General features: G+C 67.1%; 33 protein-coding genes. 8 read left to right on the top strand and 25 right to left on the bottom strand.

Annotation, left to right across the window (positions count from 1 at the left end; all coding sequences use genetic code 11):
* Positions 1 to 163: 163 nt before the first annotated feature.
* Genes ACRDTL_RS21965 through recO form a run of 3 tightly spaced genes read right to left on the bottom strand, consistent with a single transcriptional unit; the run spans position 164 to position 2,224 of the window.
* Positions 164 to 553, bottom strand: a complete 390-nt coding sequence (locus tag ACRDTL_RS21965) for a hypothetical protein (RefSeq protein WP_431508809.1) — start codon at positions 551 to 553, stop codon at positions 164 to 166.
* Positions 553 to 1,434, bottom strand: coding sequence for a decaprenyl diphosphate synthase (locus ACRDTL_RS21960; protein ID WP_431508805.1), 882 nt, complete (start codon positions 1,432 to 1,434; stop codon positions 553 to 555). Before ACRDTL_RS21960 ends, ACRDTL_RS21965 begins: the two co-directional genes overlap by 1 nt.
* Entirely contained in the window at positions 1,409 to 2,224 is an 816-nt protein-coding gene (gene recO / locus ACRDTL_RS21955) for a DNA repair protein RecO (RefSeq protein WP_431508804.1), read from the bottom strand. Before recO ends, ACRDTL_RS21960 begins: the two co-directional genes overlap by 26 nt.
* A gap of 62 nt (positions 2,225 to 2,286) precedes the next feature.
* On the opposite strand from recO, the gene ACRDTL_RS21950 reads away from it, so the two are divergent.
* Entirely contained in the window at positions 2,287 to 3,744 is a 1,458-nt protein-coding gene (locus ACRDTL_RS21950; protein WP_431508803.1) for an amidase, read from the top strand.
* 16 nt (positions 3,745 to 3,760) lie between these two features.
* Here the strand turns inward: ACRDTL_RS21950 and era are convergent, their stop codons facing one another.
* From era to hrcA, 9 genes are all read right to left on the bottom strand, one after another.
* Entirely contained in the window at positions 3,761 to 4,660 is a 900-nt protein-coding gene (era, locus tag ACRDTL_RS21945) for a GTPase Era (RefSeq protein WP_431508802.1), read from the bottom strand.
* Positions 4,657 to 4,938 carry a cytidine deaminase gene (locus ACRDTL_RS21940; protein ID WP_431508808.1) on the bottom strand — a complete coding sequence of 94 codons (282 nt, stop codon included), beginning with the start codon at positions 4,936 to 4,938 and terminating at the stop codon, positions 4,657 to 4,659. Before ACRDTL_RS21940 ends, era begins: the two co-directional genes overlap by 4 nt.
* Positions 4,939 to 4,966: 28 nt before the next feature.
* Positions 4,967 to 6,262 (bottom strand): hemolysin family protein, encoded by a 1,296-nt coding sequence (locus ACRDTL_RS21935; protein WP_431508801.1) that lies wholly within the window; start codon positions 6,260 to 6,262, stop codon positions 4,967 to 4,969.
* Positions 6,259 to 6,795, bottom strand: a complete 537-nt coding sequence (gene ybeY, locus ACRDTL_RS21930) for an rRNA maturation RNase YbeY (protein WP_431508800.1) — start codon at positions 6,793 to 6,795, stop codon at positions 6,259 to 6,261. Before ybeY ends, ACRDTL_RS21935 begins: the two co-directional genes overlap by 4 nt.
* Positions 6,796 to 6,868: 73 nt before the next feature.
* On the bottom strand, positions 6,869 to 7,906 hold the full coding sequence (locus tag ACRDTL_RS21925; RefSeq protein ID WP_431508799.1) for a PhoH family protein: 1,038 nt from the start codon (positions 7,904 to 7,906) through the stop codon (positions 6,869 to 6,871).
* Between the two features lie 7 nt (positions 7,907 to 7,913).
* Positions 7,914 to 8,492 (bottom strand): nuclear transport factor 2 family protein, encoded by a 579-nt coding sequence (locus ACRDTL_RS21920; protein WP_431508798.1) that lies wholly within the window; start codon positions 8,490 to 8,492, stop codon positions 7,914 to 7,916.
* Positions 8,493 to 8,624: 132 nt separating this feature from the next.
* Complete coding sequence (locus tag ACRDTL_RS21915; protein WP_431508807.1) at positions 8,625 to 9,380, bottom strand: 16S rRNA (uracil(1498)-N(3))-methyltransferase; 756 nt, start codon at positions 9,378 to 9,380, stop codon at positions 8,625 to 8,627.
* Entirely contained in the window at positions 9,377 to 10,519 is a 1,143-nt protein-coding gene (gene dnaJ / locus ACRDTL_RS21910) for a molecular chaperone DnaJ (protein WP_431508797.1), read from the bottom strand. Before dnaJ ends, ACRDTL_RS21915 begins: the two co-directional genes overlap by 4 nt.
* A gap of 60 nt (positions 10,520 to 10,579) precedes the next feature.
* On the bottom strand, positions 10,580 to 11,623 hold the full coding sequence (gene hrcA / locus ACRDTL_RS21905) for a heat-inducible transcriptional repressor HrcA (protein WP_431508796.1): 1,044 nt from the start codon (positions 11,621 to 11,623) through the stop codon (positions 10,580 to 10,582).
* Positions 11,624 to 11,752: 129 nt separating this feature from the next.
* Between hrcA and ACRDTL_RS21900 the strand changes: the two genes are divergently transcribed.
* The gene (locus tag ACRDTL_RS21900) at positions 11,753 to 12,070 is read left to right on the top strand and encodes a type II toxin-antitoxin system VapB family antitoxin (RefSeq protein WP_431508795.1); all 318 of its coding nucleotides are present in this window, start codon (positions 11,753 to 11,755) and stop codon (positions 12,068 to 12,070) included.
* Positions 12,071 to 12,077: 7 nt separating this feature from the next.
* On the opposite strand, the gene ACRDTL_RS21895 is transcribed toward ACRDTL_RS21900, so the two are convergent.
* The 11 genes from ACRDTL_RS21895 to ACRDTL_RS21845 all read right to left on the bottom strand — a co-directional run bounded on the left by ACRDTL_RS21895 (position 12,078) and on the right by ACRDTL_RS21845 (position 34,798).
* Positions 12,078 to 12,596, bottom strand: coding sequence for a hypothetical protein (locus tag ACRDTL_RS21895; RefSeq protein ID WP_431508794.1), 519 nt, complete (start codon positions 12,594 to 12,596; stop codon positions 12,078 to 12,080).
* 73 nt (positions 12,597 to 12,669) lie between these two features.
* Entirely contained in the window at positions 12,670 to 13,167 is a 498-nt protein-coding gene (locus ACRDTL_RS21890) for a hypothetical protein (RefSeq protein ID WP_431508793.1), read from the bottom strand.
* Positions 13,168 to 13,213: 46 nt separating this feature from the next.
* The gene (locus tag ACRDTL_RS21885) at positions 13,214 to 13,798 is read right to left on the bottom strand and encodes a class I SAM-dependent methyltransferase (RefSeq protein ID WP_431508792.1); all 585 of its coding nucleotides are present in this window, start codon (positions 13,796 to 13,798) and stop codon (positions 13,214 to 13,216) included.
* Positions 13,799 to 13,824: 26 nt separating this feature from the next.
* On the bottom strand, positions 13,825 to 14,040 hold the full coding sequence (locus tag ACRDTL_RS21880) for an MbtH family protein (RefSeq protein WP_431508791.1): 216 nt from the start codon (positions 14,038 to 14,040) through the stop codon (positions 13,825 to 13,827).
* The gene (gene mbtG / locus ACRDTL_RS21875) at positions 14,021 to 15,325 is read right to left on the bottom strand and encodes an NADPH-dependent L-lysine N(6)-monooxygenase MbtG (RefSeq protein WP_431508790.1); all 1,305 of its coding nucleotides are present in this window, start codon (positions 15,323 to 15,325) and stop codon (positions 14,021 to 14,023) included. Before mbtG ends, ACRDTL_RS21880 begins: the two co-directional genes overlap by 20 nt.
* Entirely contained in the window at positions 15,322 to 19,719 is a 4,398-nt protein-coding gene (locus ACRDTL_RS21870; RefSeq protein WP_431508789.1) for an amino acid adenylation domain-containing protein, read from the bottom strand. Before ACRDTL_RS21870 ends, mbtG begins: the two co-directional genes overlap by 4 nt.
* Complete coding sequence (locus ACRDTL_RS21865; protein ID WP_431508788.1) at positions 19,716 to 26,225, bottom strand: amino acid adenylation domain-containing protein; 6,510 nt, start codon at positions 26,223 to 26,225, stop codon at positions 19,716 to 19,718. Before ACRDTL_RS21865 ends, ACRDTL_RS21870 begins: the two co-directional genes overlap by 4 nt.
* Positions 26,218 to 29,214 carry a mycobactin polyketide synthase MbtD gene (gene mbtD, locus ACRDTL_RS21860; protein WP_431508787.1) on the bottom strand — a complete coding sequence of 999 codons (2,997 nt, stop codon included), beginning with the start codon at positions 29,212 to 29,214 and terminating at the stop codon, positions 26,218 to 26,220. The genes ACRDTL_RS21865 and mbtD overlap by 8 nt, the downstream gene beginning before the upstream one ends.
* Positions 29,211 to 30,539: a polyketide synthase gene (locus tag ACRDTL_RS21855; protein ID WP_431508786.1), complete on the bottom strand. Its 1,329-nt coding sequence runs from the start codon at positions 30,537 to 30,539 to the stop codon at positions 29,211 to 29,213. The genes mbtD and ACRDTL_RS21855 overlap by 4 nt, the downstream gene beginning before the upstream one ends.
* Positions 30,529 to 31,296, bottom strand: a complete 768-nt coding sequence (locus ACRDTL_RS21850; protein ID WP_431508785.1) for a thioesterase II family protein — start codon at positions 31,294 to 31,296, stop codon at positions 30,529 to 30,531. Before ACRDTL_RS21850 ends, ACRDTL_RS21855 begins: the two co-directional genes overlap by 11 nt.
* Entirely contained in the window at positions 31,283 to 34,798 is a 3,516-nt protein-coding gene (locus ACRDTL_RS21845) for an amino acid adenylation domain-containing protein (RefSeq protein WP_431508784.1), read from the bottom strand. The genes ACRDTL_RS21850 and ACRDTL_RS21845 overlap by 14 nt, the downstream gene beginning before the upstream one ends.
* Positions 34,799 to 34,899: 101 nt before the next feature.
* On the opposite strand from ACRDTL_RS21845, the gene ACRDTL_RS21840 reads away from it, so the two are divergent.
* The 5 genes from ACRDTL_RS21840 (at position 34,900) to ACRDTL_RS21820 (ending at position 40,767) form a co-directional block, all read left to right on the top strand.
* Positions 34,900 to 36,537 (top strand): (2,3-dihydroxybenzoyl)adenylate synthase, encoded by a 1,638-nt coding sequence (locus ACRDTL_RS21840; RefSeq protein WP_431508783.1) that lies wholly within the window; start codon positions 34,900 to 34,902, stop codon positions 36,535 to 36,537.
* 65 nt (positions 36,538 to 36,602) lie between these two features.
* The gene (locus tag ACRDTL_RS21835) at positions 36,603 to 37,445 is read left to right on the top strand and encodes an SDR family NAD(P)-dependent oxidoreductase (RefSeq protein ID WP_431508782.1); all 843 of its coding nucleotides are present in this window, start codon (positions 36,603 to 36,605) and stop codon (positions 37,443 to 37,445) included.
* A 24-nt stretch (positions 37,446 to 37,469) separates the two neighbouring features.
* The gene (locus ACRDTL_RS21830) at positions 37,470 to 38,390 is read left to right on the top strand and encodes a ferritin-like domain-containing protein (RefSeq protein ID WP_431508781.1); all 921 of its coding nucleotides are present in this window, start codon (positions 37,470 to 37,472) and stop codon (positions 38,388 to 38,390) included.
* The gene (locus ACRDTL_RS21825) at positions 38,387 to 39,868 is read left to right on the top strand and encodes a flavin-containing monooxygenase (protein WP_431508806.1); all 1,482 of its coding nucleotides are present in this window, start codon (positions 38,387 to 38,389) and stop codon (positions 39,866 to 39,868) included. The genes ACRDTL_RS21830 and ACRDTL_RS21825 overlap by 4 nt, the downstream gene beginning before the upstream one ends.
* Positions 39,868 to 40,767, top strand: a complete 900-nt coding sequence (locus ACRDTL_RS21820) for a MerR family transcriptional regulator (protein WP_431508780.1) — start codon at positions 39,868 to 39,870, stop codon at positions 40,765 to 40,767. Before ACRDTL_RS21825 ends, ACRDTL_RS21820 begins: the two co-directional genes overlap by 1 nt.
* Here ACRDTL_RS21820 and ACRDTL_RS21815 read toward each other — a convergent pair whose 3' ends face one another.
* Positions 40,768 to 42,120 (bottom strand): salicylate synthase, encoded by a 1,353-nt coding sequence (locus tag ACRDTL_RS21815; RefSeq protein ID WP_431508779.1) that lies wholly within the window; start codon positions 42,118 to 42,120, stop codon positions 40,768 to 40,770.
* 327 nt (positions 42,121 to 42,447) lie between these two features.
* Here ACRDTL_RS21815 and ACRDTL_RS21810 point away from each other — a divergent pair, with 327 nt between their 5' ends.
* Positions 42,448 to 42,690 carry a hypothetical protein gene (locus ACRDTL_RS21810; RefSeq protein ID WP_431508778.1) on the top strand — a complete coding sequence of 81 codons (243 nt, stop codon included), beginning with the start codon at positions 42,448 to 42,450 and terminating at the stop codon, positions 42,688 to 42,690.
* A 35-nt stretch (positions 42,691 to 42,725) separates the two neighbouring features.
* On the opposite strand, the gene ACRDTL_RS21805 is transcribed toward ACRDTL_RS21810, so the two are convergent.
* Positions 42,726 to 43,946, bottom strand: coding sequence for a cytochrome P450 (locus tag ACRDTL_RS21805; protein WP_431508777.1), 1,221 nt, complete (start codon positions 43,944 to 43,946; stop codon positions 42,726 to 42,728).
* Positions 43,947 to 43,972 lie beyond the last annotated feature (26 nt).

The raw sequence follows: 43,972 nt of genomic DNA, 5'->3' as shown, positions 1-43,972 counted from the left end.
CGCAGCGGCACAGGCAGGCGCACAGCCCCTGCCCGCCCAGGCGCACGGCGCTCAATCCAAACCGGGGTTTGCCCAGCCCACACCACAACTGGCCATATGTTGCAATGACTACTTGACAATGCCCGGCGTTTCGACCGGGGACACGCACGCTCGCGGTGAAGGGCTAGCTGAGCAGCGTGCGGCGGATCTCGGCACCCTTGTCGAGCACCATCAGGATGAGCGTGCGCAGCGCCTCGTCGGTCAGGCCGCTGCCGGGGAAGTTGTAACGCAACATCACATCGGCGGTTTTGCCGGCCTTCTCCACCAACGCCACCGAGCCGAGCAGCGTGCTATCCGCCTGCTCGGCGACTCGGTCGCGAATCTTCTTGCTCAGCACCAGGCCCCACGCCAATACCTGGGTGAGCGACACCAGGTCGAGGTTCTCGATGATGGTCACCACCCGCAACGACGCGAGCGTGCCGTCGTGACGGACCGTCAGCGCCCCGTCGGCCTCCTCCTCGACCGGCAGCACCTCGCCGAGCACCAAGGCCAACCGCTCCCGCAGCGACGGCATCACGCGGTCCCGAATCGTCGGTGCCGTGACGCATATTCTGCACAGGCGGCCCACAGATCGCGGCGGTCATAGTCGGGCCAGAGTTTGTCGGAGAAGACGTACTCGGCGTAGGCCGCCTGCCAGAGCATGAAATTGCTGGACCGCTTTTCGCCGGAGGTCCGCAGCAGCAGGTCCACATCGGGGATGTCGGGCCGGTGCAGGTGACGGGTGATCGTCGCCTCGGTAACCCGGTCCGGATTCAATCTGCCCGCAGCTGCTTCACGCGCGATTTCCCTTGTAGCTTCCGCGATTTCGGTGCGGCCACCGTAGTTGACGCAGTAATTGATCGTGATGACGTCGTTGCCGCGCGTCATCTCCTCGGCGATCGCCAATTCCTTGATGACGCTGCGCCACAGACGTGGCCGGGATCCCACCCAACGTATCCGCACGCCGATCGCTTTGAGGTTTTCCCGACGGCGTCGCACCACGTCGCGGTTGAAGCCCATCAAAAATCGAACTTCCTCGGCGGAACGCTTCCAGTTTTCGGTGGAGAAAGCGTAGAGGCTGAGCCACTTGATGCCGACCTCTATTGCCCCGCAGGCGATGTCGATGACCACCGCCTCCCCCATCTTGTGGCCCTCGATGCGGGTCAGCCCCCGTTGGGTTGCCCAGCGGCCATTGCCGTCCATCACGACCGCCACATGATTGGGGAGCTGGTCGGCCGGAATCCGCGGTGCGGCCGCCTTCGACGGGTGCTGCGGCGGCCGGCGTGGACCGCCATCGGGCGATTGCGGCAGCTCCGGGAACACCACCGGCCAGGTGGATGTGTCGGGGAAGGTCGGGTAGTCGTCGGGGGCCGGGGCCAGCTGCGGGAAGTCAGCCAGCTTCTGATTCATCCCCATGGGCCACATCCTGCCCGACCAGCGCTATGCGCCGGTCGGCGAGGCTGGAATCAACCCGGTACATCCGCTCCACCAGCGGCAACGTTCGCAGCTGGCGCTCCAGGTGCCACTGCAGGTGGGCGGCCACCAATCCGCTGACGTGGCTGCGAACCGACTGCGGCGCGACGTGGGCTGCCTCCCAATCGCCGTCGCGCAGCGCGGCCATCAGATCGAGCGCGCCCAGCGGCGGCGTGGCGGAACCGGCTGGGCGGCAATACCCGCACACGCTGCCGCCGGCGGCGATGTGGAACGCCCGATGCGGACCGGGTGTGGCGCACCGGGCGCACTCGGTCAGCGCCGGCGCCCAGCCGGCGACCCCCATGGCGCGCAGCAGGTAAGCGTCCAGTACCAGCTCGCGGGGCCGCCGCCCGTCTGCCACCGCCCGCAGAGCGCCGACCGTCAGACTGTGCAGCGCCGGGGCCGGTGCCCGCTCCTCACCGGCGAGGCGTTCAGCGGTTTCCAGCATCGCGCACGCGCAGGTGTACCGGCCGTAGTCGCTGACGATGTCGGTGGCGAACGCGTCGATCGAGACGACCTGGGTGACGATGTCGAGGTTGCGGCCGGGGTGCAGCTGCACGTCGATGTGCGCGAACGGCTCCAGCCGCGCGCCGAACTTGCTGCGGGTGCGGCGCACACCCTTGGCCACCGCGCGGACCAGCCCGTGGTCACGGGTGAGCAGGGTGACGATCCGGTCGGCTTCGCCGAGCTTGTGCTGGCGCAACACCACCGCCCGGTCCCGGTACAGCCGCATCACATCAGTGTGGCATCGCCTGACGACATCCCCTCATACCCGCGCCGATAATGTCGATACCGATGAAGGAACCCGCTACCCCCCGTTTTCCGACCCTGACCGATCAGCTATACCAGCTGGCAAGCGGGGAGGTGACCTCCGACGAGCTGGTGCGGCGCTCGCTGCACGCGATCGACATGAGCCAGTCCACGTTGAATGCCTTCCGGGTGGTGCTCACCGAGTCGGCGCTGGCCGACGCCGCAGAAGCCGACCGGCGGCGCGCCGCGGGAGACGACGCGCCGCTGCTCGGCGTCCCGATCGCGGTCAAGGACGACGTTGACTTCGCCGGGGTGCCCACCGCGTTCGGCACCTTAGGTTATGTGCAGCCGGCCACCGCCGACGCCGAGGTGGTGCGACGGCTGAAGGCGGCCGGCGCGGTGATCGTCGGCAAGACCAACACCTGCGAGCTGGGTCAATGGCCGTTCACCAGCGGTCCGGGCTTCGGCCATACCCGCAACCCGTGGTCGCGCAAGCACACCCCGGGCGGATCGTCGGGCGGCAGCGCCGCCGCGGTGGCCGCGGGCCTGGTCACCGCCGCGATCGGCTCCGACGGAGCCGGCAGTGTCCGCATTCCCGCGGCATGGACACACCTGGTGGGTATCAAGCCACAACGCGGTCGCATTTCGACCTGGCCGTTGCCGGAGGCGTTCAACGGCATCACGGTCAATGGTGTGCTGGCCCGTACCGTCGCCGATGCCGCGCTGGTGCTCGACGCCGCATCGGGCAGCGCCGACGGCGATCTGCACAAGCCGGCGCCGGTGGCGGTTTCCGACCACGTCGGCACCGCTCCGGGCCCACTGCGAATCGCGATGTCGACGCGGTTCCCATTCACCGGGTTTGGAGCCCGGCTGCATCCGGAGATCAAGGCCGCGCTGGAATCGGTGGCCGAGCAACTGCGGCTTCTCGGCCACACCGTGGTGGCGGGCAACCCCGACTACGGGCTGCGGTTGTCGTGGAACTTTCTGTCCCGGTCCACCTCTGGACTGCTCGACTGGGCGGAACGGCTCGGCCAGGGGGTCGATTGGGACCGCCGCACGCAAGCCAACATGCGGATGGGCCGGTTGCTGTCGGAGTCGATACTGCGCACCGCCCGCGCACACGAAGCCGCCGACCACCGTCGGGTGGGCTCGATCTTCCGCATCGTCGACGTGGTGCTCGCACCGACGACCGCTCAGCCGCCGCCGCCGGTGCATGCATTCGACAAGTTGGGCGGGTTGGGCACCGACCGCGCCATGATCGCGGCCTGTCCGGTGACCTGGCCGTGGAATGTGCTGGGCTGGCCGTCGATCAACATCCCGGCAGGATTCACCTCCGAGGGCCTGCCGATCGGTGTGCAGCTGATGGGCCCGGCCAACAGCGAACCGCTGCTGGTATCGCTGGCCGCCGAACTGGAGGCGGTCATCGGCTGGGCAGCAAAACAGCCGGATGTGTGGTGGAACACCGGCACCGATACGCCGCCGGTCTCCAGCGGGCGGGTTTAGCCGGCGCGTTGAAAGCCTAAAATCCCAGTCGGCCAAGTTGTTTGGGGTCGCGCTGCCAGTTCTTGGCCACTTTGACACGCAGGTCGAGGTAAACCTTGGTGCCCAGTAGTTTCTCGATCTGGGTGCGCGCGACGGTGCCGACTTCCTTCAGCCGGGCACCGCCCTTGCCGATGACGATTCCTTTTTGGCTGTCGCGCTCAACAAAGAGCACCGCGTGCACGTCGATCAGGTCGTCGCGGCCTTCCCGGCCGACAACCTCGTCGATTACCACCGCAAGGGAATGCGGCAGCTCGTCGTGCACTCCTTCCAGGGCGGCTTCGCGGATGAACTCGGCCATCAGAACCTCCTCGGGTTCGTCGGTCAGTTCACCGTCGGGGTAGAACGCCGGGCCGGGCGGCAACGCGGCGGCCAGCACGTCGGTCAGTACATCGATCTGCTCACCGGTCACCGCTGAAACCGGGACGATCTCGGCTGCGGTTCCGACGAGCTCACCGGCCGCGGCCAGTTGCGCGGCCACCTTGTCCCTGGGCACTTTGTCGATTTTGGTGACGACCACGACCAGCGTGGTCTTGGGCGCGATGGACCGGATCTGCTGCACGATCCACCGGTCCCCCGGGCCGATAGCCTCGTCGGCCGGGATGCACAGGCCGATGGCGTCGACTTGGGCGTAGGTGTCGCGGACCAGGTCGCCCAGCCGCTTACCCAGCAGCGTGCGCGGCCGGTGCAGACCCGGGGTGTCGACCAGGATGATCTGGAAGTTCTCCCGGTGCACGATGCCGCGGATGGTGTGCCGGGTGGTCTGCGGGCGGTTCGACGTGATCGCGACTTTGGAGCCAACCAGCGCGTTGGTCAGCGTCGACTTCCCGGTGTTCGGCCGCCCCACGAAACAGACGAAGCCGGAGTGGAATTCGGTCACGGGTTGCCGGCACCGTCGGTCACGATGATCGCCGCCGTCGAGGAAAGTTCGCGCACAGCGGCGATGCCGGCGTCGTCGGCGGAGCCGGCCACCAGCACGGCGGCCTCCAACCCGACCGCGCCGCTGGACACCGCCGTGGCCACCGCCGTCTGCAGTGCGGTCAGTTGCAGCGCAGCGAGATTCACCGGTGCAGCGGCGTAAGTGCGGCCGTCGACGTCACGGACCGCCGCGCCGCTCACGGCCTCGGCGCGGGCCATCGCCGAGCGGGCCAGCACCATCAGCTTGGCGTCCTCGGGATCGAGCGGCTCAGCTGTCACCGGCGGCCTCCTGTCCGTCAGAGTCGATGCGGCTCAACAACACCGTGCCGATCCGGACCCGCCCGCGATGGTCGCGACCGCCCTCGGCGTGCAGCCGCAGACCATGGGATGTCACCTCGGCTCCGGGCAGCGGAACGCGTCCGAGCTCCAGCGCCAGCAGCCCACCCACGGTATCGACATCGAGGTCGTCGAATTGCACGCCGTAGAGCTCACCCAGGTCTTCGATCGGCAGCCGTGCCGACACCCGGAACCGATTGCTGCCCAAGTCCTCTACCGGTGCCGTCTCGGCCTGGTCGTATTCGTCGGCGATTTCGCCGACGATCTCTTCCAATACGTCCTCGATTGTCACCAGCCCGGCAATCGCGCCGTATTCATCGACCAGCAACGCCATGTGATAGCGGTCGCGCTGCATTTCCCGCAGCAGCGCATCCAGCGGCTTGGAATCCGGGACGAATACCGCCGGGCGCATCAGCTGCGACACGGTGGTGTCCCGCCCGCCGTTGGTCGAGTAATACGTCTGCTGAACGAGGTCTTTCAGATACACCACGCCGAGGATGTCGTCGACGTTCTCCCCGACAACCGGGATGCGGGAGTGCCCACTGCGCACCGCCAGTGATGCCGCCTGGCCGGCCGACTTGCCGCTCTCGATCCAGATCATCTCGGTGCGCGGCACCATCACCTCGCGGGCCGGAGTGTCGCCGAGCTCGAAGACCGACTGGATCATCCGTCCCTCGTCGGCGGCGACCACCCCGCGTTGCTGGGCCAGGTCGACGACTTCGCGCAGCTCGATCTCGGAGGCGAACGGCCCGTTACGAAATCCCCGACCCGGAGTCAACGCGTTACCCACCACCACCAGCACCCGGCTGATCGGCATCAGCAGCCACGAAATCACTTGCAGTGGAAAGGCGGCCACCAATGCGATGGAGTAAGCATTCTGGCGGCCCAGGGTGCGGGGGCCGACGCCGATCACGACGAAGCTGGTCACCACCATGATCGCGGCGGCGGCGAACAACCCCCAATCCAGGGTGAGGTTATGGCGGAAGAAGACCACCAGCAGCGCGGTCGCGGTGATTTCGCAGGTAATTCGCAGCAGCACCACCAGGTTCAGGTAGCCCGGCCGGTCGGTCATCACCTGTGCCAGGCGCCTCCCACCGGGGCGCTGGTCGCGTACCAGCTCCGCGACCCGGGCCATCGACACTGTGCTGATCGCCGCGTCGGTCGCGGCGAATAACCCGCCCAGGCATATCAGCACAATCGCGCCGAGCAGAAAGGCTAAGTCGGTCACGGCTCGTCGAAATACCTTGACTTGTCCAGCAACCGACTGTCCCGCTCAGTCTGGCGATCCTGGTGGTAGGCCTGGACCTGATCGGCAACCCACTCTTCGAGCAGCTGATGCTGCAGAGCGAGCATTTCCTTTTCCTCGTCCGGCTCGGCGTGGTCGTAACCGAGCAGATGCAGCACCCCGTGGATGGTCAGCAAGGCCAGCTCGTGTCCCAGCGAGTGACCGGCGGAAGCGGCGTGTTCGGCAGCGAATTCCGGGCACAGCACGATGTCACCGAGCATGGCCGGCCCCGGCTCGGGTGCGTCGGGCCGGCCGCCGGGCTCGAGCTCATCCATCGGGAAGCTCATCACGTCTGTCGGGCCGGGCAGGTCCATCCACCGCATGTGCAGGTCGGCCATCGCCGCGGTATCCAACAGCACCATCGACAGCTCGGCAGCCGGGTTGACGTCCATCTTCGCGATGACATATCGCGCGACGCTGACCAGTTCGGCCTCGGAGACGTCAATACCCGATTCGTTGGCGACCTCGATGCTCACTGGCGCCGCTCCTCCTCATCGCTCCGTCCCCAGCTTCGCGGGGACCCCACCGCATCGTCGCCGGCGCTGCTCATTAGCGCCGCTGACTACGCCCGCCGGATGCCCGCCGGCCGGCCCGGTTCATCGCCAGGCGAGGCTCCTCGTATTTGGCGTAAGCGTCCACTATTTCGGAGACCAGCCGATGCCGCACAACGTCGACGCTGGTCAGTTCGGCCACGTAGATGTCCTCGATGCCCTCGAGGATGTCGACCGCCGCCCGTAACCCGGACCGCGCCCCGGGCAGGTCGATTTGGGTGACGTCGCCGGTGACAACGACTTTGGACCCGAAGCCCAGGCGGGTGAGGAACATCTTCATCTGCTCGGCGGTGGTGTTCTGCGCCTCGTCGAGGATGATGAACGCATCATTTAACGTGCGGCCACGCATAAATGCCAGTGGCGCAACCTCAATCACGCCCGAGTCCGTCAACTTTGGGATCAGCTCCGGGTCCATCATGTCGTAGAGCGCATCGTAGAGCGGCCGCAGATACGGGTCGATCTTCTCGCTCAGCGTGCCCGGCAAAAAGCCAAGGCGCTCACCGGCCTCCACCGCCGGCCGGGTCAAGATAATGCGGTTGACCTGTTTGGTCTGTAGCGTGTTGACCGCCTTGGCCATCGCCAGATAGGTCTTGCCGGTACCGGCCGGGCCGATCCCGAAGACGATGGTGTTGGCGTCGATGGCGTCGACATAGCGTTTCTGGTTGAGCGTCTTCGGCCGGATCGTCTTGCCGCGGCGCGACAGGATGTCGAGAGTGAGCACCTCGGCCGGCGACTCGTTGCCGGTGCCGACCAGCATGGCGACACTGTGGCGCACCACCTCCGGTGTCAAAGGCTGGCCACTGGCCACGATCGCCAGCAGTTCGGAGATCACCCGTTCGGTGAGCGCAACGTCAGCCGGCTCGCCGGAGATGGTGACGGCGTTGCCGCGCACGTGCAGGTCGGCGGCCAGGATACGTTCGAGTGCGCGCAGGTTTTCGTCGGCCGAACCCAGCAGGCCCACGACGAGGTCGGGCGGGACATCGATGCTGCTGCGAACACTCGACGGATCAGCAGCGTTGGGCTCGCGGGGCGTCACGTGGTTTCTATTGCCTGCTTTCTGAGGGTGACGACACTTGGTGGTTCAGTTTACCTGCCTGCTCAGCGCTGAGCAGTGTGTTTGCCGGCAGGTCCTTGTCGAGCACCTTGTGGGCCTGTACGGCACCGGTGACAGGTAGCCCGGTGTCGTCGAGCAGACCGATCTGGCACAGCAGCGATGCCTGGTCCCAGTAGATCCGTTCATAGGCGACCTTGCCGTTCTCGATGCCCATCACCACCACCACCGGCAGCATGACCGGACGACCGGTCGGCGCCACGGTCGGCAGGAAAGCCGGTATGGAGATGTCGTGGGTGAACGACATGATCATCTCGTCGACGACGCGATCGGCACCGACGGTGCGACACACCGGGGTGATGGTGGTGTCGTCCGGCCAGTGGCCGATGAAGTAGTTGGTGTAAAAGTCGGTGAGCGCCGCCCCGCCGACCCCACCCATCATCGTCGGGACGTGGTTGACGTTCGGCTCGGCAACCATCGTCGCCATCGTGGCGGCCACATCCTTGGCGACGAACTCGTCGGCGACGTGCTCGTCAAAGATCGCGCTGAGATCAAAGGTTGTTTCGTTCATGTCGCCCGTCCTTCCGACGTCTCACGCTGAGACTAGGACTGAGACGCGCGCTGGGGGTACCACCCGCTTGCGGGGGAGGTTGTGGATAGCCGCCGCGGATTAACAGCCCTGAGTGCGATCTCGGGCGACGACCTACTTCCACCGGTCCGTCAGCACGCCCAGCGCACCCAACGCGACCGCGGCCGCACCAGAAGTACGCAGCACGCCGGGGCCCAGCCGGACCGTGACCGCACCCGCGTCAGTCAGCGCGGTGATCTCGTCGGGCGTGATACCGCCCTCGGGGCCAACAATCAGGATCAGCGAATTCGCTTGCCCTAAAGCCAGATCCGCCAGCTGTCCGGTAGCCGACTCATGCAGCACCAGCACTACCGACCCCGACGCCGCCGCGCCGGCCACTCGCTGGACAAGCGCCGCGGTGGGCAGCACGCCGTCAACCGGCGGGATATACGCGCGACGGGATTGCCCGGCCGCCGAGCGGGCGACCGCACGCCAGCGGCGCAGACCCCGCTCGACCCGGGCGTCGTCCCAGCGCGCCACACTGCGGGTGGCCTGCCAGGCCACAAACGCATCCGCGCCCGCCTCGGTGGCCAGCTCGATCGCCGGCTCAGAACGCTCGGCCTTGGGCAGTGCCTGCACGACGGTCACCGGCGGCTGCGCCGGCGGCACAGCCCAGCGGTCCAGCACCCGGGCCTGCAGGCCGCCCCGGCCGGCTTCTTCCACCCGGCAGCGGGCCAGCCCACCGGCCCCGTCGCCGAGCAGCAACTCCTCACCGGGCCGGATCCGCCGCACGGTGGCGGCATGAAAGCCTGCACCGCCACCGAGGACGGCCAGCGCACCCGTCTCGGGCAGCGCGTCAACGTAGAACAGGCCGGGCACGAGCCCGCTCAGCGGCCGCTGAACGTCTCGCGCAGCCGGCTGAACAATCCGCTGGCGGCCGCGCCGCGCGCGGCCCGGACTTCCGGCACGTCGCGGCTGCGCCGGCTCTTCAGTTCGCGCAACAGTTCGGCGTCGCGGTGCTCGAGCCGCTCCGGCACCACCACCTCGACGTGCACGTGCAGATCGCCGCGCACGCCGGAACGCAGGTGCGGCATGCCGTGGCCGCGCAGCGTCGTCACCGAGCCCGGCTGGGTGCCCGGGCCAATAGTGATCTCGGTGAGCCCGTCGAGGATCGCGTCCACCGTCACCGTGGTGCCCAACGCCGCATCGACCATCGGCAGCGAGATCGTGCAATGCAGGTCGTCGCCGTCGCGGACGAAGACGTCGTGGCCTTGCTCGTGGATCTCGACGTACAGGTCGCCGGCCGGTCCCCCGCCGGGCCCGACCTCGCCCTGAGCGGCCAGACGAACCCGCATACCGTCGCCGACCCCGGCGGGAATCTTCACGCTGATCTCCCGCCGCGCCCGCACCCGGCCGTCACCGCCGCACTGGTAGCACGGGTCCAGGATGACCTCACCGACACCGCGGCACGTGGGGCAGGGGCGCGACGTCATCACCTGGCCGAGCAGCGAACGCTGCACGGTCTGCACCTCACCGCGACCGCCGCAGGTGTCACAGGCCACCGGCACCGAGTCGCCGTTGGTGCCCCGGCCTCCGCAGCGGTCACAGAGCACCGCGGTGTCGACGGTGACCTGCTTGGTTACCCCGGTCGCGCATTCCGCGAGGTCCAGACGCATCCGCAACAGCGAGTCCGAACCCGGACGGACCCGTCCCGTCGGACCGCGCGAAGTGGCGGCACCGCCACCGAAGAACGCCTCGAACACGTCGCCGAGATTCCCGAACCCGGAGAACCCGTTGGCCGCGGCAGCGGCATTCTCCAACGGATCCCCGCCCATGTCGACGATGCGACGCTTCTCCGGATCGGATAGCACCTCGTAGGCGACGCTGATCTCCTTGAATTTCGCCTGAGCGTCCGCGTCGGGATTGATATCGGGATGCAGCTCGCGCGCCAGCTTGCGATAGGCGCGTTTGATCTCCGTATCGCTGGCGTTCGTGCTCAAGCCGAGCAGACCGTAGTAGTCGCGTGCCACGCCTGACCTTTCTTGTGCCGCGTTACGCGGCCATCAACCAACTTTGCTGCGGGTTTGCGTTCACCGGGTACCAAGCACTTCGCCGATGTACAAAGCAACCGCAGCGACACTAGCGATAGTTCCCGGATAGTCCATTCGAGTGGGTCCGAGCACACCCATCCCGCCGTAAACGGTATCGAGAGTGCCGTAGGCGGTGGACACCACCGATGTACCCGCCATCTGCTCGGCCTCGGTTTCGTGCCCGATGCGCACCGTCACCTTGCCGGCCTGTTGTTGGGCGGCCAGCAGCCGCAGCACCACGACCTGCTCCTCGAGCGCTTCCAGAATTGAGCGCAGCGAACCCCCGAAGTCGGCGGTGTTGCGGGTCAGGTTGGCGGTCCCGCCGAGCAGCAGCCGCTCCTCGCTGTGCTCGACCAGCGACTCGAGCAGCACAGTCGCCGAGCGCCCGACGGCGTCGGACAGGCTGTTGGACGATCCGCCGCGCCTGTCGAAGTGCCCGGCCAGCTCGGAAACCGCGACCGATGCCGCCGACAGCCTCTTGCCTTCCAGTGCCTGGCCAAGCATCTCCCGCAGCTGGGACAGCTGATGGTCGTCGATCACGTCGCCGAGTTCGACGATCCGCTGGTCGACTCGCCCCGAGTCGGTGATGACCACCATCAGCAGCCGCGCCGGGGTGAGCGGAATGACTTCCAGGTGACGCACCGTCGACGTCGACAGCGTTGGGTACTGCACGACGGCCACCTGACGGGTGAGCTGGGCCAACAGCCGCACCGCGCGGCGCAGCACGTCGTCAAGGTCGACGCCGGACTCCAAGAAGCCCTGGATGGCGCGCCGCTCAGCCACCGACAGCGGCTTGACATCGTCGAGCCGGTCGACGAACTCGCGATAGCCCTTCTCGGTGGGCACCCGTCCGGAGCTGGTATGCGGCTGGGTGATGTATCCCTCGGCCTCCAGCACCGCCATGTCGTTGCGCACCGTGGCAGACGAGACGCCGAGGTTATGCCGCTCCACCAGCAACTTCGAGCCGATCGGTTCCTTGGTGGCGACGAAGTCGGCGACGATGGCGCGCAGCACCTCGAAGCGACGATCGTCGGCACTGCCCATCCGGTCCACCTCCCTGACCCGGTTCATTTTACGGTGATCAGCAGCGGGTTACGGTTACCGGCGGGGAGGACTAGCCTTATCAACCGTGCCCACGTCGAGCCTGGGCGACGCGTCGAGGACGATCCGCGAATGATTTTCAAGGGTGTGCGTGACGGCAAGCCGTACCCCGAACACGGCTTGTCTTACCGGGACTGGTCGCGGATACCGCCGCGACAGATCCGGCTCGACGAACTGGTCACCACCACGAAGGTGCTGGCGCTGGACCGGTTGCTGTCGGAGGACTCCACGTTCTACGGCGATTTGTTCCCGCACGCGGTGAAGTGGAGAGGCATCCTCTACCTGGAAGACGGCCTGCACCGAGCGGTACGCGCCGCACTGCGCAACCGCACTGTGCTGCATGCGCGGCTGCTGGACATGGACCTCGACTGGGACCCCGCGCAGGCTTAGCTGCGCATCAGTTGGTGGCCGTGGCCGCCTGCACCAGCGCGATCGCGGCGTCGTGCTGCATCATCCAGTTGCCGTCCTGGTTGACGAACGCGAGGTTCTTGGTGACCGGCCCGGCGAACTTGGGACCCGAGATGGCTACGTCGGCGGTGGCCGCATTCGGACCCGGCGACGCGATATTCGTCACGTTGAACTGCTCCGGAAAGTTCCCGTTGCGGTACGCCTTTCTCAGGTCGTGGTCGGCTACATGACCCTCGTCCGGACTGATGCCGTTTTCGACCAGGTTTTGCTTGGTCGTGTACGACACGCCGGGATCGGTGACTTGGTTGCAGAGGTTTGACAACTGGTCAGCGGTCGGCAGGGCCCCCGGCGCGCCCGGCGGCGCCGGCGGCGGCGGATCCTGGGCAAGCGGCGTGCCGAAGGCAACCAGCTGCACGGCCGGGCTCTCGGACGCAATGGACACTCCGGCGGCTGCGGCTCCAATCGCGGCAACGACAGCCACACCTGTGGCGAGGGCTTTGACGGTCATGACTGTCCTTTCCGGACGTAGTTGTTCTCAGTGGTCATAACAGTAACCGTGTGTTGCCGGACACGGCAGACCGTCAGTGCCCCGAGGCCGTTTGCAGCAACGACATCGCCGAGTTGCGCGAGAGCAGCCAGCTGCCCTGGTTCACGAACGTGACGCTTTGCGTGACCGGCGCGGTCAGCTTGGGACCGGAGACGGCCACATCGGCCGTGGCCGCATCTGCGCCGGCCGGTGCGATGTTGGACACGTTGAACGACAACGGCAGCTGGCCCTTCTTGGCGGCCTTTTGCAGCGCGTGATCGGCCATGGCCGCCTCGGTCGGGCTGATCCCGCCTTCCACCAGCCCGCCCTTGCTCGCGAACGGAACGCCGGGGTCGGCGAGGCTGGTCAGCACGCTGGTCAGCTGGCCAGGGGTCGGCAGGCTTGCGGTCTGGTCTGCGGGCAAAGGCGCGCTGAAGACGACGGGCTGCACCGCCGATGCGGCCGGGCTGACGGTCATCGAGGTCACGCCGGCGGCGGCGGCTCCGATTGCGGCCATGGCTGCCACCCCGGTGGCGAGGGCTTTCACGGTCATAGCTGTCCTTTCAATTCATGGTTAGGGGCGCTAAGCGTCCACCCGGTTATGTGTTCGTGTTTCCGGGACCCGGCGTTACACGGGTCCCCGCCCGCGCCACCAGCCAGGCCTCACCATCGCCCTCTCCCGCGGCGATCACAGCGAGTCCGGCGAACGCCGCGAGGAGCTCACCGGGCCCGGCCCGAAACGGGCCCGGGCTGCCGCCGACCTCGCTGAGCGCACTCACCGCGAGCACTGCGCCGACAGACAGCCGGTCGATGATCGCCCGGTCGAGGCGGCGGTCCCGAAACTTGTGGCACAGGATGACGTCGACGGGCGGTCCGGGCGGAAGGCCGTCGTCCAGGTCGATGACGTCGAACCGGCAGCGATCGTCGACGCCGGCGCGGTGAGCCAGGTCGCGAGCCCCTCCGATGGCCACCAGCGAAACATCGAGCCCCCAGACATCCAGGCCTCGTCGCGCCAGCCACACCGCTCCGAGTCCCTGCCCGCAGGCCAGATCGAGAGCGCGCCCCGAGGCCGGAAAGACATCCCGGTAGGGGGCGAACACGACAGGCGGGTCGCCCGGGTTGACCGACGCCGGACCCTGCCTCGTGTACGTCTTGTCCCACCGGATGCGGTCCTCGTCGGTCACCGGGCCATCTTCCGGCTCACGTGCGGCTAGGTGGAATCGATTCTCTCGCGCAGGCTCTTCGGCCGGATGTCGGTCCAGTGCTCCTCGACGTACTCCAGACACTGCGCGTGGCCGGCTTCGCCGTAGACCTGACGCCAGCCCGCCGGTATGTCGGCGAAGGTCGGCCACAGGCTGTGCTGGTCCTCGTCGTTGACAAGGACCACGAAGGTGCCGGTTTCGTCATCAAAGGGGTTGGTGCTCATCGCTTCTCCTGTTCGGGTCGCCGGGTTGGTCGGCGGTGCTCGCCCCTCCCGGGAAGGAGGCGCCGAGCACCCGGTCGGACAACAGCCCCAGGCAGCTGAGGTTGGGGAATCCGGGCCCCTGGTTGAGGCCGGCCAGGTTGGGCAAAAACAGTTTCGGCATGACGTCGGCAACGGCCAGGTCGTACCCGATCTCTTCTTGCAGGCGCTCCGGGTTCAGCGGTCCGCCCAGGCCGAGCTCGAGCAGATCGAGCGCGTCCTGGCTGAACAGCGTGGTGAACCACAGCGGGTCGAAGCCTGATCCGTCGATGACCAAATCGAAACCGTGGACCGTCTCGAAGTTTTCGCTGCCGCGGTCGGTGCTCAGCGTCAATCGGATCTGGTCGTCGCGTGCGACGGCGTGGGCGACCCGGCCGCGCAGATGCCGAATCCTGTCGTCGGCCAGCAGTGCGTCCTGCACGGTCGACGAGAACACCCCACGGTCGGTGCGAACCAGTGCGTCACGCCGTTCGTCCAGGGTGAGCTCGGTCCAGCCGGTCGGGTCGGAGAACAGCGCGTTCTCGAAGAAGCTCTCGCCGCGGGTGAACAGGGTCACCTGCGGTGAGATCACGGTGATGGTCGAAATCCGGTGGCGGAACAGCTCGGTGAGCATCGATGCGGCCGTCTCGCCGCCACCGATCATCGCCACCCGCTCGGCGCAGATGCGATCGTTCCCACCGGCGCGGTGCCAGAACTCCGCGATCGAGAGCACCCGCGGATTTCCGGGCAGCAGCGACCGTTCGGCTTGGCCCGGGCCGGTGATCATCAGCCCGTCGGCGTGCACGGTGGTCGCGTCGGTGTGCACCGCCCATCGGTCGCCGTCCACAGAAAGCCGGTCGACTTCACCGCGGACCACGGTCATGTCGATCTGCTCGGCGACCCAACGCAGGTACCGGCTCCACCGCCGGTGCCTGGGCGCGGGCCGGCCGCGGTCAATCCATTGGGCGAATTGGCCGGTGGCGATCAGATAGGACTGCCAGCTGTACCGGGTCATCCGCTCGTCGACCTCGGCGTTGCGACGGGGCACCAGCGACGACCGGTACGGGAAGCCGACATCCTTTTCCGGGTTGGTGCCCAGCCGCTGCGCCCCGTCCGTCCAGCCACCGTTGGCCTGCCAGTTGGCGCCGACGCCGGTACGTTCGACCGCGATCACCTCGGGCGCGTCGACACCCATCTCGGCGAGCACGGCCGCCTTGGTCGCGACGGCCACGGCCTTGACCCCGGCACCGAGCACCGCAAGCGTGGTCATGTCACCATCTCCTGTAAGGTTTCATTCCAAATCCCTTGCAGCGCATCGATGTCCGCGTCGCTCAGGATATCGGGCAGTGCCCGCCACTGCGTCACCAGGACCTGCTGGTCACCGGCGCCCAGCACGGTGCCCATGATGACCAGCTCATGGCGCACCGCAAGCTCTGGCTCGGGTAGCGGCGGCGGGCCGCCGAGCAGTTCCCGGTCGAGACGCAACCCGGTGCCGGCATCGCCCACGTCGAGGCGACCCAGATAGTTCAGCAACAGTTGCGGGCCGGAGAACCCGCCGAGCTGACGCGCGGTGTCGCTGCGCAGATAGCGCAGCAGACCGTAATCGACTCCGTCGCCGGGGATCGCCGCCAGCCGCTCCCCCACCCGACGTGGGTCCGCGGATTCCACGCGCAGCGGGTAGATCGCGCTCAGCAGACCCACCGTGTCGGTGGTGTCGATCGTGTTTTCACCCGTGTCGTCGACCACGGCGTCGGCGCGTCCATGGGTTTCCAGCGCCAGCAGCGGCGGCGGCGTGGGCTGACCACGGCGCTGCCGCCACCGGGTGACCGTCCGCGACGCCGCGGCGATCAACAGGTCGAACATCGGCACGCCCGATGCCAGCAGCCGACCGGTGATGTCGGCGTCGGTCACTGCCGCCCGCACCAGCAAATCGCGACCCCGGTCACGGTCCGGCCGGGCTCGACGCGCGCCCAGATCTGGATCATCACCGTCGAGCTGTGAAAGCCAGAACTGTGCGGTGTCAAGGGTTTTGCTACGTTCGATCAGGGTCTGCGCCCAGCGCCGACAGCTGGTGTGTTCGCGGATCGGGGGCGGTGGGTGCCCGTCGGCGACCGCGTGCAGGGCGGCGTCGAGTTCGCCGAGCACCACCCGCCACGACGCCGGGTCCATCACCAGTGCGTGCACGACCAGCAGCAGCACACTCTGTCCGCTCGGCGGTCGCAGCCACACCGCCGCCAGCATCTCGCCCCGTTCCGGATCGAGGCCCTGTAACGCCTGCTGGGCGTGCGTGGTGACCGCTTCCTGCAGATCGCCGGGCACCGTTACCTCGCTCAGCAGGTCGGTGGCCGACGTGGGGATCAGTGTCATCGTGGCGCGATCAAGTCGGCTTCGCAGCACGTCGTGACCGTCGACGATGGTGGCCAGCGCGGTCCGCAGCTGCTCACCGGTGATACCGTCGGGCAGCCGGATGGCTTCGGTCTGGGCAAGCCGCCGGGGCTCGCCGTATTCGTAGAGCCAATGTGCGTTGGGCAGCAATGGAATCGGTGCGGTGCTGTCCTCGGATTCCTGCGTGGCTTCGACCGTTTCGGCGGCTTCGGCATCCATGGCCGCGGCTAATTCGCGGATGGTGCCGCACTCCAGGATGAGCCGGGCGCGCAGCCCGATACCGCGGCGACGGGCCGCTTGCACCACCGAGAGAGCCACGATGCTGTCCAGGCCCAGCTGCAGGAAGTCCGCGGTGACGTCGACCTGCGGGATCTGCAGCATCTGGCAAAGCAGTTCCGCCAGCGCGGATTCGGTGGGGGTTTCCGGGGTGGACTCCACGGCGGCGGCGGAATCGAGGTCTGCCAGTGCGGTCTCGTCGAGCTTGCCGTTGGCGGTCAGCGGGATGTCGTCGACGACGACGATGCGCTGCGGAACCATGTAACGCGGCAACCGCTCGCCGAGCATGCCGCGCAGCTCTGCCACCGTGGGTTGTGCGCCGTCGGCGGTCGCCACGTAGGCCGCTAGCCGCGTTCCGCCCGGCTGCTCGCGCACCAGGACATGGGCGTGTCGTACCGCTGGGTGCGCCTGCAGCGCCGCGGCGATCTCGCCCGGTTCGACGCGGTAGCCGCGGATCTTGACCTGGGCATCGGCGCGGCCCAGGTAGGCCAGCGAGTCATCCGGCTGGTGCCGCACCAAATCACCGGTGCGGTACATCCGCTCGCCGGACACGAACGGGTCGGCGACGAATCGGATTGACGTCTCGGGTGCCCGGCCGAGGTAGCCACGGGCCAATTGCGCTCCCGCCAAATACAACTCGCCCGGTGCGCTGTACGGCATCGGCCGCAGCCCGGAATCCAGCACGTAGCCGCGGGTCTGCTGGGTCGGACGCCCGATCGACGGCCCGGTGTGCTCGGCGATGGCCGCGACCACCGCCTCGACCGTGGTCTCGGTGGGGCCATAGCAGTTGTAGGCCGCCATCGGCCTGCCGGCGCACTCGTCGCGAATCGCATTCCAGGCCGCCGTACCGATGGCTTCGCCGCCCAGCGCCAACACGCTCAACTGCGCGGTGTCCAGCAGGCCGAACGCCCGTAGCTGGGCGAACATCGATGGGGTGGTGTCGATCATGTCGATGCGATGCTCGACGATCGAGCCAACCACCGCCTCGGCATCGCGTTGAGACCGTTCGTCGACGATGTGCACGGTATGACCGTCGAGCAACGCGACCAGCGGTTGCCAGGCGGCGTCAAATGCGAAGGACCAGACGTGCGCGATACGCAACGGGCGGCCCAGCAGGGAAGCGGCCGGCCGCAGCACAGTGTCGATGTGGTCGTCCGCGTAGGCGCCCAACGCCGCGTGAGTGCCGATGACGCCCTTGGGTTCCCCGGTCGTCCCGGAGGTGAAGACGACATAGGCGGCTTGTTCAGGCTCCACATCCACGGGCCGAAAGTCATTGGGCTGGCGGTCGATCGCGGACGCCATCTCCTCGTCGACCACGATACCCGCACCCGTCTGCCGCAGAATCGACTCGATCCGTTCGGGAGGCATACCCGGCTCCAACGGCACGCACATGGCACCCGTCTTCAGTGTCGCGAGCATCGCGACGACGTACTGCGGGCCGCGGGAAAGCTTGACGGCAACCGGTGTTTCGGGTCCGGCACCGCGCTCGCTCAGCACGGTGGCCAGCCGATTGGCGGCGGCGTCCAGTTCGGCGTAGGTCATGGCGCCGTCCACCCAGCTCAGCGCGACGGCATCCGGGTTGGCCTCGGCGACCGCGGCGAACCGCTTGTGAAAGCCTTCTGGAGGGCGCGCTGCCGCCGTGGTGGCGGTTCTGAGCGGTTGAGCCTCGTCGCCGAACAGCACGCTGACCTCCCGCAGCGGGCGGTCCCATGCCGACAGCAGCCGCTCGGCGGTGGCCAGCACGCGGTGGCCCAAGTTCTCACCTGTCGTGGCGCCCAGCGCGCCGTCGAGCACCTCTACGAAGGTGACCAGCTCGCCGTCGGCCACGTGCGCGGCCAGCGCAACCGGGAAGTGCGACACGCTCTCCAGGCCGGTCGGCCGGAATGTCACACCGCCAGAGGTTAATTCATCACCATCGGCCAGTCCGGCGGTAGGGAAGTTCTCGTAGACCAGCAGCGTGTCGAACATCTCGCCGATACCGCCCAGTGCCCGCAGCTGAGCGTGGCTGAGGTAACTGTGATCCCGCAGCATCGCCGCTTCTCGTTGCACGGCAAGGCATTGCGTACCGGTCTCGGCGCCCGCGTCGAGCCGTACCCGCAACGGCACGGTGTTGATGAACAGGCCGATCATGGCTTCGACACCGGACAGTTCCGGCGGCCGGCCGGACACCGTGACCCCGAACACCACATCGTCGCGGTCGGTCAGCCGCGACAACACCAACGCCCACGCCATCTGCATCAGCGTGTTGACGGTGACGCCGTGAGAGCGGGCGCCCTCAGAAAGACGTGCAGTGCCGTCGCGGTCGGTTCGCAATTCGGTGCGTCGCGGCAAACCGGTGCCCTGTGCGTCGCCGGCCATTGCGGCAGCCAGGAGCGTCGGACCGGGCAGATCGGCCAGGTGCTCGCGCCACACCTGTTCGCTGGCATCACGATCACGCCCGGCCAGCCATCCGATGTAGTCGCGGTACGGCCGCGGCTCAGTGGGCAGTGCGCCGATGTCGCCGCCGGCTCCGTACAGCGCGATCATCTCCGCGGCGAACACCGGCAGCGACCAGCCATCGATCACGATGTGATGAGCAACGATCACCAAATGCCAACGCTCAAGTGGTAATTCGATGAGCAGGAAGCGGATCGCCGGAGTCCGCTCGAAGTCGAATGGCCGACATCGCTCCTCGGTCTCGAGCCGTTCGATATCCTCGGGCGCGGCGGTGACCTGTCGCCATGGCAGGTCAACGTGAGTCGGCACGATCTGCACTGGGCGCGTGATATCGCGGCTGACGAAGCTGGCACGTAGGTTCGGGTGCCGCACCAACATCTTTGCGGCGCAATCTTTGAGCAGCTCGACGTCGAGGGCACCGGAGATGTCGGCTGTCATCCCGATCAGGTAGGGGTCGTCGACGGCGAATTCAGCCAGTGTGGTCAGCGAATACAAGCCCTCTTGCAGAGGACTCAGCGCCATCACGTCGTCAATGCCCGACGGTGTGCTCGTTTCGGTGGTCGTCACGACTTACCATCCTGACTCCACGCCGACGTCACCGCGGCCAAGTCGTCGTCGGACAAGCCTGACGTGCTCATCGGCGCGTACCGGGTATCTGTCTCGGCCCCTTCGGTATCCGGCCCGGCCGCCTCGACCGCCGCGGCCAACAACTGTACGGTCGGGTTCTCGAACACCATCCGGGGGCTGACCGGCAGACCGACGTCACGCGCTCGCGCCGCCACCTGCACCGACAGGATGCTGTCACCGCCGAGCGCGAAGAAGTCGTCGAAGCGTCCCACTTCCGGTGTCGACAGCAGCTCGGTGAAGACCTCAGCCAGTGCGCGTTCGGTGTCGGTCTGCGGCGGCTCGGTATCGCCCGTCGTACTCACCGCCGGCTGCGGCAGCCCGGGCCGGTTCAGTTTGCCCGACTCGGTCGTGGGCATCTCGTCGAGCACGGTGATCGACGCCGGCATCATGTAACCCGGCAGTACGGAGGCGACTTCGGCACGCACCGCTGACGCGAACGCCGACTTGGCGGCGTCGTCGGCGAGCAGGTCGTGCGGCACCACATAGCCGGCCAGCGTGGTGCGGCCCTGCACGTCCCAGGTGCGTGCGGCAGCGGTGGCCACACCGCCGGCCGCGTTCAGCGCCGCATCCACTTCGCCGAGCTCGACGCGGAAACCGCGCACTTTCACCTGGTGATCGGTGCGGCCGACGAACTCCAGTCGACCGTCCTCGGTCCAGCGGGCCCGGTCGCCGCTGCGGTAGAACCGCGCGCCGGGTTTGTCCGCATACGGGTTGGGCACGAATCGCGATGCCGTCAGCCCGGACCGCTTCCAGTAGCCCCGAACCAGTTGGCCGCCCGCGTAATACAGCTCACCGACCACGCCGATCGGTACCGGTGCCAGTCCGTCGTCGAGCAGATAGACCTGCGCATCGGGCATCGGGGTGCCCAGAATCGGCACCGGCGGCGTCAGCGGTCCGCGAACCAGCGCGCCGGACGTCTCAGTGGCACCGAAGTTGTTCAGGAGTTCCGGGCCGTCTTGCCCGCCATAGGTGGCCAGCAACCGCTCCTGCAGCGACCCGCTCAACGGCTCGGCCCCACACACCAGCCGGTGCAGCGACCGCAGCGCCGCCGGCCACGAGTCGACAATGGTCGAGACCAGGCTGGGCACCGCGGTGACCTGGGCAATCGAGTGGCGCTTGATCAGCAACGCCAGCGCCTCCGCGTCGCGGTGTTCGGCATCGTCGGCAAGGATCGTGGTGGCGCCGGCGGCCAGGCCGCCCAAGGTTTCCATGCAACCTTCCAGAAATGTCCACGAGGCCTGCGCCAACCGAACATCGTTGCCGGGCACCGGATAGTTCCACACCTGCCAGTTCAGCCGGGTCGTCATTGCGCGGTGGGTGCCCAGCACGCCCTTGGGCTTGCCGGTCGATCCCGACGTGAACACCAAATACATCGCATCGTCGGGATGCGCCGCGACCAAGGGCCGAGAAGGCGACCCGGAAGCATCCATTGCTTTCTGCACCGCCGCATCATCAAGTGAGATGAAGGTCACGCCTGGTGATTCCGGCATGTTGTCGAGAGCCTCGGCCGTCACGACGACGACCTGCGGCGCGACATCGTCGAGCATCAGCTCTTTGCGTGCCAACGGATAATCGGGGTCCAGCGGGAAAAAACCGGCACCGGCCTTCATGATGCCGGCCAGCGCCACCACCATATCGATGTTGCGCCGCGTCGACAGGCCCACCAGCGACCCCGGCCCCACTTTGTGATCGACGAGTAGCTGCGCGAAGCTGTCCGAGCGGCGGTGCAGCGCCGGGTAATCGATCTGCTCGTCGCCGCACCGCAGCGCGATGCGGTCCGAGCCCAATTGTCGGCTGTCTTCGAGCAGTTCGGCGATAGTGAGCGGCCGGTCGGCGGGCGGCTCGGCGCCGCGGCTCCACTGGGTGAGGATGCGTTGGCGCTCCTCGGCGTCGAGCAACTGCACATCGCGCAACGTCTGGTCGACGTCGCCGGCAAACGCGCCGACGACCTGAGTCAGCCAGCCGGCCAGCCGCTCGATGGTACTGCGGTGATAGAGCTCGGTGCGGAACAGAATTTTGCCGTCATAGCCGGCTTTTTCAGGATCCTGGCCGGCGAAGAAGCTGAAGCTCACGTCGGCGTGCGCCATGTCGAACGGCGGCTCCAGCGCGGTGAACACCGTGTCGCCGGCCGGGCCACTGTCGACCACCCGATCGGCGGGAAGATGGTCGCGAACGTGCACGACGACTTGGAAAAGCGGGTTGCGCGACAGCGAGCGCACCGGGCTGACCGCGTCCACCACCTGGTCGAACGACAGATCCTGGTTTGCGTAGGCGGCCAGCGCGGTATCGCGGGCCCGGCTCAGCACCTCGCGCAACGTCGGATTGCCGTCCAGGTTGTTGCGCAGCACCAGGATGTTGATGAAAAAGCCGATCAGTTGGTCGAGTTCGGGTTCGGTGCGCGCTGCGATCGGCGTACCCAGCGGAATATCCACGCCGCCACCGGCTTTGTGCAACACCACCGCCACAGCCGCCTGCAGCAACATGAACTCGGTGATGCCGAGCTCGCGGCTCAGTTCGGCGAGCGTGGCGCGGGTCGCCGCGTCGATGCTGAATTCGACGGAGTCACCGACGCCGCTGGGCACCGGCTGGCGGGGCAGGTCCGGCCGCAGCCCGGTATCTTCGGGGATCCCGTCCAACTGGCGGGTCCAGTAGTCGCGTTGGGTGCCGGCGATGCTGGATTCGTCGCCGTCTTCGGCAAGCAGTGCACCCTGCCAGGCCGCGTAGTCGGCGTACTGCAGCGGCAACGGCGCCCAGGACGGCTTTTGGCCGGTGTGGCGAGCCCGGTAGGCGGTGAGCAGGTCGGCGAACAGCACCCCGCCCGACCAGTGGTCGATGGCGATGTGGTGCACCACCAACGACAGCACGTGCTCGTCCCCGGTGTGCAGCACCGCGGCCCGGATCGGCCACTCGCGGTCCAGCTCAAAGCGGTGCCGCCGCTCGCTGTCCAGCTGCACCTGCACCCAGTCTTCGCCGTCACCGCTGTCCTGCCGGACCGGGACTTCGGCGCCGGGTTCGACCATCTGGTGTGGGACGCCGTCGATTTCGGTGTAGGTGGTGCGCAGGATCTCGTGTCGCGCCACGACATCGCTGATGGCGCCGGTCAGAGCCTCGATATCACACGGTCCGCTCAGCCGGGCGGCGAAGGGAATGTTGTTGACTTCGCTGGGCCCCTCGATCTGGTAGGCGAACCAGGTCCGCAATTGCGACGCCGACAGCGGCAGCGGCCCGTCGTGCGACGTCTTGATCAGCTTGGGCCGCTTGATCCTAACCGCGCCCGATCCCAGTTGGTCGATCCGTTCGGCCAGGCGCGCGACAGTCGCCAACTCGAAGACATCGCGGATGCCGATTTCGGCACCGCATTCCGACCGGATCGCCGCGACCAGTTTCGTGGCGACCAGGGAGTGTCCGCCGAGGTCGAAGAACGAGTCGTCGACGCCCACCCGCTCGTGGCCGAGCAACTGGGCGAACAATTCGGCCAGCCGCCGCTCATTCGCCGTTGTCGGCTCGCGGTACTCGGTGGCAGGCGCGATCTCCGGCTGCGGCAAGGCGTCACGGTCGATCTTGCCATGGGTGGTGATCGGGATTTCGTCGAGCGCGACGTAAGCGGCCGGCACCATGTAGTCCGGCAGCGCAGCGGCCACCCGCGCCCGGATACGGTCGACGTCAACCGTTTCGGTACCGCCCTCGGCCGGGGTGATATAGCCGACCAGGGTCTTGCCCAGCCCGGGCAAGTCGGCGGCAATGACGATAGCCTGCCCGACGCTCGGGTCGACCGAGATCGCGGCGGCGATCTCGCCGAGTTCGATGCGGAATCCCCGGACCTTCACCTGCTCGTCGGCGCGGCCGACGAATTCGATGTCACCGTCGGCGTTGCGGCGGGCCAGATCTCCCGAGCGGTACAACCTGCCGCCGGGCCTGAACGGATCGGCGACGAACCGTTCCGCGGTCAACGCGGGCCGGCGGTGGTAGCCGCGCGCCATCTGCGTTCCGCCGATGTAGATTTCGCCGATCACCTCGACCGGGACCGGTTGCAGCGCATCGTCGAGTAGATGTATCTGCGTGTTGATCTTGGGCCGGCCGATCGGCACGATGCGGTTACCCTGAGTGCCCTCCACCGGATAGCTGGTCGAGTTGACGACGGTTTCGGTCGGGCCGTAGAAGTTGTACAGCGAGGCGTCGAAGGTGGCGTGGAACTTATCGGCGGTCTCACCGGGCAACGCCTCGCCGCCGACCGGGACCCGGCGCAGGGTGCGCCACTGGTTGACACCCGGCAACGACAAAAACAGCCCGAGCAGCGATGGCACGAAATGCATCGAGGTGATGCCTTCGCGGTACAGCAGATCGGTCAGATAGCCGATGTCGCGCAGACCGTCCGGTCGCGGGACCACCAGCCGCGCGCCGCAAACCAAGGTGCCGAAGATCTCGGCGATCGATGCGTCGAAGCCCGGCGAGGCGACCTGCAGCAGCCGGTCGGCCTCGTCGACCTGATAAGCGTCGCCGAACCAGACGAAGTACTCGGCGATCGGCGCGTGCGGCACCGGCACGCCCTTGGGCAGCCCGGTCGAACCGGACGTGTAGATCAGGTATGCGGTGTTGTTCGGCTGCAGTGGTCGCACCAGCTCGTCAGGGGTGGGGTTGGCCGACGAATATTGCCCCAAATCGGTGACCGGTTCGCGCAGTATGAGTTTGGCCTCGGCGTCGTTGAGGATGAATGAGAGCCGATCCTCCGGATAGTCCGGGTCGACCGGCAGGTAGGCCGCCCCGGCTTTGAGGATGCCCAGCGCGGTGATGGCCAGCTCGGGTGACTTGTCGAGCAGCACCGCGACGCGGTCCTCGGTGCCCACACCCTGCTGGATCAGCCAGTGCGCCAACCGGTTGGCTTCCTCGTTGATCTCGCGGTAGCTGTATTGGCGGCCCTCGTAGACGACGGCGACGGCATCGGGAGAAAGCTCCGCCCGATCGGTGAACAATGCGGCCAGCGTGGTGGTCTGGGTGGAGAACTCCTCGCCGGTCGCGGCGCGGCGCAGCCAGTCGACGTCGGCATCGGTCATCACGGTCAACCCGGACAGGTCGGTATCGGGGTCGGCCAGCGCACTGTCCAACAGCACGGCGTAATGCCCGAGTAACTGGCGAGCCAGCGGCGCGTCGAGCACCTCGACCAGGTACTCGGCCTCGACCAACGCGCCAACGCCGGCTTGGACTTCAGGGATCAGTTCCACCATGAAGCTCAGTGGCAGCTGGCTGAATTGGCCACGCAACTCGCCGCGCTCGCACCGCACTCCCGGTGGGCAGAACCCGCCGCCATCGGGCTCACGAAGCCCGAAGCTGACCCGCGTCATCCGCTCGGCGCCGTGCCGGCGGTCGGGGTTGGTCTCCCGCACCAGCCGGTCGAGATTGACGCGCTGGTGGGCGAAGGCACCCGCCGCGGTGTCGCGGGTACGCGCCACCAGGTCACGGAACGTCTGCCGTGGCTGCGGCTGCGCGCGCATCACGACGGTGTTGCCGTAGTAGCCGATCGCGTTTTCGGTATCCGCACCCCGGGTCATCACCGGCGCGGCGATCAGGAAGTCGGTGGTGTGGGTGTAGCGGTGAATCAGCACAGAGAACGCGGCCAGCAGCACCATGTACGGTGTGGCGCCGCTGTCACGCGCCAACGCTGCCACCCGGTCGATAGTCGTCGCGGGCAAGCGAACCGATTCGCGCTGCGAGCGCCAGGTGCTCGGCACCACCGAACCGGTCGGTCCCGGAAGCTCAAGCGGCTCAGGAAGATCAGCTATCAATGGCCGCCAGTAGGCCAGGTCCTCGTCGAGGGTATCGACCGCCGACGCGGTCACCGGCGTCGGCGGGGCGCTATCGACGCTATCCGGATCGGTGTAAGCGCGGGTCAGGTCGGTGAAGAACGGCGCCCATGATCCGTCGTCCCACGCGATGTGATGCGCAGTGAGCAACAGCATCAGCTCGCCAGCCCCCAGGCGCACCACCGTGATCCGCAGCGGCGAGTCCGCGGTCAGATCGAACGGTCGGCGAAACTCCCGCTGCGCCAGCACTTCCAGCCGCAACTGCCGGGCCTGCTCGGCCAGACCGGACAGATCATGTTCGGTCCAGGCGGGTCCTAAGTCGTCGTGGACCACCGGATACGGATCGCCGTCGTCAGTGGTGTGATAGGTCGTGCGCAGCACGGGGTGGCGGACCGCGACGGCGTCCACCGCCCGGTGCAGCCGTGCGACATCGACGTCGCCGGCCAAGTGGTACGAGACACAGACGTTCAGCAGCGAGCTGCTGGGATCGAGCGACTGGACGAACAACATCCGGCGCTGGCCGTCCGACAGCTCGGGGCTGTCCCCGTCGGTTGGCGCCGCCGACCGGGTCAGGCCACGCTCGGCCATCTTGCGGCGCAACAATTGGAGCCGTTGTTCGTCGAGTTTGCTGTCCGTGGTGTCAGTCACGCGAGGATTCAACCCTTTCTGGCGCACCCGAGTCCGATTGCAGAGTCTCGATCAGCTCGACGCCGGTGATGCCGCCGAGCAATCTGGCCAGCGTGACCGTGCCGCCGGTACGTTTGCGTAACCGCTTGCGAAGGTCCAGCGCCAGCAGCGAGTCCACGCCGAGATCGACAAGTGCCGCGCTCAGGTCCACAGCCGCCGGCTCGGACAGGCTCAACACCGTGGCCAGTTCGATGCGGACCACGTCAGCGACTGAACGTGGCGACGAGCCATCGCCAGCACTCGTGGAATCGGAATCGGATGGCACGCTCCCGTCATCGAACGGCATTGGAACACCCTGACTTTCAAAGAACGTCTGGAGCCGGTCGGTGTCAGCGGCCAGGATCAGTGGATCCCCGGCGTGATGGCGCAGGCTTGCGCTGATCGCGGCCTCCGGATCCATCGACAAGAGGCCGGATCGCTCGATGCGGGTGATTTCGTCTTCGCTGGCGATTCCCGTTCCCCGCCAAAGTCCCCACCGCACCGCCACGGCGTCCAGGCCGTTGGTCCGCAACTGGTCGGTGAGCACGTCGAGTATCCGGTTGGATGCCGCGTACGCGGCATGCCCGTAGCCACCCCAGACGCCGGAAACCGATGAGCACAGCAGGATGCGCGCGCCTGCGCGAAGCGGCCACATCTCGGTCATCCGAGCCAGCCCAGTCACTTTCGCTGCGAACACGTCGGCCAGATCAGCGTCGGTGACCTGATCATGCGGACCGAACCTGGCCGCGCCGGCGGCGTGGATCAGCAGTGACGCGCCGTCACCACCGTACTCGGCGGCGAGCACGGACACCGCGTCAGGATCGGTGATATCGCAAGTCGGCGCGCGCACCTCTGTGCAATGTCCTTCGACGAGTCGATCAAGTTCGGCAGAGTCGACGCCCTTGCGGCTCAATAAGATGACCCGACGGGCGCCATGCTCGATGCAGTGCCGGGCATAACACAAGCCAATGCCTCCGCTGCCACCGGTGATTACCACGTTGTCCAGCGCGGCGGCGTCCAGCGGGCGCTCGGGCGCGGCTTGGCGAAGCTCGCACAACGTGCGGATGTAGCGGCGCGGCCCGCTGCCGGAAGAGCCATTCTCACGCAATGCCACCTCGGTGTCGTCACCGAGCAGCGCATCGACACACGCGTACGCGGTCTGGCCGTCGATCTCCGGGCTCGACAGGTCCAGATGCGCGAAGGTTGCGTCGGGAAATTCGAATCCGACACTGCGGTGCATCGCGGCCAGCGCCGCCTGAGCCGGCAATGCGACGGGTTCACTGGTGTTGACTCGCTCGCCGCGGGCAGTCACCAGCCACACCCGACGGCACTGTGGGCCGACGGCGTGTCGGTAGTCGAGCTGCCGGACGGCGCCGGCTATCTCATCGATGACATCCGTCGCGTCCGGGTGCAGTAGCGGCGGCGCGATAAGCACCGCAACGTCGGCCTCGTCCGGCGCCGCTTGCTCAAAGCCGTCATGTGCCGCGACGGCTTCGCTCAGCCGCTGAGCCAACGGATCGAGCCCAAGGACCGCGACACGGTAAGGCGAGCGGTCCGCCGGGCTCCATGCGGCGTCGGTGCGCAACTCCCACTCTTCGAAGGCGACGGTGAGATCCGAGTCGGCCGGCGGCGGCAATGGTTCTCGTGTCGCCCACAGATGCACGGCCTTCATTGGCGCGTTCGGGAATCCCGGTAGCGGCGACCGATCGCCAACGTCTGCCACGTCCGCCCACCGGTACCGCGGATTGGCCACGGCGGCGGCGGCGATGTTCGCGGAGAGTTGATCGACGACGGGCTCGTCGCGTCGCCCCGACCCGACGATCAGTGCGTCGTCTGCGAGATCAACGAGCACACCGAGCAGTGTGGGGTGCGCGGACATTTCGATGAACGCGCCGACGCCGCGTTGCAGCGCGGCGTCCACCGCGTGATCGAATCGAACCGTGTTGCGCAGACTGTCACACCAGTAATCCACGAAATCGGTGTCGGCATACACAATCCCGCCGTGGGCCGATCCGATGAACTCCACGGCGGCATCGACGAAAGTCGACTTGGGCAGCAGTTCTGCCATTTTGACTCGCAATGGCTCCAGCGCGCTGGTGTGTCCGGGATACTCCACATCGATCTGGCGGGCGAAAGTTCCGTTCCGCTCAGCGAGCGCCACAATGGCGGCCACAGCGTCGCGATCACCGGACACCACGACCGTCGCCGTTGCATTGACCGCCGAAACTTCAAGCCAGCCTTCGGCTTCGTTGATAAGTCGCTCGGCTTCGTCGACGCTGACGCCCAGCACCGCCATGCCGTAGCGGCCCGCCAACCCGTCGACGACCGTGGCCCGGGCGGCGACGACGGCGACCGCGTCGGTAAGCGCGACCGCGCCGGCTACGTAGGCGGCCGCCACCTCACCCAGACTGTGCCCGACGGTGACATCCGGACGAATTCCGCACGATTGCCACACCCGCGCCAAGCTCACGGCGTGCGTGAACTGCGCGCCCTGGATGTCGATCTGCGACCACTCCTGCTGATCGCCATGCACCAGATAGCCCAGCGGCGACGGTTGTGCGGCAGCGGCAAACGCCTCCGCGCATCGGTCGACCTCCGCACGGTAGACCTCCAGCCGCTGGTAGGCGTCGGCACCCATCGATGGCCACTGATTGCCCTGGCCGGGAAACACGAACGCAGTGCGCGGCGCGGTGGTGGTCGAGGACCGGGTCACCAGCGCGTGCTCCTCGTCGTCGGCCAGTGCCTGCAATCCGCCGGTGAGTTCGGTGCGATCAGCGGCTCGCAACACCGCGCGGTGGCGCCGCACCCGCCGGGTTGCCAATAACGTGGCGGCCACCGACGCCACGGTCGGCTCGCGGCCCAGGTAGTTTAAAACCGCAACGGCGTCCTGACGGACCAATTGGGGGTCATGCGCGCTGAGCAGCACCGGGATACGGCCGTCGGGCAGTTTGCGCGAGCGGTGGCTGGTCATCCCGCCACCTCCGGAACCGAGACGATCAAATGCGCATTGGTGCCGCTGATGCCGAAGGCGGACACCGCCGCAATCCGCTGTCCGTCCACCACTGGCCACGGCGTCAGCTTTTGCGCTAAGCGCAATCCCTGGCTGTCCCAGTCGATTTCACGACTAGCTTGATCCGTGTGCAGCGTGGGCGGGATTGCCCCGTGCTCGGCGGAGACCAAAACTTTAGCCAACCCCAGCCCGCCGGCCGCGGCCTGCGTGTGACCGAGATTGGACTTCACGGATCCCAGCAGCGCACCAGCACCCGGTTCGGTGTCGCCGTAGGTTTCTGACAGGGCGCGCAGTTCGGTGCCATCACCAATCCGCGTCCCGGTGCCATGTCCCTCGATCATCGTGACGTCTTCCGCGCGCAGACCGGCTCGGGCAATGGCTCGCCGGTACAGGCCGGCCTGTGCCTGCCCGCTGGGCGCGCTCAACCCGGCGCTGCGGCCGTCCTGATTGACGGCACTGGCGCGGATCTCGGCGATGATCTGCCGACCGTCAGCTATCGCGGTCGACTTACGTTGCAGCACAAACATCGTCGCACCCTCGGCCCAGACCGTTCCGCTGGGATCGGCGCTGTAGGGCCGGCAGTGGCCGTCGTCGGAGAGCGCGTGCTGTTTGGAGAACTCGACGAAGTATCCGGGCGAGCCCATCACGCAGACTCCGCCGGCCAGCGCCAGATCGCAATCGCCGCCACGCACCGACTGCATGGCGACATGAAAGGCGGTCAGCGCCGACGAACATGAGGTGTCGACCGTCAATGCCGGACCGGCCAATCCCAACGTGTATGCGATCCGTCCGGAAACCACGCTCAACGCCGTTCCGGTGATCAGGTGACCGCTGTGGCGGGAGAACTCGGCCATCTCCGGCCCGTATCCGGTTGGGGAAGCACCGACAAAGCAACCCGTGTCGTGTCCGGCGAGGTCCTCGGGATTGATACCGCTGTTCTCCAACGCGCGCCAGCCCACCCGAAGCGCGACCCGTTGCTGAGGGTCCATCGTGGTGGCCTCGCGTCGTGAGATTCCGAAAAAGTCGGGGTCGAATGTCGCCGCCCCGGTGAGGAATCCGCCGCAATCGTGGATTTCCTTGAAACCCTCGCGACGGGATCCGGCCAGCAGCTCGCGGATCGGCCAGCCCCGGTCGGTGGGAAACGGACACAGCGCCTCACGCTGCTGCGACAGCAGTTCCCAATAGCCGTCGGCGGTATCGACCCCGCCAGGCGCCTCGACGGCCATGCCGACAACGACAACGGGATCAGCGTCAACAGGGGGCGTATCGGAGCGGCTACCCGACATCGGTAATCATCCGATTAGCCAGGGTGTTGACGTGCTCGTTGACGTAGAAGTGCCCGCCTTCAAAGGACGACAACCGGAAGTTGCCCTGGGTGTGATCGGCCCACCGGCGCAGGGTGCCGACGTCGATGCGGTGGTCGTCTCGGCCGTAGAAGACGTCGATATCCGCACGGATGCGCACGCCGCGAGCGCACTCGTAGCGGTTGAACGCCTCGTAGTCGGACCGCGCCGCGATGGTCAGTAGTTCGGCGAACTCCTCGTCAGCGAGCAGCCGCGGATCGGTCCCGCCGAGGTCGGCCAGGTCGGCCAGCAGTTCTTTGTCGGTGGTCGGCAGGTTGGGTAAAGCGGCAACAGTGGACGGCACCGGGCCCGCCGATACCCAGAGCTTTTGCACGGCGATTCGGTGCGCTTCGGCGAGCCGCGCGAACTCGAAGGCGACGATCGCACCCATGCTGTGGCCGAACAGCCGCAGCGGCGCAACCTCGCGCCACGGTCCCGCGTCGAACAGTCCGCGCGCCAGCTCCGGCACGGTTTCCGATGGGGGATGGCGCAGCCGGTCGGCCCGTTGCGGGTACTGCACGATGAAGGTGTCGCGACGATCCGCAAAGGCCGCAGCCAACTTCCGGTAGCCGGCGGCGGCGCCCCCGGCGTGGGGGAACACCACGGTGGCGCCGCGCAACGGCTGCCCGTCGGGCCGCGGGAAGTACTTGATCCACGGCGCGAAAGACCTTGACACTGAAGACATTTTATCGAGAGTCATGCTGCCTCGTCGGCTCAGCGGTTTGCAATTCGATATCCCCCGGGTCCATGTGAGCAATCTCCAGGTACAGCTCGGCAATCTCTTGGAGGCGGCCGTCGGGTTCGCGCCGGGTCAGCAGGCGCGTCAGCGCCGAAACGGTGCGAGCGGCGAACATGTCGGCGACCATCAACTCGGGACTGTCCAGCCAGGTCCGGATTCGCGCCACGGCGGCAGTGGCCAGCACCGAGTCCCCGCCGAGAGCGAAGAAGTCGTCGTCGGCGCCGACCCGGTCCACCCGAAGTACGTCGCCGACGACGGCGGCCAGCGCGGATTCCAACGGCGTGGACGGCGCCCGGCGGGCTGGTTTGACGGTGCCGGCGACGGCAGCGGTCAGTTGCTGCGCGACAGCACGCCGATCGATCTTTCCGCCGTCGGTGAACGGGATCTGATCAACCAGCGAGAAATGCTGCGGCACCAGGTATGCCGGCGCGATATTCGTCATAGCTTCTTTTATCCCCCCAATGGTTAGCCTCAGGTCGTCGTCAACTCGGACCGCCGCTGCCAGGGAGTCGACGCCGCCGGGCGTCGGCACCACGACAGCGACGGCGAACAACACACCGGGTACCCGCCGTAGTAGCGATTCAACCTCCCCGAGTTCAACCCGATACCCGCTGATTTTGACGCGCTGATCAGCGCGTCCGACAAATTCCAGCGTGCCGTCCGACCAGTACCGGGCCAGGTCCCCGGTGCGGTACCACATCCGGCCGTCGCGCAGGACGAAACGGTCGGCGGTCAGGTCGGGGCGGCCGCGGTAACCCATCGCGATACCGCGGCCGCCCACCCACAATTCGCCGGCGACCCAGTCCGGGCAGTCATCACCGGTGCCGTTCACCACCCGGCAGGCCATGTTGGGAAACGGCGTGCCGTACGGGATGGCGGACCAGTGCGCCGGCAGGCCGGTTGGTTCGCCGATCTCACAAATGGTTGCGTGTATCGCGGTTTCGGTGGCGCCGCCCAGTCCGGCGAACCGCAGCTGCGGTGATGAGGCCGTCAGGCTGCGCGCAAGTTCCGGGCGCACCCAGTCGCCGCCCGTGGGCACCACCCGCAGCGAGGAGAGCCGCCCCGCTGAGTTCTTTGTGACCTCGACCAGCATCTCCAGCCAGCCGGGCAGGAAATTCAGCACCGTCACCCGGCGGGTTTCGATGAGCCGGGCCCAGGTGTCCGGTTCGCGGCGCTGCGCCTCGTCGACCACCACGATCGTCCCGCCGGCCCGCAGGGTCGCGAAGATGTCCAGCACCGACATGTCGCACTCCAGCGTCGACAGCGCCAAACAGCGGTCGGTTGGGCCGATCTCGAAGTGGCGGGTGATGAACTCCACGGTGTTCATCGCCGCGTCGTGGGTCATCTCCACGCCTTTGGGTTCTCCGGTGGAGCCGGAGGTGAACAGCACGTAGGCCAGCTCAGGGGAAATAGCTGGCGACGGTTGCATTTGGCTAGTGGCCCCGCCGTCAAGCACGGCCTCGGCAATCGTCAGGCCGGGCACCGGCAGCGGTTCGGCGCGGTCGCCGCAAACCAGGGCCGCACTGGCGGCACCGGTGTGCAGAACGCGTGCCGCGCGGTCGCTCGGTTGGTCGGCACCGATCGGCAGGTAGACACCGCCGGCGGCCAGGATGCCCAGCACTGCGGGAATCTGTTTGGCGCACTTGGGGCCCATTACCGCGACGGTGTCTCCGGCGCCGACGCCAAGGCCCCGCAATGCCGCCGCCACCGCCAATGCCTGCTCACGCAGCTGGCCGTAACTCAGGTCGCCGGAACTGGCGTAGACCGCCGGCGCGTCGGGCTGCCTCTGGGCATTGCGGAAGAACCCGTCGTGCAGCGCCTCTCCGCTGGCAGCGGCGCTTCGGGTGTTGAGCGCATCCCGCACCGCGCGCTGCGCGAGCGGCAATGCCGACGGCCCTGGCTGGTCCCAGCTGTCGGTGTCGTGGGCCAACCGCAGCAGTTCGTCGATGTGATGGGCGAACATCGCCTCGATTACCCCGGGCGCGAAGGCGTCCTCCCGGACGTCCCAGTTCACCAGCATCCCCCCGTTGAACTCGGTGACCTGCGCGTCGAGCAGCACCTGCGGACCCTGCGAAATGATCCAGTCGGGTGTGCCGAAAGCGTCGGTCACCTCGGGACCGAACAGTTCACCCAGACCGAGCGCACTGGTGAACACCACCGAGGCCAGCACCTGGGTGCCGCGGTGGCGGGCGAGGTCACGCAGCACCGACAATCCGGAATAGTGCGAGTGCGCCGCCGCGGCGCGCATGGCGTCCTGCACAGACCGCGCCCGTGCCGCCGGGGTGGCCGCGTGCGTCAGGTCGATGTCGAGCAGCAGCGACGACGTGAAGTCACCGACCAGCAGGTCCACGTCGGAATGCAGCGGCTGCCGGCCGAACAGCGGAACGTTGAGCAAAAATCGCGGGCCGGCCGACCAGCATGCCAGCGTGTTGGCGAACGACGCGGCCAGCGTCATCGCCGGCGTGACGCCCCGTGTTCTGGCCGCCGTGAACAGCGTGTCCCGGGTCTCGGGGTCCAGCCAGTGCCATCGTCGGGTGCTCTTCGGCGCATCGGCCTGCTGCGGGCGGGGCGGCAGCTTCGGTGGATCTGTCATGTGTGGGATGCGCTGCGCCCACCACTGCCGGTCGGCGTCACGGGCGGGTTGCGGGCCCGAGTCCTGACGCGCGATGTCGTCGCGGTAGTCGCGGTAGGTGTAGTCGAGCTCCGGCAGCGGCCGGCCCTCATAGAGCGCGGCGAGGTCGGCCATCAGCGTCCGGTAGCTCATCGCGTCGGCGGCCTGCATGTCCAGGTCGACGTGCAGCCGCGAGCGCTGTCCAGGCAGTAGCGACACCGCGAGTTCGAACACCGCATCGCCCAGTTGCTGGTGCGACTTGGCCTCCCGGGCGGCGTCAAGCCGCTGGTCGACGACCTCGGGTTGCAGGCCGCGGAGGTCATTAACGTCAACCGGGAAGTCCGGGCAACCCGGGCGAATCCGCTGGGTGCCATCGGGCAGAAACTCCACCCGCAGCATCGGGTGCCGCTGCGACAGCTGGGTCGCCGCCGCGCGCAACCGCTCCGGGTCGACGCCGCCGCCGTCGAACTCGACATACAGATGCGCGGCCATCCCGCCGAGCTGTTGGCTGGGTTGGCGGCCCACCCACAGCGCGTGCTGCATCGGCGCCAGTGGGAACGTCGGGTCCGCGTCGGCGTCGCGGAGCCTCGGCGTCGCGGCTTCGGGGATGGCTTCGGGTTGTGCGGCCGACACCAGCGCCGACCATGCCGCGACGGTGGGGCTGGCGGCCAGCGTAGCGAAGTCGACCGCGAGGCCCTGGCGGCGCCAGCGCCCGGCCAGCGACATCATCCGAATCGAATCCAGGCCCTGGGCGATCAGGTCGTTATCCGGGTCTACAGCGTCGGCCCCGATGCCGAGCAATTCGGCAACCTCGGCGCGAACGGCCTCCGACTTCGCGGCTGCTGAAACCACAAACCCCTCCTGCCCAATTAGCACAGGCTGCCCTAAGTCTGTGGTTACCTTATCCTCGTGCCCGACACGAGGCCAGATCAGGACCCACTAGAGGATTGCGCATGGCGCAGACGGCTACGAACGGTCTAGAGGGCTTCGTGTCGTTCCCCGCCGACCGGGCCGCGCGATACCGGTCAGCCGGCTATTGGCGGGGCCGGACCCTCGACTCGATCCTGTCCGAGGCCGCGCGACGATGGCCGGATCGGGTCGCCGTGGTCGATGCGGGGGCGCGCCAACAACAGCTGAGCTATGCCGAACTCGACGAGCGGGCCGACCGTGCGGCGACGGGGCTGTGCGCGCTGGGCATCGTGCCCGGCGATCGGGTGCTGCTGCAATTGCCCAACAGCGCTGCGTTCGCGGTGGCGCTGTTCGCCCTGTTGCGCGCCGGCGCCATCCCGGTGATGTGCCTGCCGGGCCACCGCGGCGCCGAGTTGGGGCACTTCACCGCCATCAGCGGCGCCGCCGGACTGCTGATTGCCGACACGGCGAACGGTTTCGACTACCGCACGATGGCTCAGGCACTGCTCGACGACCATCCCACGCTGCGGCACGTCGCTGTCGACGGCGATCCCGGACCTTTCGTGTCGTGGGCACAGGTGTGCGGGACTGAGGCGCATCGGCCGGCGCCCTGCGTCGCAGATCCGGGATCGCCGGCGCTGCTGCTGGTCTCCGGTGGCACCACCGGCAAGCCCAAGCTCATTCCGCGCACCCACGACGACTATGTCTACAACGCCACTGCCAGCGCCGGGATCTGCCGATTGACGTGCGACGACGTCTATCTGGTCGTGTTGCCGGCCGCGCACAACTTTCCGCTTGCCTGCCCCGGCCTACTCGGTGCGATGACAGTCGGCGCCACCACCGTGTTCACCAGCGATGCCAGCCCTGAGTCGGCCTTCGCCGCGATCGAGCGTTACGGCGTCACGGTGACAGCGTTGGTGCCGGCATTGGCGAAACTGTGGGCGCAGGCCTGCGAGTGGGAACCGATGACGCCAACGTCGTTGCGGCTCTTGCAAGTTGGCGGCGCCAAGCTGGATGCCGAAGACGGTCCGCGCATCCGCACCGCGCTGAACACCGGCCTGCAGCAGGTGTTCGGGATGGCCGAAGGGCTGCTGTGTTACACCGGTGTGGACGATCCGCCGGAACTGGTCGACCGCAGCCAGGGTAGGCCGCTGTGCGCCGACGACGAGTTACGCATCGTCGATGACACCGGTCAGCCGGTGATGGCCGGTGTCGATGGCGAACTGCTGGTGCGGGGGCCGTACACACTCAACGGCTACTTTCACGCCGAACGCGAGAACGAACGCTGCTTCGACCCCGACGGTTTTTTCCGCACCGGCGATCTGGTCCGCCGCTTCGGCGACGGCTACCTCGAGGTCACCGGGCGAGTCAAAGACGTCATCCACCGCGGCGGCGAGACGATTGCCGCGGCCGACCTGGAAGAACACCTGCTCGCCCACCCGGCGATCTGGTCCGCGGCCGCGGTAGCGCTTCCCGACCTCTATCTGGGTGAAAGGATCTGCGCCGCAGTGGTATTCGTGGGCCCATCGGTGACGCTGCCCGAGTTGAATGAATTTCTCGACCAACGCGGAGTATCCACGCATGCCCGGCCAGACATGCTGGTCGAGATGGCCAAGCTGCCCACCACCGCGGTCGGCAAGGTCGACAAGAAGGCGATCGCAGCGCAGTTGCTGGGGCCCTAACTCGGCGAGCCGAGTCCCAAACGTTGCCATTGACTAATGTCAACATTTTCTGTTGACTTAGTTCCATGCTCGGTCGCAGCTCACCCAAGGCCAGCCACCACGCGTCGGCGGTGGTCACCGGCGCGGGCAGCGGGATCGGTGCGGCGTTCGCCGTCGAACTCGCCCGTCGCGGCGGTGCGGTGGTCTGCAGCGACATCGACGAAGCCGCCGCTGCCGCCACGGTGGACCGAATCACCGAGCAGGGCGGTAAAGCCATCGCCGTCCGCTGCGACGTGGCACAGTTCGACGACGTCCGCGACCTGGCCGCGCAGGCCCAATCATGGTTCGGCGCCGCACCCACGCTGGTGATCAACAACGCCGGTGTCGGCGCGGGCGGCGCCACGATCGGCGAAATGCCCCTTGACGATTGGCACTGGACCCTCGATATCAACCTGTGGGGGCCGATCCACGGCTGCCATGTGTTCGTCCCGATTCTGCGGGCAGCCGGTGCACCAAAGGCTCCGCGGGGCATCATCAACGTCGCATCGGCGGCCGCATTCGGCGCGGTACCCGGCATGGCCGCCTACAACGTCAGCAAGGCCGGCGTAGTTTCGCTGTCCGAGACACTGGCCGCCGAATTGTCCGGCTCCGGCGTCAACGTCACCGTGCTGTGCCCCACCTTCGTCAAGACCAACATCGTCGAATCCGGCCGCATCAGCGCGCAATCGAACCAACTCGCTACCAAGTTGATGCGCTGGACCGGGCTTTCGCCGGCCAAAGTCGCACGCACCTGCCTGGACGCCCACGATCGCGGCGACTTGTACTGCATGCCGCAGCTGGACGCCAAGATCGGCTGGAACATCAAACGATTCGCTCCGGGGGCGTACACCCGTGCGGTCGGCATGATGTCCCGCGCCGTACCGCACTGATCGGACAAATCCAAGGAGGATCCGATGGCGATCGACATGGAAGCAATGCTGGCCAAGATCAAGGACCGGCAGTGGGCACTGGCCGACATCGATTGGGACGCACCCGGTGCCGAAACCATCAGCGACGAGTTCCGCCCCAAACTCAAGGCGTTCATGGCCGACCTGTGCTGGATCGAAAACGTCGGCGCCCGCGGGTTCGCGGCGTTGGCCAAGAAGGCACCCACCCCAACGCTGGCCGAGATCTACCGATACTTCCACGCCGAGGAACAACGCCACGCCAACGCCGAACTGGCGCTGATGAAACGCTGGGGCATGATCGATGACGGCGAGCTGCCCGAACCCAATATCAACATCCGGCTGGCCATCGAGTGGCTGGACCGCTACTCCGACAACATGCCACTGTCCCTGCTGGGTACCGTCATCCCGATGCTCGAAGTGGCCCTCGATGGAGCACTGCTGAAATTTCTGCTCGACGAAGTCGAGGATCCCGTGTGCCATCAGGTCTTCGAGAAGATCAACAACGATGAATCCCGGCATCTCGCTGTGGATTTCGAGGTGCTCGACATGATCGGCCACGCTACCACGCGTAAGCTGGTCATCGAATTCATCGGCAACGTGGCCTCCCCGGGTGCCATCGTCGGCGGCCTGATCGCCATCCCGCTGCTCAACCAGATCCGCAACGAGATCATCAGCATGGGAATGGAACCCGAACGGCTGTATAACGCGGTCAAGCGTTTCAAGCAACTCGGAGACCGGGGCGAAAGCACGTGGCGAGTGCCCACCTATCAAGTCCTCAAACGCCATGCCGCAGTGGTGGTCAACCCACGCCACCCCTATCACCTGCTGGCCGACTCCATGGTGCGGTTGTCGCATCGCTACCCCCGGCCGCTGCTGAAGCCGGTGCCAAGCTGGTTCAAAGAGCTCACCCACGAGCCCGCGGCATAGCCATGGCGCGCAACCATATCCACGCGGCACTGATCGTCGGTGCCGGCTTCACCGGTCTGGGTACCGCGGTCAAACTGACTCAGGCCGGTGTCGCTGACATCGTCATTCTCGAGCGCAGTGACCGGGTGGGCGGAACCTGGCGCGACACCAGCTATCCGGGTGCGAGCTGCGACATCCCGTCACTGCTGTATTCGTTCTCGTTCGTCAAGAACCCGAACTGGTCGCGGACCTACTCCCCCGCCGGTGAGATCCGCCGGCATCTCGAGGACATGGCCACCCGGTTCGACATCCACCGCCATATCCGGTTCGGCCATGAGGTCAACGGACTCTCATTCGATGAAAGCGCCGGTGTCTGGACCGCGACTACACGCGACGGCAAGCGTTTTCACGCCCGCACGGTCGTACTGGCGTCCGGGCCGCTGGCCGACTCCGGCTTCCCGGACATCCGCGGCATCGACTCCTACCTCGGCACAAAGATCCACAGTGCCCGCTGGGACCACGACTACGACTTCACCGGCAAGCGGGTCGCGGTCGTCGGCACCGGCGCCAGCGCCATCCAGATCATCCCGGAACTGGTCAAGCAAGCCGAGTTCGTCAAGGTTTTCCAGCGCACCCCGGGCTGGGTACTGCCCCGCCTCGATATCCCCACACCAACAGCAGTACAAGCGGTATTCACAAAAGTACCTGTGGCTCAAGAACTTACTCGACAGGCATTGTTCTGGGGCCACGAAGCCAGCGCCACCGCGCTGGTGTGGAACACCCCGTTGACCGGGCTGGTGGCGCGGCTGGGCAAAGCCCATCTGCGGCTGGCCGTCAAAGACCCGTGGTTGCGCCGACAGCTGACACCGGACTTCGCGCCGGGCTGCAAACGCATGCTGGTCTCCAGCGACTACTACCCCGCCCTGCAGCGCGACAACTGCAAACTGATCGACTGGCCGATCGCGACGCTGAGCCCGGCCGGCATCCGCACCAGCGACGGCATCGAACACCGCCTGGACTGCATCGTGTTCGCGACCGGCTACGACGTACACCTGACCGGCCCGCCGTTTGAAGTCACCGGCCTGGGGGGTCGCTCTTTGCACGCCGAATGGACCGACGGCGCGCAGGCCTACAAGAGCATCAACGCGCACGGATACCCAAACCTGTTCTTCATGACCGGCCCCAATTCCGGGCCCGGACACAACTCGCTGCTGGTGTACATCGAGGGCCAAATCGTCTACGCGGTACGCGCTATCAGAACCATCCTCGGCAATGAGCTGCGCTATCTCGACGTGCGCGCCGACGTCCAACGCTCCTACAACGAGCGCATCCAGAAACGGCTGACCAAGACGACGTGGATGTCGGGTTGCCGCAGCTGGTATCTGACCAAGGACGGCTTCAACGCGTCGATGTATCCGGGGTTCGCCACCCAGTATCTTCGGCAGATGGCCGATTTTCGGTTCGCCGACTACGACGCGGTCACCCGAGACGCCGCCTGATGCCTGCTGAACGATCGCCCACGATCACCGGCGTGCTGGCCAACATACGGCGCGCGCCCGAACGGGTGCGGCGAGGATCGCGGGATGTGGTCGAAACCGCGGTGGCCCAGTTGTTCGACGCGGCGGCCCGTCATCCCCATGCCGTGTCGACGTCCGGCGAATACCGCATCGACGACCTGGCCCGGTTGGCCGGCACCACCACCCGCAATATCCGCGTGTACCGGGACCGGGGCCTGCTGCACCGACCACTGCGCGTCGGGCGGGTCGCGTTGTACAACGACACCCATCTGACCCGGCTCCGGCTGATCACCTCGATGCTTGACCGCGGATACACGATCGCACATGTCCGGGAGATGCTCAGCGCCTGGGAAGAGGGCAAAAACCTCGGCGACGTCCTCGGCCTGGAGACCGCGATCGCGGGCACCTGGACCACCGAAAAGCCCGAAACCATGCCGCTCGCCGACGCTCAACGCCGCATCGCCGACCCGCGCGCATTCGACCGGCTCGTCGCGCTGGGGGTGGTCCGGGTCGACGGCAGCCAAGCCACCGTGACCAGGCCCAAACTGATCGACGCGTTCGACGAGATCCGTGGCTACGGCGTCAGCATGGACAAACTCATCGGCTTGCACGAACAGATCGTTCCCCTGGTCGACCAGATCAGCGAGATGCTGGTGCGCGCCGGCGCCGAACACGTCGTCGACCGGATCAGGCCCGGCGAGGCGCTGCCCGCCGACACCGAGATCGCGGAGTTGATCACCATGCTGGTGCGATTCCGCACCCAGGCCGTCGCATCCGTCACGGCCACCTTGGCGTCGTCGATCGAATCGACGATCGAGTCGCTTGTCAGCCGCATCCTCGCGGACTACATGGAACGATCGGCGGACTTGCAAGCCAACTAGTCAGCGCCGCGCAACCAGATAGGGTGCGAGCGTAGCCAGCTTTTCGCAAGTCTCCTCGAATTCGCGGTCGGGTTGTGATGCACCGATGATGCCGGCCCCGGCCTGCAGCCACGTTCGCCCGTTGTGTTCGTAGGCCGCTCGTAGCGTCAGGGCCGCATCAAGCCCGTCGTTGGCCGAAAACATCACCACCGCACCGGAATACAGTGCGCGTGGACCTTCGTCGAGCCTCATGATGGCGTCGACGCCGGCAGCTTTGGGGATACCCGAGACGGTGACCGCGGGAAACAACGTCTCCAGCGCATCCATGCGGCTCTTCGAGGTGTCCAGCCGGGCGCTGACCGTCGAGCCGAGGTGCTGCACGCTGCCGCGCTCGCGCACGGTCATGAAGTCGGTGACCGCCGCGCTGCCCGGCTCAGCGATCTCGTTGATCTCGCGCAGCGAGCTGCGCACCGACACAGCATGTTCGACGATCTCCTTGGAATCCCATTCCAGGTCGTCGCGGGCTCGCTGATCGCACGCCGTCCCACGGCCCAGCGCCCGGGTACCGGCCAGCGGCTCGGTGACCACCGTCCCGTCACTGGATACCGCCGCGACCAGCTCCGGGCTGAAGCCCATCGCCCGAAAACCGCCGAGCCGCAACAAGAACGAGCGCACCGGGGTGTTATGCCGGCGGCCCAATCGGTACGTCGACGGGAAGTCCAGCGCGAACGGCACGTCCACGCTGCGGGACAGGATGACTTTGTGGTAGCGGCGGGTGACGATCTCGTCGATGGCCGCCGCGACCCGAGCGCGGTAGCCGGTGGTGTCGGTGGCCACGTCGATCACCGACGCAGGTGGTGTGCCGGGCAGATCGTCGCCCAGTAGCCGGTCCACCGCCTCGTTGTGGCGGTCCTCGGCGCCGGATAGCCGAATTTCCTCGTCGGTGACCACGATGCGGGTGCGGGGCCAAAATACCCGCGCCAGCGGGGTCTGCGGTGCCAGCCGGCCTTGCAGTCCGAACCGGTACGCGCCGAACTCGAAGGAGACCCAGCCGAAGGCGTGGTCGGTTTCCAGCAGCAGTCGGTCAACTGCCTCACCGAGGACCGGTCCCGGTCGCCCCGACCACGTTTGTCGCCGGGTTACACCGTCGCGGATGACGCGCAGCTCGTCAGCGTCCAGCTCGACCATGACCAGCACTCCGGCAGCCAAAATCCATTGGCCGTCGCGCTCGTACAGCAGATATTCCTCGCCATCCCGCTCGGGCAGCGCCGCAGCCAACTCGGCCGCCAAATCCGCCGGGGCGATATGGGTCGGCAACCGCAACGACAGTGACGCGGGGCCTGCCGGACTCGTGTCGACACTGGCTTCGGTCACGCTTAGTAAATGTAGCCTAACCTATCAAAAAGTGGGATACCTCCCCCGCCGACGGACAACCCTTCGATCGGGTGCGTCATGCGGTGCCCCCCGGGCTGCACCGCCGCGGGGCTTTGTGATTGCTGAAACCCCTTGCACAGCGGTTGAAATCGGACCGCGCTACCGCCGACCAGCCAGGTGACGAATTGGTAACCGAACATTTCCGAGACGTTCACGAGCTGGCTTCGCAACGGTCCCGGGGCCGCCGCGGGCCGCACCTACCATTGGTTTCGATTGCCAGATCGTCGCCAGCTTCTACCGCGCCACCAGAAGAGAGGAGCAGCCGCAGTGTTCGTGATCCGGCTCCTTGACGGAGAAGAAGTCCACGCCAGCGAGGGCGACCAGCTCAGCATCAACCAGGACACCGGCGTACTCACGGTTACCCGCGTCGACGGGTTCGAGGAAGTCACGACGCACTTTTCGCCGTCGGCGTGGAGCTCTGTGACGCACCGCGTCAAGGAGAACGTGATCCGCCCTCCCCGGGCGTCCGCCGGTAATCATCCTGCAGGTCGGCAGCGACAAGCCGGCTGACCCGCCCGCCCGGTGCCGCGCCGCGCCGGGCGGCCTCATGCCGGGGTGAACTGCACGGGCAGCGCGGCCGGCGAGCGAAACGCCACGCCGACCACCTCCGGCGGCGGCGCGTCCGGGTCCAGCCGCAGATCCGGCAGCCGGTCGAGTAGCGCATTGATCGCGACCGATGCCTCCATCCGCGCCAGGTGCATACCCAGGCATAGGTGCGGCCCGCCGCCGAAGGTCAGGTGCGCGATATTGGTGCGGGTGGGATCGAACCGGTCCGGGTCCGGGTAGCGGTTCGGATCGCGGTTGGCCGCCGCGACGCTGACGCTGACTTTGGTTCCCGCCGGGATCGCGACCCCGCCGAGCTCGCTGTCCCGCGCCGCCACCCGCATCACCGTGGTGATCGGCGGCTCCCACCGCAGCGCCTCCTCGATGGCGCCACGGACCAGGACGCGGTCCGCGCGCACCGCGTCCCACAACGCGGGGGGCTCGGTGAGCAGGGCGACCAGCAGGTTGCCCGAGGCGCGGTATGTCGTCTCCACGCCGGCCGGCAGGATCAGCAGCAGCAGCGCGAAGATTTCGTCGTCGGTCAGCCGGGCCCCGTCGATCTCGGATTCCAGCAACGTACTGATCAGATCGTCCTGTGGGTTGCGCCGCCGCTCGGCGAGCAACCCGCCGAAATACTCCTTCAGCGCCGCCGACGCGGCGATCCCGCACTCCCAGTCGTAGACCACGTTGAGCATCTCGATCGACAACCGCTGGAAGCGCAGGTAGTCCTGGCGCGGCAGGCCCATGATCCGCGCGATCACCTGGACCGGGAACGCGAAGGTGAATTCGCGGGCCAATTCGGCCCGCCCGCGGGGGGCGAACCGGTCGATGAGCTCGCCGACCACCACCTCCACCAGCTCGCTGCGCCACCGATCCAGCAGCGCCGCCCGGAACGACGGGGACACCAGGGCGCGGCTGGCCCGATGCTCGGCGCCCTCGAGTTCGAGCAGGGTGCGGCCCATGACCGGGCCCATGATCTGGTCGTAAATCGACGACGAGAAGGTGTCGGGATGAGTGAGCACCGTCTGGCACTCGTCGTAGCCGAGCACCGTCACGCCGAGGTTGCCGACCTGCCCAGAGGTGTTCTCGGCGACGGGATTTCCCACCATCACGCGATGCCGTTCACGGGCCTCGCGCAGCCGCTCATGCACGTTTTCGACCTGCTTGAGCAGCCCGGTTTGCAGTTCGGCCGGATCGAATTCGTCGAGGGCCGGGTCAGCCATGAGCCGGCACCGTCTCGGTGTCGCGT

The sequence above is a fragment of the Mycobacterium sp. genome, assembly GCF_050700595.1.
Taxonomy (GTDB): domain Bacteria; phylum Actinomycetota; class Actinomycetes; order Mycobacteriales; family Mycobacteriaceae; genus Mycobacterium.
Note: the sequence above shows the minus strand (reverse complement) of the source record. Positions and strands in the feature narration are given on the sequence as shown.

Excerpts from the sequence above, each read along its gene's own strand:
- ACRDTL_RS21965 (WP_431508809.1), bottom strand. The coding sequence starts at position 553 with ATGCCGTCGCTGCGGGAGCGGTTGGCCTTGGTGCTCGGCGAGGTGCTG.
- ACRDTL_RS21960 (WP_431508805.1), bottom strand. The coding sequence starts at position 1,434 with ATGGGGATGAATCAGAAGCTGGCTGACTTCCCGCAGCTGGCCCCGGCC.
- recO (WP_431508804.1), bottom strand. The coding sequence starts at position 2,224 with ATGCGGCTGTACCGGGACCGGGCGGTGGTGTTGCGCCAGCACAAGCTC.
- ACRDTL_RS21950 (WP_431508803.1), top strand. The coding sequence starts at position 2,287 with ATGAAGGAACCCGCTACCCCCCGTTTTCCGACCCTGACCGATCAGCTA.
- ACRDTL_RS21940 (WP_431508808.1), bottom strand. The coding sequence starts at position 4,938 with ATGGTGCTGGCCCGCTCGGCGATGGCCCGCGCCGAGGCCGTGAGCGGC.
- ACRDTL_RS21920 (WP_431508798.1), bottom strand. The coding sequence starts at position 8,492 with ATGAACGAAACAACCTTTGATCTCAGCGCGATCTTTGACGAGCACGTC.
- hrcA (WP_431508796.1), bottom strand. The coding sequence starts at position 11,623 with ATGGGCAGTGCCGACGATCGTCGCTTCGAGGTGCTGCGCGCCATCGTC.
- ACRDTL_RS21900 (WP_431508795.1), top strand. The coding sequence starts at position 11,753 with ATGATTTTCAAGGGTGTGCGTGACGGCAAGCCGTACCCCGAACACGGC.
- ACRDTL_RS21895 (WP_431508794.1), bottom strand. The coding sequence starts at position 12,596 with ATGACCGTCAAAGCCCTCGCCACAGGTGTGGCTGTCGTTGCCGCGATT.
- ACRDTL_RS21890 (WP_431508793.1), bottom strand. The coding sequence starts at position 13,167 with ATGACCGTGAAAGCCCTCGCCACCGGGGTGGCAGCCATGGCCGCAATC.
- ACRDTL_RS21880 (WP_431508791.1), bottom strand. The coding sequence starts at position 14,040 with ATGAGCACCAACCCCTTTGATGACGAAACCGGCACCTTCGTGGTCCTT.
- mbtG (WP_431508790.1), bottom strand. The coding sequence starts at position 15,325 with ATGACCACGCTTGCGGTGCTCGGTGCCGGGGTCAAGGCCGTGGCCGTC.
- mbtD (WP_431508787.1), bottom strand. The coding sequence starts at position 29,214 with ATGACCAGCCACCGCTCGCGCAAACTGCCCGACGGCCGTATCCCGGTG.
- ACRDTL_RS21855 (WP_431508786.1), bottom strand. The coding sequence starts at position 30,539 with ATGTCGGGTAGCCGCTCCGATACGCCCCCTGTTGACGCTGATCCCGTT.
- ACRDTL_RS21850 (WP_431508785.1), bottom strand. The coding sequence starts at position 31,296 with ATGACTCTCGATAAAATGTCTTCAGTGTCAAGGTCTTTCGCGCCGTGG.
- ACRDTL_RS21840 (WP_431508783.1), top strand. The coding sequence starts at position 34,900 with ATGGCGCAGACGGCTACGAACGGTCTAGAGGGCTTCGTGTCGTTCCCC.
- ACRDTL_RS21835 (WP_431508782.1), top strand. The coding sequence starts at position 36,603 with ATGCTCGGTCGCAGCTCACCCAAGGCCAGCCACCACGCGTCGGCGGTG.
- ACRDTL_RS21830 (WP_431508781.1), top strand. The coding sequence starts at position 37,470 with ATGGCGATCGACATGGAAGCAATGCTGGCCAAGATCAAGGACCGGCAG.
- ACRDTL_RS21820 (WP_431508780.1), top strand. The coding sequence starts at position 39,868 with ATGCCTGCTGAACGATCGCCCACGATCACCGGCGTGCTGGCCAACATA.
- ACRDTL_RS21805 (WP_431508777.1), bottom strand. The coding sequence starts at position 43,946 with ATGGCTGACCCGGCCCTCGACGAATTCGATCCGGCCGAACTGCAAACC.